The 45401-nt window shown below is 69.4% G+C and carries 39 protein-coding genes and 1 pseudogene; 22 read left to right on the top strand and 18 right to left on the bottom strand.

Going from position 1 to position 45401, the window contains the following annotated elements:
• Together EFK10_RS40565 and EFK10_RS40560 are read right to left on the bottom strand one after the other, a co-directional pair.
• Positions 1 to 1428, bottom strand: a 1428-nt coding sequence (locus EFK10_RS40565) for an FAD-binding oxidoreductase (RefSeq protein WP_164836347.1), incomplete at its 3' end; no start/stop codon positions are given.
• The gene (locus EFK10_RS40560; RefSeq protein WP_127360661.1) at positions 1412 to 2284 is read right to left on the bottom strand and encodes a LysR family transcriptional regulator; all 873 of its coding nucleotides are present in this window, start codon (positions 2282 to 2284) and stop codon (positions 1412 to 1414) included. The genes EFK10_RS40565 and EFK10_RS40560, both read right to left, overlap by 17 nt.
• Positions 2285 to 2610: 326 nt before the next feature.
• On the opposite strand from EFK10_RS40560, the gene EFK10_RS40555 reads away from it, so the two are divergent.
• Both EFK10_RS40555 and EFK10_RS40550 read left to right on the top strand, forming a co-directional pair.
• Entirely contained in the window at positions 2611 to 3855 is a 1245-nt protein-coding gene (locus tag EFK10_RS40555; RefSeq protein ID WP_127360663.1) for an MFS transporter, read from the top strand.
• A 197-nt stretch (positions 3856 to 4052) separates the two neighbouring features.
• Positions 4053 to 5432: a beta-1,3-glucanase family protein gene (locus EFK10_RS40550; protein WP_127360660.1), complete on the top strand. Its 1380-nt coding sequence runs from the start codon at positions 4053 to 4055 to the stop codon at positions 5430 to 5432.
• An 81-nt stretch (positions 5433 to 5513) separates the two neighbouring features.
• Here EFK10_RS40550 and alc read toward each other — a convergent pair whose 3' ends face one another.
• On the bottom strand, positions 5514 to 6677 hold the full coding sequence (gene alc, locus EFK10_RS40545; RefSeq protein ID WP_127360659.1) for an allantoicase: 1164 nt from the start codon (positions 6675 to 6677) through the stop codon (positions 5514 to 5516).
• A 154-nt stretch (positions 6678 to 6831) separates the two neighbouring features.
• On the opposite strand from alc, the gene EFK10_RS40540 reads away from it, so the two are divergent.
• The 10 genes from EFK10_RS40540 (at position 6832) to EFK10_RS40495 (ending at position 17459) form a co-directional block, all read left to right on the top strand.
• On the top strand, positions 6832 to 7533 hold the full coding sequence (locus tag EFK10_RS40540; RefSeq protein ID WP_127360658.1) for a helix-turn-helix domain-containing protein: 702 nt from the start codon (positions 6832 to 6834) through the stop codon (positions 7531 to 7533).
• 390 nt (positions 7534 to 7923) lie between these two features.
• Entirely contained in the window at positions 7924 to 9516 is a 1593-nt protein-coding gene (locus EFK10_RS40535) for an amidohydrolase family protein (protein ID WP_127360657.1), read from the top strand.
• The gene (locus EFK10_RS40530; RefSeq protein WP_206305790.1) at positions 9468 to 10325 is read left to right on the top strand and encodes a creatininase; all 858 of its coding nucleotides are present in this window, start codon (positions 9468 to 9470) and stop codon (positions 10323 to 10325) included. Before EFK10_RS40535 ends, EFK10_RS40530 begins: the two co-directional genes overlap by 49 nt.
• A gap of 121 nt (positions 10326 to 10446) precedes the next feature.
• On the top strand, positions 10447 to 11922 hold the full coding sequence (locus EFK10_RS40525; protein ID WP_127360656.1) for a cytosine permease: 1476 nt from the start codon (positions 10447 to 10449) through the stop codon (positions 11920 to 11922).
• Positions 11923 to 11924: 2 nt separating this feature from the next.
• Entirely contained in the window at positions 11925 to 12875 is a 951-nt protein-coding gene (locus EFK10_RS40520; RefSeq protein ID WP_127360655.1) for an amidohydrolase family protein, read from the top strand.
• Positions 12875 to 14062 (top strand): M20/M25/M40 family metallo-hydrolase, encoded by a 1188-nt coding sequence (locus tag EFK10_RS40515; RefSeq protein ID WP_127360654.1) that lies wholly within the window; start codon positions 12875 to 12877, stop codon positions 14060 to 14062. The genes EFK10_RS40520 and EFK10_RS40515 overlap by 1 nt, the downstream gene beginning before the upstream one ends.
• A gap of 43 nt (positions 14063 to 14105) precedes the next feature.
• A complete protein-coding gene (locus tag EFK10_RS40510; protein ID WP_164836346.1) occupies positions 14106 to 14909 on the top strand; it encodes a substrate-binding periplasmic protein in 804 nt (267 codons plus the stop codon).
• Positions 14910 to 14918: 9 nt separating this feature from the next.
• Positions 14919 to 15608 carry an amino acid ABC transporter permease gene (locus EFK10_RS40505; RefSeq protein WP_127360652.1) on the top strand — a complete coding sequence of 230 codons (690 nt, stop codon included), beginning with the start codon at positions 14919 to 14921 and terminating at the stop codon, positions 15606 to 15608.
• Positions 15601 to 16392 carry an amino acid ABC transporter ATP-binding protein gene (locus tag EFK10_RS40500; RefSeq protein ID WP_127360651.1) on the top strand — a complete coding sequence of 264 codons (792 nt, stop codon included), beginning with the start codon at positions 15601 to 15603 and terminating at the stop codon, positions 16390 to 16392. Before EFK10_RS40505 ends, EFK10_RS40500 begins: the two co-directional genes overlap by 8 nt.
• A gap of 23 nt (positions 16393 to 16415) precedes the next feature.
• Positions 16416 to 17459: a dipeptide epimerase gene (locus tag EFK10_RS40495; protein ID WP_164836344.1), complete on the top strand. Its 1044-nt coding sequence runs from the start codon at positions 16416 to 16418 to the stop codon at positions 17457 to 17459.
• A 422-nt stretch (positions 17460 to 17881) separates the two neighbouring features.
• Here the strand turns inward: EFK10_RS40495 and EFK10_RS40490 are convergent, their stop codons facing one another.
• From EFK10_RS40490 to EFK10_RS40460, 7 genes are all read right to left on the bottom strand, one after another.
• Positions 17882 to 20857, bottom strand: a complete 2976-nt coding sequence (locus tag EFK10_RS40490) for a glycoside hydrolase family 2 TIM barrel-domain containing protein (RefSeq protein WP_127360649.1) — start codon at positions 20855 to 20857, stop codon at positions 17882 to 17884.
• A gap of 215 nt (positions 20858 to 21072) precedes the next feature.
• Positions 21073 to 23802, bottom strand: a complete 2730-nt coding sequence (locus tag EFK10_RS40485; protein WP_127360648.1) for a glycoside hydrolase family 38 N-terminal domain-containing protein — start codon at positions 23800 to 23802, stop codon at positions 21073 to 21075.
• Positions 23803 to 23862: 60 nt separating this feature from the next.
• Positions 23863 to 24720, bottom strand: coding sequence for a carbohydrate ABC transporter permease (locus EFK10_RS40480; RefSeq protein ID WP_127360647.1), 858 nt, complete (start codon positions 24718 to 24720; stop codon positions 23863 to 23865).
• Positions 24717 to 25664 carry a carbohydrate ABC transporter permease gene (locus EFK10_RS40475; RefSeq protein ID WP_127360646.1) on the bottom strand — a complete coding sequence of 316 codons (948 nt, stop codon included), beginning with the start codon at positions 25662 to 25664 and terminating at the stop codon, positions 24717 to 24719. Before EFK10_RS40475 ends, EFK10_RS40480 begins: the two co-directional genes overlap by 4 nt.
• Before the next feature lie 7 nt (positions 25665 to 25671).
• Positions 25672 to 27003 (bottom strand): ABC transporter substrate-binding protein, encoded by a 1332-nt coding sequence (locus EFK10_RS40470; RefSeq protein ID WP_127360645.1) that lies wholly within the window; start codon positions 27001 to 27003, stop codon positions 25672 to 25674.
• A 285-nt stretch (positions 27004 to 27288) separates the two neighbouring features.
• A complete protein-coding gene (locus EFK10_RS40465; RefSeq protein ID WP_127360644.1) occupies positions 27289 to 28293 on the bottom strand; it encodes a LacI family DNA-binding transcriptional regulator in 1005 nt (334 codons plus the stop codon).
• 121 nt (positions 28294 to 28414) lie between these two features.
• Positions 28415 to 28678, bottom strand: a complete 264-nt coding sequence (locus EFK10_RS40460) for a hypothetical protein (RefSeq protein ID WP_127360643.1) — start codon at positions 28676 to 28678, stop codon at positions 28415 to 28417.
• 36 nt (positions 28679 to 28714) lie between these two features.
• Here EFK10_RS40460 and EFK10_RS48135 point away from each other — a divergent pair, with 36 nt between their 5' ends.
• Complete coding sequence (locus tag EFK10_RS48135) at positions 28715 to 28870, top strand: hypothetical protein (RefSeq protein WP_164836343.1); 156 nt, start codon at positions 28715 to 28717, stop codon at positions 28868 to 28870.
• Between the two features lie 109 nt (positions 28871 to 28979).
• On the opposite strand, the pseudogene EFK10_RS40455 reads toward EFK10_RS48135, so the two are convergent.
• The 3 genes and pseudogenes from EFK10_RS40455 to EFK10_RS40445 form a co-directional block, all read right to left on the bottom strand.
• Positions 28980 to 30291 (bottom strand): annotated as a pseudogene (locus EFK10_RS40455) (UDP-glucose dehydrogenase family protein); the annotation flags it as partial.
• Between the two features lie 24 nt (positions 30292 to 30315).
• Positions 30316 to 31188, bottom strand: a complete 873-nt coding sequence (galE, locus tag EFK10_RS40450; protein WP_240677777.1) for a UDP-glucose 4-epimerase GalE — start codon at positions 31186 to 31188, stop codon at positions 30316 to 30318.
• A 57-nt stretch (positions 31189 to 31245) separates the two neighbouring features.
• Positions 31246 to 33726: a SpoIIE family protein phosphatase gene (locus EFK10_RS40445; protein ID WP_164836342.1), complete on the bottom strand. Its 2481-nt coding sequence runs from the start codon at positions 33724 to 33726 to the stop codon at positions 31246 to 31248.
• A gap of 523 nt (positions 33727 to 34249) precedes the next feature.
• Between EFK10_RS40445 and EFK10_RS40440 the strand changes: the two genes are divergently transcribed.
• Positions 34250 to 36562 (top strand): M4 family metallopeptidase, encoded by a 2313-nt coding sequence (locus EFK10_RS40440; RefSeq protein ID WP_127360640.1) that lies wholly within the window; start codon positions 34250 to 34252, stop codon positions 36560 to 36562.
• Between the two features lie 58 nt (positions 36563 to 36620).
• Here the strand turns inward: EFK10_RS40440 and EFK10_RS40435 are convergent, their stop codons facing one another.
• The 3 genes from EFK10_RS40435 to EFK10_RS40425 all read right to left on the bottom strand — a co-directional run bounded on the left by EFK10_RS40435 (position 36621) and on the right by EFK10_RS40425 (position 37730).
• Positions 36621 to 36857 carry a hypothetical protein gene (locus EFK10_RS40435; protein ID WP_127360639.1) on the bottom strand — a complete coding sequence of 79 codons (237 nt, stop codon included), beginning with the start codon at positions 36855 to 36857 and terminating at the stop codon, positions 36621 to 36623.
• Between the two features lie 137 nt (positions 36858 to 36994).
• Positions 36995 to 37447, bottom strand: coding sequence for a PIN domain-containing protein (locus tag EFK10_RS40430; protein ID WP_127360638.1), 453 nt, complete (start codon positions 37445 to 37447; stop codon positions 36995 to 36997).
• Positions 37440 to 37730: a type II toxin-antitoxin system Phd/YefM family antitoxin gene (locus tag EFK10_RS40425; protein WP_127360637.1), complete on the bottom strand. Its 291-nt coding sequence runs from the start codon at positions 37728 to 37730 to the stop codon at positions 37440 to 37442. Before EFK10_RS40425 ends, EFK10_RS40430 begins: the two co-directional genes overlap by 8 nt.
• 190 nt (positions 37731 to 37920) lie before the next feature.
• On the opposite strand from EFK10_RS40425, the gene EFK10_RS40420 reads away from it, so the two are divergent.
• The gene (locus EFK10_RS40420; RefSeq protein ID WP_127360636.1) at positions 37921 to 38106 is read left to right on the top strand and encodes a DUF397 domain-containing protein; all 186 of its coding nucleotides are present in this window, start codon (positions 37921 to 37923) and stop codon (positions 38104 to 38106) included.
• Positions 38107 to 38134: 28 nt separating this feature from the next.
• On the opposite strand, the gene EFK10_RS40415 is transcribed toward EFK10_RS40420, so the two are convergent.
• Positions 38135 to 38536, bottom strand: coding sequence for a hypothetical protein (locus tag EFK10_RS40415; RefSeq protein ID WP_127360635.1), 402 nt, complete (start codon positions 38534 to 38536; stop codon positions 38135 to 38137).
• Positions 38537 to 38770: 234 nt separating this feature from the next.
• On the bottom strand, positions 38771 to 39487 hold the full coding sequence (locus EFK10_RS40410) for an SDR family oxidoreductase (RefSeq protein WP_127360634.1): 717 nt from the start codon (positions 39485 to 39487) through the stop codon (positions 38771 to 38773).
• Positions 39488 to 39559: 72 nt separating this feature from the next.
• On the opposite strand from EFK10_RS40410, the gene EFK10_RS40405 reads away from it, so the two are divergent.
• The 7 genes from EFK10_RS40405 to EFK10_RS40375 all read left to right on the top strand — a co-directional run.
• Entirely contained in the window at positions 39560 to 40366 is an 807-nt protein-coding gene (locus EFK10_RS40405) for a helix-turn-helix transcriptional regulator (protein WP_127360633.1), read from the top strand.
• Between the two features lie 71 nt (positions 40367 to 40437).
• Positions 40438 to 40656 (top strand): hypothetical protein, encoded by a 219-nt coding sequence (locus EFK10_RS40400; RefSeq protein WP_206305789.1) that lies wholly within the window; start codon positions 40438 to 40440, stop codon positions 40654 to 40656.
• A gap of 57 nt (positions 40657 to 40713) precedes the next feature.
• Positions 40714 to 42222 carry a purine-cytosine permease family protein gene (locus EFK10_RS40395; protein WP_127360632.1) on the top strand — a complete coding sequence of 503 codons (1509 nt, stop codon included), beginning with the start codon at positions 40714 to 40716 and terminating at the stop codon, positions 42220 to 42222.
• Entirely contained in the window at positions 42219 to 42782 is a 564-nt protein-coding gene (locus EFK10_RS40390) for a cysteine hydrolase family protein (RefSeq protein WP_127360631.1), read from the top strand. Before EFK10_RS40395 ends, EFK10_RS40390 begins: the two co-directional genes overlap by 4 nt.
• The gene (locus tag EFK10_RS40385) at positions 42779 to 43486 is read left to right on the top strand and encodes a GntR family transcriptional regulator (protein WP_127360630.1); all 708 of its coding nucleotides are present in this window, start codon (positions 42779 to 42781) and stop codon (positions 43484 to 43486) included. The genes EFK10_RS40390 and EFK10_RS40385 overlap by 4 nt, the downstream gene beginning before the upstream one ends.
• Positions 43487 to 43506: 20 nt before the next feature.
• Positions 43507 to 44526: an ADP-ribosylglycohydrolase family protein gene (locus EFK10_RS40380; RefSeq protein WP_127360629.1), complete on the top strand. Its 1020-nt coding sequence runs from the start codon at positions 43507 to 43509 to the stop codon at positions 44524 to 44526.
• Between the two features lie 4 nt (positions 44527 to 44530).
• A partial coding sequence (locus tag EFK10_RS40375; protein ID WP_127360628.1) for a PfkB family carbohydrate kinase occupies positions 44531 to 45401 on the top strand: 871 nt, incomplete at its 3' end.

The following is a 45401-nucleotide window of genomic DNA, read 5'->3' as shown; positions in this document are numbered from 1 at the left end:
TGAGTACATCAGGGGCAGCAGCTCGCCACGGGCCCGCCCGTCACCGTGCTCCCCGGACATCGAGCCGCCGTGCGACGCCACCAACTCCGCCGCGTCCAACAGGAAGGCACGGAAGACCTTCCGGCCACCCGGCCGCTCCAGCGGGAAGTCGATCCGTACGTGCACGCAGCCGTCACCGAAATGCCCGTACGGCACGCCGGTCAGACCATGGGCCGCCATCAGCGCTTCGAACTCCCGCAGGTACACGCCCAGCCTCTCGGGCGGTACGGCCGCGTCCTCCCAGCCGGCGTGCGCACTGCGGCCGCCCACCGGCCGCGCCGCGAGGCCGGCGCCGTCCTCACGGATCCGCCACAACGCCACTGCCTCGGCCGGGGCCGTAACAAGCCGGGAATCGAGGGCTGCGGAATCGTCGATCAACGCCGCTGCCGCAGAGCCGAGTTCCCCCGCGTCGGCGCCGGCCAGCTCCACCAGCAGCCAGCCGCCGCCCCGCGGCATGGCGGGCAGCGACGCGGGCCCCCGTCGCGCGGCCACCACCTCGGTGATCCGCGCGTCCAGGCCCTCGACCGCCACCGGCGCATGCGACAGCAGAGCCGGCACCGCGTCAGCCGCCGCGGCCATGTCGGGGTAGCCCAGCACGACCAGGACCGTGGCCGCGGGGGTACGCACCAGGCGTACCGTCGCGCCGAGCAGGATGGCGAGCGTCCCCTCCGTGCCGACCAGGGCTCGGGAGACGTCGAACCCGCGCTCGGGGAGCAGATGCTCCAGTGAATAGCCGGACACCTGCCGCCCGAACCGGCCCAGTTCGGTACGGATCGCCGCGAGATTGCCGGCGACCACCTCCTTGAGTGCGGACAGGGTGGGGGAGGAGCCGGCGGCGGCCGGCGACGCCAGGTCCAGCCGTTCCCCGCCACCGGTGACCACGTCCAACGCCACCACGTTGTCCGAGGTGCGGCCGTAGCCGAGCGCGCGCGAGCCGCAGGCGTTGTTGCCGATCATGCCGCCGATCGTGCACCGGGTATGCGTCGACGGATCGGGCCCGAAACGCAGGCCGTGCGGGCCGGCCGCGGCCTGCAGCCGGCTGAGAACCACACCGGGGTCGACCTCGGCTGTGGCCCGCTCCGGGTCGATCGCACGGATACGCGACAGGTGCCGCGAGAACTCCAGCACCAGGCCGGAGCCAACCGCATTGCCCGCGATGGAGGTACCGGCCCCGCGTGCCGTCACCGGCACCCCCAGGGAGCGGCACACCTCCATCGCACCGATGACCTCGTCCGCCGACCTGGGGAAGGCGACCGCGGCCGGAACCACCCGGTAGAGCGAGGCATCGGTCGAGTACTCGGCCCGGCGCCGGGTCGAGACGTCGACCTCGCGCAGACCGGCACGCCGCAGAGCGGCCGACAGCTCGGTGGAATCAGCCACGTCGGACATGCGCACCTTCCGGGTCGGCCAGGGAGCCGGCGGCGCGGACGAGCGCTGCGGTGGCCGGCGATCGGGACTGCTGCGGCCAGGCGATGGCCAAGGTTGCGGGCGGGGCGTCCGGGACGTAGCGGTAGACGACGCCAGGGCGCGGGTACAGCGAGACGACGGATTCGGGCAGCAGAGTGATGATGTCGCCGAGCGCGACGAGCTTGAGCAGCTGGGGGAGGTCGCGGACCCCGTACTCGTCGACGATCTTGTCGAGGTACCGGTGAAGGTCGCCGGGATATGTCGGCTCGGAGACGGGTAGGTCGAGGTCGGCCAGGCTGACGCGATCGCGCGCGGCGAGCGGGTGCGCTGCCGCGAGGGCGACGACGCGTGGCTCGACGGTCACCGTCTCGGCGTCGAGGCCGGTGTGGTCGAACGGTTCGTGGATCAGGGCGGCGTCGGCTTCACCCTGGCGCAGGAGTCGTGGTTGTTCGCCCCATCCGCACAGCCGGACCGCGACCGGTTCGGACGCGGGCTCGGCTGCGTATCTCGCCAGGATTGCTTCCATCAGCCCCGCGTCGCCGTCGGCCTTTACCGCCAGGACCAGCTTCGGCTCCGGGCTGCCCGCGCGCCGTGCTCGCCGTCCGGCCGCCTCGAGGGCGTCCAGCGCGGTCCGGGCCTCCGCGAGCAGTACGGTCCCGGCCTGGGTCAGCGCGACGGTGTGCGTGGTTCGCTCGAACAGGGTGACGCCCAGCTCTGCCTCGAGCTTCCGGATCGTCCGGGACAGGGGTGGCGAGGAGATGCTCAGCCGCTCGGCCGCGCGGGCGAAGTTGAGCTCTTCGGCGACAGCGACGAAGTAGCGCAGTGGTCGGGACTCCATGACCTCCACCCTTCGTTCGGTCTTGCCCTGAGGGTAACAACCGGGAGCAGTTTGATCCTTCAGGTCGCGGCGTGCACCTCCGCGTATCCTGACGGTCCGCAGGGACGACGGCGAACCGGTAGGCAGACACCTGGCTGTCATACCTCGCGGTTATCGGCTCGCTCGCGGGCCGAGCCTGCGGCTGTCTGAGACCGCGCTGGAGGGGGCGCACGGTTGTGACCGACCGATCGGTTGTTTGACCCGCCGGCCTGCTGCTCGCTTGGATGTCACTGGTCGACGTGAGGTTGTTCGGGCGAGACGGCGAGACGGCGAGGGGCGCGCTGGGCATGGTGGTCAGGCGGTCGCTGGGGCGGCAGTTCGAGTGGCTCTGGGCGGCGTTTGCGGTCAGCACGTTCGGCACGTGGCTCGCGTTCGACGCGTTCCCCCTGACCGCGATCCTCGTGCTGCACGCCGGGCCGACCGAGGTGTCGATGCTGGCGGCTGCGGGACTGGCGGTGGGTGCGGCGGTGGCGGTGCCGCTCGGACCGTGGGTGGAGTTCCGCCGCAAGCGGCCGGTGATGGTGGCGATGGACCTGACCCGGTTCGCGGCGGTGATGAGCGTCCCCGCAGCGTTCGTGTTCGGCTGGCTCAGCTTCGCCCAGCTGCTGGTCGTGTCGGTCATCGTCGGCGCGGCCGACATCGCCTTCCGGGCGGCCAGTGGCGCCTGCCTGAAAGCGCTCGTACGGCGGGAGGACCTGCTGGTCGCGAACGGGCGGTTCGAGTCCACGACCTGGACCGCCACCGCGATCGGACCGCCGCTCGGCGGGGCCGCGATCGGGCTGTTCGGCCCGGTGACGACCGTAGCGGCCAACGCGGTCAGCTACCTGTTCTCGGCAGTAGGGATCCGCGCGATCGGCGGGAAGGAGCCGCACCCCGTACGGACCGGTGCACCACGGCTCCGGGTCGGCGACCTGCTCGAAGGGTGGCGTTACATCCTGACCCACCCGGCGCTGCGCCCGCTGTTCTTCAACACGGTCCTGGTCAACGGCCTGATCATGGCGACCTCGCCGCTGGTCGCCGTCCTCATGCTCGGCCGCCTGGGGTTCGCACCCTGGCAGTACGGCCTCGCGTTCGGGGCGCCCTGCGTCGGTGGCCTCATCGGCTCACGACTGGCCCGGCGGCTCGTCGCGCGGTTCGGGCAGCACAGGGTCATGCTCACCGCCGGGGCACTGCGCGCGTGCTGGTCGCTCGGGTTGGCCTTCATCCGCCCCGGCGCCGGCGGGATCGTGCTTGTCATCGCCGTCCAGTTCGGCCTGGTCGCCTGCATGGGCGTGTTCAACCCGGTGTTCGCCACCTACCGGCTCGAGCAAACCGCCACGGACCGAGTCGCCCGCACCCTGTCCGCGTGGTCGGTCACCAGCAACGCCACCATCGCGGCCCTGACCGCCCTGTGGGGCCTGCTGGCCGGCGTCGCCGGCCCCCGCACCGCGATCGCGATCGCCGGCCTCCTCATCCTGACAACCCCGCTTCTGCTTCCCCGGCATGACCGCACGTCACAGCACGAGCGGGAGCTGACCCAAAGCCACACATGACATCGGAAGGCAGACTGCGCCCCGGCCTCGATGCAGGGACCACGGACCGTCATCTCGTCGTTTTCGTTGACGCCGAGGCGGCGGCGGAGGTATATACCAATCACCCTCGAGAGAGCGCTCTCTGGAGCTTTCGGCGCTAACCGAGGCATGCCGGGCACGTCAGGATCCACAGGACCCCACCCTGTTCAGGAGACACCATGCCGAGCAACTTCCTCATGCTGGCGCACCAGCCGCCACCACGGCACCGGCCAAAGCCCCTTCTCGTTTTCGCACTGCTGGTCGCCTTACTGGCGGCCCTCGTCGTCGTAGTCGCCCAGCCCTCCGCCAACGCGGCCGGCACCCTGCTGTCCCAGGGGAAAACGGCCACTGCCTCGTCCGTCGAAGCCCCGGGGACCCCCGCCTCGGCCGCCGTGGACGGCGTCACCACCTCCCGATGGTCCAGCGCCTTCAGCGACCCCCAGTGGCTTCAGGTGGATCTCGGTGCTTCGGCCCAGATCAGCCAGGTGGTGCTCAACTGGGAGGCCGCGTACGCGACCGCCTTCCAGATCCAGACCTCCACCAACGGCACTACCTGGACCTCGATCTACTCCACCACCGCCGGCACCGGCGGCGTGCAGACACTCAACATCACCGGCACCGGCCGGTACGTCCGCATGTACGGCACCACCCGGGCCACCCCGTACGGCTACTCGCTCTGGGAATTCCAGGTCTACGGCACCGGCGGCGGCACACCGACCCCCACCCCCACGCCGACCGGCGACGCCTTCTGGGGTGACACGAGCAGCATCCCGGCCGCCAAGAACGCCATCGAGGTGGCGATCCTCAACCGCACCAACGGCGCCTACCCGGACAGCCAGGTGTACTGGAGCTTCAACGGCCAAACGCACTCCATCGCGGAGCAGCCCTACCTGGACATGCCCGCCAACTCGTCCGGCCGGATGTACTTCTACGTCGGCTCGCCGACCAGTCAGTACTACGACTTCATCGAATTCACCGTCGGCGGCGGCGTGTTCAACGGCAACACCACCCGCGTGGACGCCTGGGGCCTGCCCCTCGCGATGCGCCTGCACTCCGCCGACGGCTACGACGTCCAGGTCGGCGACACCCAGAAGCTCTTCACCGAGTCCCGCACCCAGGTCTTCCAGGACTTCATCAACGCCGTCCCGCAGCAGTTCCAGGTGCTGGCGCAGAGCCAGGCCCCGTACCGGATCATCGCCCCGGGCAGCGACGCGAGCTTCAAGCCGGGCGGGGTGAACGCCAGCTACTTCACCTCCTACGCCCAGTCGGTCGGCGTCAACGAGACCACGCAGTACATCTTCGGCTGCGCCGGCACCATGGCCGGCAACCCCGACATGTGCGCGGCGCTCAACCGGCACGTCGCCGGCCTGCCGTCCTCGAGCCAGTCGGACCCGACCCAGTACTACAAGTCGGCTCCCGCCAACTACTACGCCAAGTTCTGGCACGACAACGGCATCAACGGCCTCGCCTACGGCTTCCCCTACGACGACGTAGCGGGCCAGTCCTCCTTCGTCTCCCACGGCAGCCCGCAGTGGTTGGCGGTGGCCGTCGGCTTCTGACCGAGGCAAGTCCGCTTCGGTTCCCGCCCGTACGCTGCTCGCCGCAGCGCACGGGCGGGGGCTGGACGGGACAGCGGTGCCTCAGGCGCCGCGCAGTCCCGGGATCGCTTCGGTGGCCGGGTCGCCGGGGGTGAGGGGGCGGCGGGCGATGAGTGCCTGGGCGGTTTCCGGGGTGAACCCGGCGGTGGTGGTGAGGATGGCCTGGGCTTGGTCGGCGGGCAGGGTGTTGAACCAGCGGAGGGCGAGCGCGGGCCAGGCCGCGGAGTCGACGGAGCCGAGGAGGCGCAGGCGGGAGATCCCGCCGTCGGGGAAGACGTCGAAGCGGACGTGGGTGACGGCCTCGGTAGCGGTGACGTCGAAGAAGTGCCTGGTGTCGGGCTGCAGCCGGGTCCGGGACAGCAGGGGGAACCACAGGGGGGAGTCGGGCCCCGGCGTTGTGTCGCTGGTCGCGCCGTACAGCGCGCACTCGCCCGAGGCGTTGTTGACGTAGTAAGAGGTGTCGACCTCTATTTGGCGGAGCTGCCCGGGGGCGGCGAGGCTGATGATGGCCCAGTCGTTGCCCGTGCCGCGGCGGCGGCGGGTCTCCCAGCCGTCGCCCATGTGCCGGGCGAGGCCGGGGAGGTTGAGGACGCCGGCGGACGAGTAGAAGGTGTCGCTGCTGAGCTCGACCACCCCGCCGTGTTCGCGGGCGGCCAGGTCGAGGGTGAGGCCGTCGAAGCGGCGGGGGTCCGGGATGACGCGGCCGTGGACGCGGAGCCGGGCGACGCCACCGTCCGGGTGGATGGACAGCCGTACGTGGGTGAAGCGGGCCGGCGCCGTCACGGTGAAGTGGTTGTGGGTGCCGCCGTCCAGCGGGGAGAGAGGAACGATCTCCTCCCAGTTGACGTCGGGTGCGGCGAGTTCCTCGGGTGACGGGTAGCCCTCCACGCCGCAGGCTTCGATGCGGCACTGCTCCGGGTAGTTGCCGGTGAAGAAGCTGGTGTCGACGTCGATGGAGTGGATGACCCCGGGGCTGCCGAGACGGATCAGTGCCCAGTCGTGGCCGGGGGTGCGCCTGCGGCGGGTCTCCCAGCCGTCGACGATCTCCCCCTTGTGGCCGAAGGAGCCGGGGGTGAAGTCCGCGGCGGTGGGGACGATCAGGTTCTCCTTCTCGCCGAAGGATTCGTCGTTCGCCGTGACGACGCTGCCACCGAGGGCACGCGAGGCGAGGTCGATCAGCTGCGGTCGGTGGTCGTCGGTGGGCATCTTGCGGCTACTCCTCTGCGAGAGCTACGGAAGCCGACGCCCCGCCCGCCGATCCGTTAAGGAATGACTGCACACTGCTTAACGCAGGCTACACAGCCCCGACCGTAGTTCGCGTTACGGCCCTGTTAAGCAGCCGCTCGATAGACTCACGGCCATGACGGACCGTACGATCCCCGCCTCCAACGGCCTTGGCGCCGATCTTGGCCACAACATCCGCGTGGCGCGCAACGCGCAGAACATCTCCCTGCGGGAACTGGCCCGCCGTGCGGGCATCAGCGGCAGCGCGTTGTCGCAGATCGAGACGGGCAAGACCCGCCCCACGGTCAAGACGGCCTACGAGATCGCGCGTCAGCTCGGCGTGACGCTCGCCGACCTCTCCGCAGGGGTGCCGAGCCCGGGCGGGTCGGGTGCGCACGCCGCGACCGGGCCGTTCCCGCCGTCGGCCGGTCAGGGGGATGTCGTACGCGACGGCCTGGCGGCCCACATGCGCCAGGCCGTGGAGTTCATCCCGCGCGAAGCCCAGCGGGTCGTGGACCTCCAAGGGGGAGAACAGTTCAGGGTGCTCAGCGGCCACTCCCTGCCAGGGGCTAACTGCCTGCTCCTCACCTACGAACCCGGAGCCGTCTCACCGCCGGGCGAGGAGTTCGTACGCCACGCCGGCCATGAGTTCAACTACCTCGCCGTCGGCCGCCTGGTCATCGAGGTCGGCACCCAGCGGTTCGAGCTGAAGCCCGGCGACACGCTTGCCTTTCCGGCCACGACACCGCACCGCCTGTCCAACCCGTGGGCTGAGACCGCCGAGCTCGTCTGCGTATTCGTCAGCAGCCCGGATTCACGCACCGGGGCGACCACCTGAGCCGTTCGTTCCTGTCGCTCGACAGAAATTAAGGAAGACCTGTTTCGCCTGGGTGACGCATCGGTGTCCGTACCGTACGTCACCCCTCACCGCCGGGCGTCGATGCCGCCAGCGGGGCCTTTGGGCCGTTCACTTAACGCTTCACTCCTGGGCGGAGCCCTGGCGTGATCGCCAACTCCGACGGCCAACTATCTGAATGAATCAGACATTACGTCACTCCGAACAGGTCTGGAACGCCTTGCCAGGCCGTCGGTGACAGGGCTGCGCTGAACTCCTTAACAGCGACGTCATGCCGCTTAACGGGGATGTCATGAATGAGCGCTGAAGTGTGGCCATGCAGGGAGGCTTCGTGACAACGCTCTTTCACAGTGCCCCAGCCGGTGATCGACCATGACGACCTCGACAGTGATTCTGGCCGGACGGCTGCTCACCGCTTCACACCAGGGCACCTCGCACATGATCCCCGACGCCGCACTCGTTATCCAGGACGGGACGGTGCGGTACGCAGGACCGCGTGCGGACCTGCCCGAACTCGACGGTGACGTGGTCGAGATCGACGCCACCGCGTCTCTGGTCATGCCCGGCCTGGTCGACGCTCACCACCACGTCGGCCTCACCCCCACCCAGCTGGGGGTGCCCGACGACGCGCTCGAACTTTGGATCGCCCGCAGGCACGGGCCACCGGCCGTGGATCCCTACCTCGACACCGTGTGCGGCGCCGAGGACCTTCTCGCCGGCGGCGTGACCACCGTCCAGCACCTCAACGGGCGCCTGCGCGGCGACCCCGAGCAGTACGAGGCGGCCGACACGGCCGTGCTGCGGGCGTACGCCGACGTCGGCATGAGGGTGTCCTACTCCCGGGGACTGACCGACCAGAACCGCTTCGTGTACTCCGACGACGAGGAGTTCATCGCCTCGCTCCCGCCGGCCGAGCAGGCGGCGGTGCGCACGCTGACGCCCGCCCGCTACGAAACCCCCGAAGAGCAACTGGCATCGAGTTACACCCGGCTGCGCGAAAAATGGCACGGGGCCGCCGACGGCCGCATCACCATCCAGCTCGCGCCCGCGAACCTGCACTGGTGCAGCGAGGAACTGCTGCTGGCCGCCGCCGAGATCTCCGCGCGCGACGACGTCGGTATGCACATGCACCTCTCCGAAACGCCCTACCAAGAGGTCTACGCCGACCAGCTCTCAGGCGGCCGCACCGCAGTGCGATACCTGCACGAGCGCGGACTGCTGTCCACCCGGCTGACCCTCGGCCACGCCGTGTGGATCGACGATTCCGACATCGACCTGCTGGCCGCCAGCGGCACGCTCGTCTGCCACAACCCCAGCAGCAACCTGAGACTCCGCAGCGGTCTGGCACCCACAGCACTCCTACGGGCGAACGGCGTCCGGCTGGCGCTCGGGATCGACGAGGCGGGTCTCGCCGACGACCGCGACATGTTCAGCGAGATCCGGTTGGCCTGGGCGCTGACACAGGCACCCGGCCAGGACACCACCGCACGCACCACCGCGGCCCACGTACTGGACATGGCCCTGGAGGGCTCGGCGGCCACCACGCCGTTCGCCGGCCGCATCGGCCGCCTGGAACCGGGCTATGCCGCGGACTTCCTGGTGCTGGACTGGGAATCGGTCACCGGCGCCTACCTCGACCCGACGGCCGACCCGATCGACGCGGTCGTACGACGGGCCCGTCCCACCGCCTTACGGCAGGTGTACGTCAACGGCGAGCTCGTCTTCGCGGACGGCCGGACGACCAAGGTCGACGGCTCCGCCATACGCACCGAACTACGCCGCTACCTGGCCGGCCGACAAGGCGCCGAACAGCAGGACCGCCAAGCCGCCGCCGAGGCGCTCGAGGGCGCCGTGGCCCGGTTCTACACCGGCCAACCCTGGCGCGAATGGCGGGAGATCACGGCAGACAGGGCGTCATGGAACAACCGTGCGCCGCGCACGACGACGAGGAAGGGGTCGAAGTGACCGACGACCTGATGAGTCCCAGGATCGGCGCGGGAACCGCCGAGTACGAGTGGATGACCTGGCAGGAGATCGCCGAGGAGGCCCGGCGGGACACTCCCGTGGTCATCTCGGTGGGGGCCACCGAGCAGCACGGCCCGCACCTACCGGTGTCCGCGGACTGGGCGATCCCGCAGGCACTGCTGCGGCTGGCCGCGGCCGAACGGCACTTCGTCGTGGGTCCGGCGCTACGGCTGGGCTATCGCTCCCGTCCCGGCAGCGGTGGCGGCCAGCACTTTCCCGGCACGCTCTCGCTGCGCGCCACCACATTGATGGCGGTGTTGGAGGACGTGCTGAACGAACTCGTGCGCGCGGGCTTCACTCGTATCGTCGTCTACAACTGGCACTTCGAGAATTCCGGATTCGTTTACGAGCCGGCCTTCCTGGTCTCCGAACGGCACCCGCAGGTCAAGATTGTGGTCGTCGAGGAGGGCTTGCCGCGGTTTTCCGAAGAAGATCTGACGGAGCTTTTCCCGGATGGCTTCCCCGGTCTCGATTTGGAACACGCTTCGCTCATCGAGACCTCGCTTTTCGCCTATCTGCGGCCGGGCGCCATCCGGCAGGACCGGATCTGCGACGACGCGCCGCTGCGGCATCCGCCCTATGACGTGGTGCCGATCGACACGACGATGTCCACCGCCAGCGGCGTACTCGCCTCGGCCACCAAGGCCAGCGAGGAGAAGGGGAAGCTGCTGGCCGAGCGGATCACCGAGTACATCCTGGACATCGTCGAGACGGAATTCCCGGCCACGGCGGTCGGCACGACCGACTGAGGCGATAAGCCGAGCCAGGCCGCCCAGCCGTCGCAAGTATCTCCCGGTCAATCGAGCTGTTTGTTGGCACATACCGAAACAGGTTTGGCGCATACGCGCCTGTCGTGTAGGGAGTCACACCGTGGAAATAGGCGCAACGGTCACGACGGGGACCGAGGAAACCGGGCACGGGTCACCACCGGACCTGCTGTCGAAGCTCGAGACGTCGGATTTGCTGGAAGAGGTCGTACCGGAGAGCCGGCGCGACGGTTCGCTGAAAATGACCCTCCTGTGGGTCACGTGCCAGGCCACCGTCGCCAACATGTACACCGGATACCTGGCTCGTTCCGCGGGCATGTCGCTCGGTGACCTGCTGTGGGCCTCGCTGATCGGCGTCGTCGTCATGGTCGGCTACGGCCTGCTGGCGACCAACGTGGGGACCGTCACGGGCCAGCCGCACTCGGTACTGGCCCGGGGAGTCCTCGGGAAGTCCGGGAGCGCCCTGGCGTCGGTGCTGCTCGCCGTCACCGGCCTGGGGTGGTACGGATTCCAGACAGTGTTCCTGGCGCAGCTCTTCAACGGCCTGTTCGGCCTCACCCACCTGCAGGTCTTCTGCGTGCTGTTCGCCCTCGTGATGATCACCAACAACCTGCTCGGGTTCCGTAGTGTCTCCGGCTACGCCCGCATGGCGGCTCCCATCCTGCTGGTGTGGGGTGCGTACACCATCATCAAGGCCGTCGTCTCGGCCTCGGGTCACAACCTGTTCGCCGCTCCTCCTCACGTCCAGCAGACGCAGGGCATCCTCCTCACGGTCGGACTCCTGGTGGGCGCGGCCGTGTACGGCAACGAGCCGGACATGTTCCGGTATGCCCGCCGCGACGGCGGCCGCAACGTCGTGGCGCTGGTCGTCGGCTACGCGCTGGGGATGCTGGTCTTCCCCGTGGCGGGCTACCTCATGGCCGAGCTCTCCAGCGCGACGACGCTGGGTGCCACGATGCACTTCTTCACCACGTTCTCGATGTTCGGACTCACGGCGCTGGCCGTCGTGGTGTTCGCCATGAACGTGGTCGCTGTCAACGACGCCAACCTCTACGAGGCGGTCAACGCCGTGCAGAACTTCCTCCGCGGCCGGCGGCGGATCGAGACCATCCTCGCACTCGGTGTCGTCGCCGCGGCGGTCGCGGCATTCATGGAGCGGTCGTCCTCACTGCAGAGCAACTTCTTCATCGTGGCCAACATGTGCGCGGTGTTCCTGCCGTGCGCGACCATCGTCATGGCGATCGACGTCTTCCTCCTGGAACGGCTGTCGGGCTGCCGCCGACCCGCCGGAGAAGACGGCGCCGCCAGAGCCGTGACGTCCTGGGCGGCAGCCTCACCGGGCAATGTGGCAGGGATCGTGGCGATCCTCGCCGGGCTTGTGGTCGGAGCCGTCACCGGTGGACTCATTCCGGGTACGTCGGGCTTCGGCAAGACCAACGTGGGACTGCCCTCCGTGGAGGCGTGGGCCACCACCATCGTCATCTACCTGGCGGCCATGCTCCTGGCCCGCACCCTCTCCTCCTACCGTGCCAAGCAGGTCCTGCTCGGTCTGCCGGCAGCCGAGACGGCGAGCGCCTGATCATGGCAGTAGGGGGATCGAATCCTCTGGTCGACGTCCATGTTCATCTCTACCCGAACGTGGACGCCGGCCGGCAGGCAAAGGACAGCTACGTCATCTGGGAGTACGGCGACGATCCCGGCGTGGAGTTCGCCGCCGCCGCGGGCGACCTCGCCGACCTGGCGGCCACCTACGGACAGGCCGGCTTCGACCGGGCCGTCGTCGTCCATCTCTTCGACACCGCCCTGGCCCGTACCGTAGCGATGGCCCGGCCGGCCCCGGGCCGCCGTTCTCCGGAGGAACCGGCCGACATCACCGAGGCGGTAGCCGCCGCCATGCGGGCGTCCAACCGCTGGGCAGCCGAGACCGCCCGGAACAACCCACTGGTGGAGGTGCTGGTCAGCCTCGACCCGACGGTGCTCACCCGGCGGGAGATCGTGGATCACCTGACGGAGCTCGCCGACGCGGGCGTGCGGGGCGTCAAACTGCACCCGGTGGCCCAGGGGCTTCTGCCCAACGACCCCCGGCTGCACGCCATCTACGACATCTGCAGCGACGCCGCACTGGTCGTCCTGTCACACTCCGGTCCCGGCCACCGTGGCGACGCATCGGCGCGGCCCAGCGAGTTCGGCCCGGTGCTGGGCCGGTGGCCGAACCTGCGCCTGATCCTGGCCCACCTGGGCGGAGCGAGCTGGCGGGAAACCGCCGAACTGGCCGACACTTACCCCCAGGTCGCCTTCGACCTCTCCGAGATCATCGAATGGACCGGTGCCCCCAACGCCCCGTCGACGACCGAACTGGCCGAACTGGTCAGGCACATCGGAGCCGATCGCGTGATGCTCGGCTCCGACTTCCCCTGGTACGACCCGGTGCGCACGGCGGACCGGGTGGACGGCCTGCCCGGCCTCGGCGCCGGGGAACGGGCGGCGATCCTCGGCGGGACAGCCGTCCGCCTGCTGGATCTGGAGCGGTGATGGACCACGTGGTGTCGCTGGCACAGCGTCTGGTTCGTACCCCGAGCCCCTCGGGGCAGGAACGCGCTGCCGTCGAACTGCTCGCCGACAGCATGCGGGCGTTGGGTTTCGCGGTCCGGATCGACGCGGCGGGAAACGCGATCGGGACGCTCGGCCGCGGCCTGCCCGGCCATCCGCGGGTCGTTATCGACGGTCACGTCGACACGATCCCGCCGCCGGCCTACGGGGACTGGTCCCGCGACCCGTTCGGCGCGGAGATCATCGACGACCGCCTCTACGGTCTCGGCGTATGCGACCAGAAGGCCTCACTGGCGGCGGCGGTCGCAGGACTCGGCTCGATGGCTCAGCAGTTCGCCGCGTCACCGGGCCTGGTGGCACTGGTCGCCAGCGTCAGCGAGGAGTTCATGGAGGGCGCGGCGCTGGCATACGCGCTCGACGTACTGCGGCCGACGTGCGTGGTGATCACCGAGCCGAGCGAGTTGAAGCTTGTGGTCGGGCACCGGGGACGGGCCAAATTCCAGGTCGAGATCGGGGGCCGCTCCGCCCATGCGGCCCGCGCCACGGACGGCGTGAACGCGGTGGAGGCGCTGACCGATCTGCTCGTCGAGCTGCGGCGGGCACCGCGCCCCCACCATTCCAGGCTGGGGTACCGGGACATCACCTGCATCGACGTCGTGTCGTCACCCTTCCCTTCCGTGTCGACCGTGCCCGGTCGGGTTCAGGCCCGCTTCGATGTCCGCTTCCTGCCGGAGGACACCGAGAGCGAGCTGCATGCCCTGTTCTCGCACGCCGCAGCCCGGGCGTGGGACAACTGGCCGCAGCCGCCCGTCCTTTCGGTGAGCACCGTCGAGGTGAGCGCACCGACGTACACCGGGCAGGAACTCGCGGTGCGGGAGATCGCGCCGGGGTGGTGGACGGAAGGCCCGCTGGTGGACACCGCCCGCGCGGCGCTGGCGTCCATCGGCCTTTCCGACGCTCCGGGCACGTACTCGTTCTGCACCAACGGATCACTGAGCGCGGGCGTACGGGGGGTTCCGACGATCGGTTTCGGTGTCGGCGAGCAGCACATGGCACATCGGGCTGACGAATACGTCCACGTGGACGCATTGCTGGACGGTGCGCGTGGCTATGCGGCGCTGGCGGCCGCGCTTCTCGAGGACCGGACGACGCCTGATACCTGCCCGTGAACATGGAAGAACGCACTGCACACCTCTGAAAGGACGCATATCAGTGGGCATCCGGAAGAAGATCCGCGCCTCATTGGCCGGGCTCGCGTTGGTGACGCTCGCCGGCTGCGGCAGTTCCTCGACCACCTCTCAGCCGGCGGTGGCGTCATCGAGTACGGACTCTCTGCGGGTGGCGATCAACCCTGGCTTCGTACCGTTCGAGCAGATCGACTCCGGGAAGCTCACCGGGTTCGATGTGGACCTGTCCCAGGCGCTGGCCAGTCGCCTCGGCCGGAAAAACGCGACCTTCGACCAGCTTCCCTTCACGAGCCTGCTGCCGGCCGTGACGTCAGGACGCGATGAGGTCGCCATCTCCGGGATCCTGGACACGGCGGAGCGTCGAAAGCAGGTGTCCTTCTCCAAGCCTTACATCAACGACTCGTTCGTGATCTCCGTGAAGTCGTCGAACAGGTCGGTGAAGGGGATAACCGACCTTGCGAAAGCGGCCATCGCCGTTCAGGTCGGCACCATTCCGGAGGAGTTCGTGAAGGCGAAGCTCCCGCAGGCCAAGATCGTCACGGTCCAGGACACGCCGTCGGCGTTCCAGCTCGTGGCCCAGGGCCGCGCCGACGCCGTCATCACCGACGCCCCCGTGGCGGGTTACTACGTCAAGAAGCTAGGCGGGAGTTTGAAGGTTCTGCCGACCCCGCTCAACTCGGCGCAGCCGATCGCCGTGGTCATGCCGCTGCACAGCAGCACGCTGCAGCAGTCGGTCGACAAGGCGCTGGCGGCGATGGAGGCCGACGGCACGCTCGGCAAGCTGCGCAAGACCTGGTTCGGCACCTCCGACCTGAACGGCGGTGCGTAGGTGTCCGCCGTGGTCGACAACCTGCCGTTCCTCCTCAACGGCTTCGCTATGACGCTCGGCTATGCGGCCGGTGCGCTGGTGTTCGCCATGCTCCTGGGCGGTCTGCTGGGGACGGTGGACTACGCCGTGCATTTGTGGCCCGTGCGCTGGGCGATCCGGGGGTTCGTCGGGCTGTTCCGGAACACTCCGTTCATCGTCCAGCTGTACATCTGGTTCTTCGGCCTGCCCTACGCAGGCGTACAACTCTCCGCCCCGGTCGCCGGGATCCTCGGCCTCGGCCTGTACGGGGCAAGCTATGTGACCGAGATCGTACGTGCCTCGCTGGCGAGCGTCGGCAGGGAGCAGGAGGAGGCCGGGCTCTCGCTGGGCCTCGGTCACCGGGACGTCATCGCCCGCGTCGTATGGCCCCAGGCATTCGCCGGCATGGTGCCCGGGCTGACCAACGAGGCCGTGGCCCTGATCAAGAACACCTCGATGCTCGGATTCATCACGATCACCGAGCTGACCCTGCGCACGCAGCAGGCGATCAGCTCCACCTTCGCCTCGCTGCCCCTCTACCTGACGGCTGGAGCGATGTACCTCATCGTCAACGTGCTGCTGACGCTGCTGGCCCGCCGACTGGAAAAGACCCTGGCACGCGGCGGACGCGGCAGCGCCCTCAACCTGGGATCACGGACGGAGGTGCCTGTCCATGTCTGACAGCAGCGGTCACGGTTCTGCGGAAGTGGTGCTCGACGTCCGGAACATGGAGATGTCCGTCGGCGGTACCACGATCCTTATCGACGTGAGCTTCCAGCTCGAACGCGGACGCACGATCAGCGTCGTGGGTCCGTCCGGGTCCGGGAAGAGCACCCTGCTGCGCTGCCTGAACCGGCTGGAGCGGATATCCAGCGGCTCGGTCCTGCTGGGCGGCGTCCACACCGACGCGCTCCCGGCGCCTGCACTGCGCAGCCGCATAGGCCTGGTCTCGCAGAAGTTCGCGCTGTTCGGCCATCTGGACGCCCTGGCCAACGTGACGCTCGGGCTGCGGCGGACACGGCACTTGTCCAAGCCCGCCGCGGACGAGCAGGCGAGGGAGTGGCTGAACCGGGTGGGGCTGGCCGGCTTGGAGAAGCGCCGCCCTCATGAGCTCTCCGGCGGCCAGCAGCAGCGGGTCGCGATCGCCCGTGCCGCCGCCCTGGAACCGGACGTGCTCCTGCTCGACGAGGTCACCAGCGCGCTCGATCCTGAACTTGTGGAGGAGGTCGAGAACGTGGTCCTCGGGCTCGCCCGCAGCGGCACCTCCCTCGTCGTCGTGACCCACGAGATCCCCTTCGCCGCGAAGGTGGCCGACATCATGCTGATGATGGAGGCCGGCCAGGTGGTGGAAACCGGACCTCCCCAGGACGTCCTGGCCAGCAGCCGGCCTCGCTCACAGCGGTTCTTCGCCCGCCATTTGCGTGGGTGGGGCGACAGCATCACGTCCGTCGGGAGCGCGGGGTGATGGGCGGCGGCGAAGGTCTGCGGATGGATGTCTGGAAGCAGCCATTGCGGCTTGTCCGGCCACTGACGATCTCGCGGTCCACGACGACGCTGGTGGAGAACGTCTTCGTCGCCATCACCATGGCGGGGAAGGTCGGATACGGCGAGGCCGCGCCAGGGCCCTGGCGCGGGGAGCCGATCGAGGCGATCCTGCGCTACCTGGACGGCGCGGTCCTGCTCCTGGGCGACGACCCGTTCGACTCCGATGCGATCCTTACCCGCCTGGACCAGCGACTCGGCGACAATGGGGCCGCGCGCTCAGCCGTCGACATGGCCCTGACCGACCTTGTCGGCAAGCTCGTCGGTGCGCCGGCGTTCCGCCTGATGGGACTGGACGCCACCCGCACCCGCGAGCTCTGCTACACGATCGGGCTCGACTCCGTCGACGAGATGGTCAAGGCGGCGGTGGATGCGGCTTCGAAATTCTCCGCCCTCAAAATCAAGCTGGGCTGCCCCGACGACGCCATCATCGTCCGGGAGATCGCGGCGGCGGTGAATGTGCCTCTACGTGTCGACGCCAACGGCGGCTGGAGCGCCAGACGCACGCTCGACCTTCTTGACGAGGTCCTCGTACCCTGCGGGATCACCCTGCTCGAACAGCCCGTGGCCGCTGCGGATCCGCAGGCCCTTGCCGAGGTCCACGAACGTTCCCCCATCCCCGTCATCGCCGACGAGTCGATCACAGACCTCTCGTCACTGCGGCCCCTCATCGGGAAATGCTCCGGCATCGACATCAAACTCACCAAGTGCGGCGGCATGCGGGAGGCTCTTCGCCTCATCCACGCCGCCCGAGCGGTCGACCTGTCGGTCATGATCGGCTGTGAGGTGGAGACCTCCCTGTCCATCACGGCTGCCGCGATCCTCACCTGCCTGGCCGACTACGCGGACCTCGACCTGCACCTCTGGCTGCAGAACGACCCCTTCGCCGGTGCCGGCCTCCGCGACGGACGATTCGTACTGCCCGACGGCCCCGGCATCGGTGCCGAGCCGACCCCCGCTCTGCGGCCCCCGGGGCAGTCGCTGCGATGACTTGGCAGTACGCACATCCGCCAGCGACGCTCGTTTTGTACCGCAGCTTAGAGGCCGCGCGAACAGGTGGGGTGGGTGAAGGAGCGGGGCGAGGAGCAAGTCTGGCAATGCGGTGGGGGTCCCCCCAGACTCCGTCCGGGAGGACCCCCACCCAGCCGCCAGGCTGGGGGACGTCGTCGACCGACGACAACGCCGCCAGGCGAGAGCCATCGGCACGCGACGCCGCCCCACCTGTTCGCGCGGCCTCTTACGCGGCTACTTGAGGAATTAATGGTTGGTATCTGCGGGCGGGAAGAAGCCGCGTAGCGGTCGGTTGGAAGCGAACGAAGACCGCGCGACGGTATCGGGGAGATCCGAGACGTTGGCGCCTCCACGGCGCTGCGACACTCGACGCTGCGCTGTGGACGGAGTGGACTGTGCAGCTAGCCTGCTGCAATGCGAAGCCTGATCGTGCGAGATTCAGGGCGAAGCGCAAACTCAGGCCACACATCCGGTCCACAGGCCCGTGAGCCAAGCCCGTGCTGGGCCGCATCGACGATCAGGTGACTCGTCGTCGAATCCGGAAGCTCAAATGGGTGTCCAGCTTGCGCGATCTGCTGTGGGGTGTGGCGGCTGAGCGTGAAGCCGGGGCGACGTCCGTGCGTGTCTGGGAATGTCACGATGCGCAGCACCTTGGTGCCGGCACTCGTCAGCGCCAGCTGTCGCAGCTGGGAGCGGTGCCCAGTCTCCTGGGGTCGCGCGTAGTCGACGGAGAGGTCGCGGATGGTGGAGGAGAAACGGCCGGTGCGTGCCGCGCGGAGACTGTCAGGGTAGGACTCGAGCGGGCCAAGGCCGAACCACTCGGCGCCATCGACGGGAGCCGCGCCATCGGGCAGATCGAAACGAATCCCGATCCGCGGCCACACGCTCAGCCAACCGCTCGAGGGCTCGATTTCCACACGCAGCTCGAGTTCGTCGCCCTCAAGCGACCAGACAGACTCCACAATCACCGACAAGGCGGAGTTCGCCGTGGAGACTTTGGCGATCGTTCGCAGGGCTTCCGCGGTGCGCTCCACGGACACGAGCCGCGTGGTCAGCCGGTCGAGACCGTCGCCACGCCACAGTTCAGCACTAGAAACCCCGGCGATGCTGGCGTCGCTCTCCTCAACTTCTTGGGACGCGCCTTCATCGTTGTCGGTCGGGGCACGAAACAGTTCCAACCGCGGGCCGGCCACAGCGCGGCCGGCGAGGCGCACGAGGGACCCGTCAATGAACTCGGCGATTCCAAGCGTCAGCGTTCCGTCGCTCTGCCGCCAATTGGTTTCGGGTCGGACAGCAGGCGCGGGACGACGCGTCGAACGGTCCAGCTGGGCGGTCGCGATCACATGCCCGTCGCGCGCCCAGGCAGTCCCAGCCGCCAATACCGCATCAATGGTGAGCCACGTTTCCGAGTCTTGCGACACCGGGATCCGTGGAAGCGGCACACGCGCCGACTCGCCTGCCGCGACGACGGGGACCTCCATATCCCCAGAATCCACGAGTATCCCGTCGTGCTCGACGCGCCAGCGGAAGTGCAGGTCAGACGTGTCAGCCGAGTGCCGCAGGTTTGTCATCGCAACGTCGTCACCGTCGAAGGTGAAGCGGACCGGCTGCACGACTGCCTTGTACTCGTAAAGGCTGGGAGTCGGGACGTCGTTGCTCAACAGCATTCCGTCCATCACGAAGTTGCCGTCGTGTATGACCTCTCCGAAGTCGCCACCGTACGCGTAGTAGGGCGTACCATCCGGGGTCGTCGCCAGGATGCCGTGATCGCGCCATTCCCAGACGAAGCCGCCGTGCAGCCGCGGATGCTCGTGCACAAGCGCCTCGTACTGGTCGAGCGCTCCCGGCCCGTTGCCCATCGCGTGGGCGTACTCGCAGAGCAGGAACGGCTTGGTGCGCTGCCGAGCGCCCTGCGCGGGAGTGCAGTTCAGCAGCGGCGCGCGTGAGCCGTCGATGCCGATCTGCTCGGTCTCGAGGACCGACGAGTACATACGCGAGTAGATGTCGGTGTATTCGCCGGCGTGGTCACCTTCGTAGTGCACAGGTCGCCCGGCGTCGCGGGCGTGGACCCACGCGGACATCGCGGCGAGGTTGCTGCCGGTTCCCGCTTCGTTGCCGAGCGACCAGATCACGACACTGGGATGGTTCTTGTCGCGTTCGACGGTGCGCTGGATGCGGTCGAGGTACGCCTCACGCCACGCCGGGTCATCGCTCGGGTTGCCGGCCCAGTCGACTTTGTCGAAGCCGTGCGTCTCGAGATCGCATTCGAGGACGACCCAGAAACCGAGTTCGTCGGCAAGGTCGAGCAGTCGTGGATGCGGCGGGTAGTGGCTGGTGCGGATCGCGTTCACGTTGAACCGCTTCATGCGGGCCAGGTCTTCGCGGGCGTGCTCCTCGTCGAAGACACGGCCGCGCTCGGGGTGGGTCTCGTGGCGGTTCATCCCGTGGAACACCACGCGGCGGCCGTTGACCAGGAACTGGTCGCCGCGGATCTCGACCGTGCGGAAGCCCACCCGCATGGCGATGCTCTCCGCGGCCGTCGACACGGTGACGTCGTACAGCCGGGGCTGCTCCGCAGACCAGGGCTCCACGCCGTCGACGTCGAACGGGGCCACGTCGGCCGCCGTCGCCCAGACCTGCTCGATGCCGAGTTCGGGGAGGCGAAGGGTGACCGGGAACGCCGCCGCGTCGGCGGTGACCTCCGTCTCGACCTGTCCGTGCCCATTCTCGAACCCGGTTCGCAGCCAGACGTCCTCGATGCCTCCGGCCGGCCGTGCGATCACGGTGACATCACGGAAGATGCCTGGCAGCCACCACTGGTCCTGGTCCTCGACATAGCTGGCCGCCGACCACTGGTGCACTCGCACAGCGACGACGTTGTCGCCCGGGCGTACGGACGAGGTCACGTCGAATTCGTGGGTGAGCCGGCTGCCGCTGGCGCTGCCGATCTCGTCGCCGTTCACCCACAGCTTGAAGAGCGACTCGACACCGTCGAACCGCAGCACGACGCGCTCGGCTTCCGACCAGTCGGCGGGCACGTCGAAGTGGCGGCGATAGTCGCCGGTGGGGTTCTCATCCGGGACATGGGGTGGGTCGATCGGGAACGGGAACTGCACGTTCGTGTAGATGGGCCGGCCGTAGGCTCCGTCACCCTGGAGCACCCAGTGGGAGGGCACCGGGATGCTGTCCCAGCCGCTGTCGTCGAAGCCTTCGGCCGCGAAATCCTCTGCCACCGGCACCGTTGGCGACAGACGGAAACGCCAAAGCCCGTTCAGCGAAAGAGAGGGGGCGTCGGAGTGCAGCCACGAGCGCGCCGTGCGCAGCGCGCCACGCCCTGGTGCGGTGTCCGAAACATACGCGGAAAGTTGGGAGGGCACGAGGTCACAACGCTTTCTTGATAACAAAAAGGATCCGAACGCTGGCTACATTCGCCGACTCGAATGATCGGGGCTTGGTTGCCCTCGATCATCGGCATCGTGCGGAGAAGGCCGGCTCTAGGGAAGCGGGGCGAGCTCAGGGTCGTTCGCCTGTGCCGTGGATCGCGAATCTGTCGATGACCGTGAGTTCGTCCTTTTCATGCGGTTGCAGTTGTCTACCGGACCACGACCGTTCGGATCTCCCACGGGCCGAGGGCGAGTTCGAGTCCGTCCGCGACCAGCGTCGAGGAGAGCGGCCGGCCGAGCAGGTCGACCGTGGTGGCTTCTGTGAACGTGCCAGTCACGCGGGCGGTCGATCCCGTGTCGCTCATCGCGGCCAACCGCACCTCGATGCCGGCACCGCGATCGTCGTCGGCGACGCGGCGGATGCTCGAGACGAGGATGTCCGCACCGTCGACCTGCACGCCGGTCGCGTCGGGGGGCAGTTGACCTTCGGCGGGCGCGGTCCCGCGGGCGACCAGCACGTCGTTGCGGAAGTCTTCGGCGAGAGCGACCGCGTTCGCACCCTGCCAGCCGGTCGCCGAGGGCACGACGGCGAAACGGTTCTCGATGCGCACGCCGAGATCCTGTGCGCCCGGTGCGGGGATCTCCGTCGCCGCGGGCTCGTCACGGAGCGGATGGATGTTGACGCTGATCGAGCCGATCGCACGCAGCAGAGTGATGGCGAGTTCGGAGCCGTCGCCGACGAGTTCGTACTCAGTGGCGTGGTCGAGCAGTACGTTGGCGGCGCCGGCCGACACGAACGAACTCGCGGGGAAGGTCGGGATCGGGTATTCGCCCCAGCCGCCCTCGGCGGTGAGCCCACGCTCGGTGACGGCGAACTGCCCGGCGGATGCGGACACGGCCGCCGGCTCGGGCAGCGGCACGTGGAAGCGCAGCCGGTGGTCGGCGGACTGGTTCAGGAACGACGTGGAGACGCGCACGAACGGCTCACCTGCGCGGACCTCCACGAGTGTCTCCACCGGTGTCGGCACGGTCTGGCTGCTGCGTAGGTCGCGCTCGGAGGAGAGTGCGGTGGGCCATTCGTAGACGCGGGTGACACGCATCCTCGAACGCAGCGGGCCGTTCTCGAGGAGTTCGATGGCGACCTCCGTCGGCTCCGACACGAGCACATCCTGTGCTGGCGGAGCGTAGTTGTAACTGTCGCCGCGGTCACCGCCATCGACGAGGCGGCCGACTCCGTGCAGCACGGTGCCGTCGGCCCCGGTCACGTCCAGGGTGCCGTCGGCGGCGATCGCGACCTCGACCAGTCCGTTCGAAAGCGCGCGGGCCGTCGCCGTCGCGGGTGCGGACGTCGTCGACTGCGCGGCAGTCCGGTCGCTCGGTTCGACCCGGAAACTTGCAAGCCCGGAGGCGGGGACGTCCACGGGCACCAGCGCGGTCGCGCGAGCTTCCTCCAGCGTCAGCACCCTCCACTCACCCGGATGCGCGGCGGCCGCGGCAGCCACCTCCCGGCGCAGGATCAGCAGGTCGAACGGTCCGCTGGTCGGCACCTCGGCGAGGTGGAAGACGAGCGACCCCGGGGTGAGTTCGTAAGTGTCGATCAGACGGCCGAAGAGCTCGCGGCGGTGGATGCGGCGCAGCACACGTTCGAGCTGCGAGGCGTCCATGCGCTCGTCGCTGAGTACGGTCGGGGCCTGGGAGATCAGCTGCACCGGGTGCGCCGAGCCGTCGGCGGCGGTCGCGACGAGAACGGTTCCCTCGGGCGGGGCCACGACATCCACCTCGGCCAATGCGGTGCGCGGGAAGGGCAGCGGGTTGGCGACCAGGTAGCCGTCGCTCGGCACCAGGGCGGCGGGCTCGGCGAGGGCCGCGTCCCGGACCGCCCGTGCGGCGTGCGTGGCCTCGGCGAGACGCGCCTCGACCTGATCGGAGGTCTCGTCGGTGCCGGAGCCGACGACCGAGTCGTGCGCGGACGACTCGATGATCTTGTGCCACGCGAGCGAGAGGAACGGCGAGTCGTCGCGCTGGGACCACAGGGCGTTCACCCGCTCGGCGTGGTCGACGGTGCGCTCGGCGACGGCCATGCGCTGCTTGAGCCCGAGCCGCACGGAGAGCACACCCGGGAGAATGTTGCCGCGCACGTGGCTGCGCAGCTCACCGGTGACGACGGCGGAGACCTCGTCGCGCACGTGCTCGCGGATGTACTCGTCGAGCGTCGCGATGGTGATGGCGCGCTCGTCGCTGGATGCACGCCGCAGCCAGGTCGCGAGTTGCGGGTCGGGCGCGTTGTGGTCGGTGCCGGCCATCGCGAGCACCGGGTCGCCACCCCACCGCTCGACCGTCATCTCCGCGTACTCGCCGAGCGCGCGCCTGATCTGGTCGGGCACAAGCAGGACGTCGAGGCCGTTGTCGTATCCGTCGAAGAGGAACTCGGTGCGCACTTCGGAGCCGTCGGGAGCGCGCCAGCGGAAGGCGTGACCCTCGACGGAGCCGGGAACACCGCGCCACAGCGCCGCATGCTCGATTCCGGCGCGCGCCAGGATCTGCGGCATCTGCGCGACGTGGCCGAACATGTCCGGCAGGTAGCCGATGGGCATCGAGCCGCCGAGCTCCGCCGCGGCCGCCCACCCCATCTGCAGGTTGCGCACGATGGTCTCGCCGGAGCAGAGGAACTCGTCGAGCAGGATGAGCCACGGTCCGACGGCGAGCTGGCCGCCGGTGACCAGGGCCACGACTCGATCGCGGTTCTCCGGTCGCATCTCCAGGTAGTCCTCGATCGCGGCCATCTGCCCGTCGACGGTGAACCGGAAGTCCGGGTTCGCCTCGGCTGTCTCCAGCACGGTGTCGAGAGCGGCGACAAGCCGGTGCCGGAACACCTGGAAAGGCTCATACCATTCCCGGTCCCAGTGGAAATGGGGCACGAAGACGGCGGAGTTCTGCATGGGGAGAGGAACCTTCTGTTGGCGGGAGGACGTGGGGGACAGGAGAGCGGCGGTACGGAGTTACTTGAGGGAGCCGGCGGCGAGCCCGGTGCGCCAGAACCGCTGGAGCAGGATGAACACGATGATCACGGGCACGATCGAGACCAGCGAGCCGGTGATCACGGATTCCTGAAGGAGCGGGACACGGGAGGTCTGACCGTTCCACTCGTAGAGGCCGAGCGTGATCGGGAAGAGCGACTCCTTCTGCAGCATCACCATCGGCAGGAAGAAGTTGTTCCAGATGGCGACGAACTGGAACAGGAAGATGGTCACCAGCGACGGCGCCATCAGCTTGATCGCCACCGAGAAGAACGTGCGGAACTCGCCGGCACCGTCCAGGCGCGCCGACTCGAGGATCTCCTCGGGGACGGCGGCGGCGGCGAAGATGCGGGCGAGGTAGACGCCGAACGGGCTGACGATGCTGGGCAGGAACACCGCGAGGTAGGTGTTGACGATCCCGGTCGCCGAGAACAGAAGGAACAGTGGGAGCGCGAGAGCGGTGGTGGGGACGAGGACGCCGCCGAGGATGACGGAGAACAGGAACTCGCGGCCCCGGAACGTGAACTTGGCGAGCGCGTAGCCGCACAGCGCGGAGAGCAGGGTTCCGACGACCGCGCCCAGCACCGCGTAAATCACGCTGTTCAGCGCCCACTGCAGGAAGATGCCGTTGCTCTGGCTGAACAGGGTGCCCAGGTTTTTGAACAGCTGGAAGTGCGAGAACGCCAGCCCGTTGGTGGAGGCGAGGTCGCCCTGCGGTTTCGTCGCCGCGACGATCAGAAAGTAGATCGGCAGCAGGAAGTAGATCGCCAGGACGAACATCAGAGCCATGACGACCGTGCGGCTGACGCGGCTCTCGCGGATCAGGGTCTGGTTGCTCACAGTCCGGCCCTCTTCGAGGTCAGTCGCATGAACCCGAAGCTCAAGACGAAGGTGATGAGGGCGATGACCACGGAGATCGCCGCTGCCTGCTGGTAGTTGTTTCCGGAGGCCACCGCATACGCGAGCATGTTCGGTGTGAACGTGCTCGAGATGTTCGAGGAGATCTGGCGCAGCACGGCCGGCTCGGCGTAGAGCTGCAGCGTGCCGATGATCGAGAACACCGTGGTGAGGATGATCGACGGGGCGATGATCGGGACTTTGATCTTCCACGCGATCGCCCAGTTGCTCGCACCGTCGAGCTTGGCGGCTTCGTAAAGCTCCTGCGGGATCGCCTGCAGTGCCGAGAACATGATCAGCATGTTGTAGCCGGTCCACAGCCAGGTCGAGACGTTCGCCGCCGACCACAGCACGGCGCCCGGGCCGAGGAAGTCGGGGTGGAGGCCGATGCCGTTCAGCAGGTCGATGAGGGGGCTGAGCTGTGGCGAGTAGAGGAACGACCACATGATCGCGGCGATGACGCCGGGCACGGCATACGGCATGAACGCCGTGATGCGGAAGAACGACTTGATCTTCAGCAGGGGAGTGTCGAGCAGCAGCGCCATGATCAGCGCGACGAACAGCATGACCGGCACCTGCACGATGCCGAACAGTCCGATACGCCCGATGCTGGACCAGAACTCGTTGTTCTGGAACACCTGCACGTACTGCTCGAAACCGCCGAAGGTCGTGTACGACGTGCCGTACTGGCCGCCGGTGCGGCGCACGACGAGGAAGCTCTGCCAGAGCGCGTAGCCGATCGGCACCAGGTAGAAGAGCACGAACGGGAGGAAGAACGGAATCAGGAACGCCGCTATGGTGCCCGCCCGAGGGCCGCCGCCGTTGAGACGACGGCGGCCTCCGGTCGCAGCCACCACGCGAGTCGCGCGGGTTGCGATGTCAGTCATGCTGCGGTCACTTGCCTGCCGCAGCCGGGATCGCGAGATCCTTCATCGACTTCAGTGCGCTCGCCTGGGCGGCCGTGAGTGCGTCGCTGAGCGTGCCGTTGCCAGCTGTCGCCTTGGCCATCGCATCCTGAAGCGCCAGGTTCACCGTCTTCTGGGTGGGACCCCAGGAGAAGCTGGTGTCGATCTTCTTGGACGCAGCGGCGAAGACGTCGAAGATCTTCTCGTTGTTGTAGTACGGGACGCCCTGCGAGAGTGCGGGAAGCTTCGAACCGGCGGTGGCCGCCGGGTAGAGGCCGCCCAGCTTGTTCTCCAGCGCGAGGGCTTCCGGGTTGGTGTTCAGCCAGGTGTTGAACTTGACCGACTCGTACAGGTGCGTGCTGCCCTTCATGAACGCGACGGTGGATCCGCCCCAGTCGCCGGACGCGGCGCTCGAGCCCCATGTCGGCATCGGGACGATCGACCACTTGCCGGCCTGGCTGGGCAGGTTGTCGCGCATCATGCTGTAGCCCCAGGCGGCGCCGACGGAGGTGGCGATCTCGTTCTTCTGGAACGCGGCGTACATCTGGGTCGAACCGTTGGCGAGATCGGTGCGAACGAGCTTGTCGCTGATCAGCTTCTGCCAGTAGTCGGCGACCTGCTTGCTCTGGGCGGATGTGACCGAGACCTGCCACTTGCCGCCGGAGTAGTTGTACATCTCGGCGTTGTTCTGCCAGAGGAGTCCGTTGAACCACTCGGCGTTGTTCGGGTCGAAGTACGTGATATCGAGTTTGGGGTCCGCCTTGTGCAGCTTCTGCGCGTCCGCCGCGTACTCGTCCCAGGTCGTCGGGATCGCGACGCCGTACTTCTTGAAGATGTCGGTGCGCACGTACAGGGCCATCGGGCCGGTGTCCTGCGGGAAGGCGTACACGCCGGTGCCGCCGAAGCTCGTCTGCGACCAGGTCCACGGCACGAAGTCCGACTTGGCCGCGGTGGCTGCCGAGCAGGCCGAGGCGTCCACGAAGGCGTTCTGGGTGCGAAGGTCGGGGAGCTCGTCGTAGCCGACCTGCGCAAGGTCCGGCGCCTTGCCCGCCTTGAGGGCGTTGCCGATGGTCCCGTACTGGTCGTTGGAGATGTTCTTCGTCTGAACCTGGATGTTCGGGTTCTCCTTGTTCCACAGGGCGACGACCTGGTCCATTCCCGGAACGGTGTTCCAGTACTGGAGGGTGACTTTGCCCGTCGCGGGCGCACAGGAGGCTGCGGACGCATTACCCGACGGAGCGGGCGACGAGCACCCGGCGAGTACGGCGATACTGGCTGCCGCGGCGACGGCGAGGCGGATGCGCGTGACTGTGTTGCTCATATTTTCCGTTCCAGAGAACGACTAGCGACGGCGCTAGACGGGTCGACGTTGACACCTCAGGCAAGGGGGTTTCCGGCTGCCTTCTGGTTGGAAGGGACAGGACGCAACGGTGTCGGTTCAAGCGCCGAGCGCCGTGGCGGGAATCTGCAAGCCATTATTCGCTCCCGTGAGCGCTCCCGTGAACGTTCACGGGAGCGCTCACGGGAGCATTGTGAATTGTTGGGAAGTGTGCGCTCCGCTGCCGTCGAGTGTCAAGGCTTTCGGGTCACACACGTGTCCAGCAGGTTAAGCGGACCCGCCCAACCGCAGCTCGGCCCGGACGACGAGGTCGTCGGCCCCGAGCGGGTTCACCCCGGTCAGCAGCCGTGCGACCTGGTCGATGGCGAGCGCGCCGAGCTTTCGCGTGTCGAGGGCGACGCTGGAGAGCGGGGGCTCGACGAGCGCACCGAGCTGCAGGCCGTCAAAGCCGATCACGGCGAGATCCTGCGGGACGCTCCTGCCGAGCCGGCGTGCCTCGCGCAGGGCGCCGATCGCGATGATGTCGTTGAAGGTGAAGACCGCGGTGACATCCGGATGGGCGGCGAGCAAGGTTTTGAGCGCCGCTCCGCCGCCGTCGGCCGACTGGTCCGCGCCGACCACCATGCCGGCGTCGATCCCGTACGCCGCCGCGGCCGTCGTGAACCACTCGCGCCGGATGCTCGGCTCGGCGCGGCCGTAGTGGTCGAGCATGCCGATCCGCGTGTGGCCCTCCGCGACCAGGTGCGCGACCGCGGCGTGGACACCCTCCTCACCGTCGATCCGGATCGAGCTGAACCGCGCGCTGTGGTGCTCGCGGCCGATGAGCACCACCGGCATGCCGCGGGTGAACAGCTCGAGTTCGTCCTCCGGGCAACTGAAGTAGCCGACGACTGCGTCCACTTGCGAGCTGATCACCTGCAGTGTGCCGAGTTCCTCTTCGGCCCTGTCCGCGGTGTCGTATACGACAACGTGCCAGCCACGGGCCCGGGCCGCCTCCAGCGCGGCCGCGGCGACCTCGGTGAAGAACGGGTTGAGCAGGTCCGGGATCACCAGCCCGATGGTGGTGGTGTCCTGCCGGACCAGACCGCGGGCGAACCGGCTCGGCCGGTAGCCGAGCGCGCGGGCGGCGTCGAGCACGCGCTGTTTGGTCGAGTCGTCGATCTCGTCCTTGTCGTTCAGCGCCCGCGACACTGTCTGACGGGACACCCCTGCGGATCGGGCGACGTCATGGATCGTGATCCTCCGGGGTTCCGTCCCAGACGACGACACCATCGTGCACCTCCCGCTGCTCGCGGCCGCCGATGCGCCCGCAGGGCCCGAGTATGCACGTGCCGGGCGCGGCGGCGCGAGGTCGGGTCGGCTCAGCCCTGAGGCGGCGGGGACAGCAGCTGCATCAACCGCTGCCACGCCGGGAGGAACCGGCGACGTGGGAGTACATGAGGGTGAGCGTCCCGGGTTGGGCCTTGGCGGGCGCTGGCTGGCGGGCGTCCCAGGCTGCCATGGCGGCGGCGAGGTCGGTGAGCCTCGGGTCGTCGGGATCCCAGTCCAGGGCCTTGTCGCAGGCCAGGTAGAGGCGCTGGAATTCGGGATCGGCGAAGGCCGCGTTCTTGGCGGCGATCCATTCGGGCAGGGACTGCGGGGACAGTGCGGCCACCATGATCCAGACGTCGCGTTCGATGCGTACCAGGACGCCTTGCGCGGCTACGTGGCGGACAACCAGCAACTCGCCCTCACCAACAAGGCCCGCGTCGAGGCCCAGACCGGCGCCGCCCAGGGCGAGGCCGTAGCGGAGATCGAGTTTCAGGACTTCGGCCAGGTCGTCAATGCCCTTGTCCTCAAGGACTACTGACTGAGGACGCCGAGAGGAGCCCGTCGGCGTGGGGGTACCGACGGGCTCCTCGGTCTTCGGTTCACCGGCCACTGAGGGCCGGGGCTCAGGCCGCGGTTCCGGCGAAGGAACGGCCGAGTGCGCGTACGGTCCAGCCGGCCGCCTGCCACCGGTCCACCGGCAAGGCGTTGCGGGCGTCGAGGATCCGGGGGCTGCGCACCGCTGCGGCCAGCGCGTCGGGATCGAGGTCGCGGTACTCCTGCCATTCGGTGAGATGGAGTATCAGGTCGGCCTGCTCGCACGCCTTGTCGATGTCCAGGGCGTAGTCCAGGGTCGGGAACACGGCGCGGGCGTTGTCGATCGCGGCGGGATCGTGGACGCGGACACGGCCGCCCTGCAACTGGATCGCGGCGGCGACGTTGAGCGCGGGGGAGTCGCGGACGTCGTCGCTGTCGGGCTTGAAGGCCGCGCCGAGCACCGCGATGTTCTGGCCGAGGAAGGAGCCGCCGACGAGGTCGCGGGCCAGGACGACGGTACGCAGCCGTCGCCGCATGTTGATCTCGTCGACCTCCTTGAGGAAGCCCAGCGACTCCTGTACGCCGAGTTCCTGCGCGCGGGCGAAGAAGGCGCGAATGTCCTTGGGCAGGCAGCCGCCGCCGAAGCCCAGGCCCGCGGAGAGGAAGCGCGGGCCGATGCGGGCGTCGTAACCGATGGCCTTGGCGACGGTGGTGACGTCACCGCCGGCGGCATCGCAGACGTCCGCGATGGCGTTGATGAAGGAGATCTTGGTGGCGAGGAAGGCGTTGGCGGACACCTTGACCAGCTCGGCCGTGGCGAGGTCGGTGGAGATCCACGGGGTGCCGTCGCTGTCCAGAATCGGGGCGTAGACGACGCGCAGGATGATGTCGTCCGCCGGGGAGGTGACGCCGACGACCAGCCGGTCCGGGTGCAGGGTGTCCTGGATCGCGAAGCCCTCGCGGAGGAATTCGGGGTTCCAGGCCAGCGTGGCGGCCGGGCCGACCGGCGCGAGGTTCCGGATCCGCTCGGTGAGGCGTGCCGCCGTACCGACCGGGACGGTGGACTTTCCGACGACGAGTGTGTCGCGGTGCAGATGCGGGGCGAGGCCGTCGACGACGGCGTCGATGTAGCGCATGTCGGCGGCGTTGGACCCGGGCTTCTGTCGGGGTGCCGACGCAGATGAAGTGGACGTCGCCGAACTCGGCGGCCTCGGTGAGCGAGGTGCTGAAGCGCAGCCTGCCCGCCTGGACGTTGCGGGCCAGGATCTCGTCCAGACCCGGTTCGTGGAACGGCGTCCGGCCGGCGGCCAGTGCTTCGATCTTGGCGGTGTCGACATCGACTCCGAGGACTTCATGACCGATCTCGGCCATGCATGCTGCGTGTACGGCACCGAGATATCCGGTGCCGATGACGGTGAGACGCATCGGGGGGCCTCCTCGTAATGCGGATCAGACGGTGGGGGGACCGCTGGAGTAGCCGTTGGGGTGGAGCCGCTGGAAACGCCAGGCGTCGGCGCACATGGCGGTGAGGTCGCGGGTGGTCCGCCAGCCCCAGGCGCGCTCGACGCGGCCGGGGTCGGCGATGAGGGTGGGCACGTCACCGGCGCGGCGTGCCTGGATGCGGTACGGGATGGGGGTGCCGACGGCCTTGGTGAACTCGGCCAGGAGTTCCAGGACCGACGCGCCGGTCCCGGTGCCGAGGTTGAACACCCGCAGACCCTGCTCGTCGTCGAGGTGGTCGAGGGCGACGCGGTGGCCGTCGGCGACATCGGAGACGTGGATGTAGTCGCGTACGCCGGTGCCGTCGGGGGTGGGGTAGTCGTCGCCGAAGACGGGCAGTTCGGTGAGACGCCCGACGGCGACCTGGGCCATGTAGGGCAGCACGTTGTTCGGCACGCCCGTCGGGTCCTCGCCTATCTCCCCGCTCGGGTGGGCGCCGATCGGGTTGAAGTAGCGCAGGGCGATCACCGACAGCTCGGGATACCTCGCGCACGCGTCGGCGAGCAGCTGTTCGCAGAGGTACTTGGTCCGCGCGTACGGGTTGGCGGGGGCGGCGGGGTCGTCCTCGTCCAGCGGCACCTTCGGGGTCTCGCCGTAGATCGAGCAGGACGAGGAGAACACCACCCTGCGCGCCCCGTGCCGGGTCATGGCCAGCAGCAGGTTGACGGTGCCGGTGACGTTGATGTCGTAGTACTCGAGCGGGATGCGCGTCGATTCGCCGACGGCCTTCTTGGCGGCGAAGTGGATGACCGAGTCGATCTCGTGGGCGGCGAACACGGCGTCCAGCGCCGCGCGGTCCCGCAGGTCGGCCTGACGCTTCAACCGCGGAACAGCGGGGCGCAAGCCCCGCTGCGGCGTTCAGCTCCTTGAATGGGGGAGTTATTCGTCCCCCAGCGCCTGCTCGCACCAGATGACCTTGCCCGTGGTGGTCTGTCGGGTGCCCCAGCCCTGGGTGAGCTGGGCGACCAGGAGCAGGCCCCGGCCACCCTCGTCGAAGACCCGTGCCCGCCGCATGTGGGGTGCGGTGCTGCTGGCGTCGGAGACCTCGCAGATCAGGGTGCGGTCGCGGATCAAGCGTAGTTGGATGGGGGCGGCGCCGTAGCGGATGGCATTGGTGACCAGCTCGCTGACCACCAGCTCCGTGATGAACTGGGCCTCCTGAAGCCCCCACGCCTCGAGCTGGGCGACGGCCAGTTCCCTGGCGTCCACCACCCGCGCGGCGTCGGCGGGGATGTCCCAGGTGGCGACCTGTTCCGGGGACATGGCGCGGACGCCGGCGAGGAGCAGGGCGACGTCGTCGGCCGGCCGCTCGGGGTCGGGCAGCAGTGTGTTGATCACGGTGTCGCACGCGATCTGCAGCGACTGAGCTGGCAGGGACAGGGCCTGGCGCAGCTGCTCCATCCCCTGGTCGATGTCGTGGTCGCGGGACTCGATCAAGCCGTCCGTGTAGAGGGCGAGCACACTGCCCGGGGCCAGTTCCAGCTCGACGGACTCGAAGGGCAGACTGCCGACCCCCAGCGGGGGCCCCGTGGATCCGGTGACCAACTCGACGGAGCCGTCGGGCGCGACGACGAAGGGCATCGGATGGCCGGCGGAGGCCAGGACGCACCGCCGTGAGATGGGGTCGTAGATCGCGTACAGGCAGGTCGCACCGAGTTCACCCGCGGCCGCCTGGCAGCCTTCGGCGATCCCGGCCTGTTCCTCGCTGGTGAGGTGGATGACCAGGTCGTCGAGGTGGGTCAGCAACTCGTCCGGCGGGAGGTCGACGTCGGCCAGGGTGCGTACGGCGGTACGCAGCCGGCCCATGGTGGCGGCGGCGTGGATGCCGTGGCCGACGACATCACCGACGACCAGGGCGACCCGGGTGCCGGACAGCGGGATCACGTCGAACCAGTCACCGCCGACGCCGGCCCGCGAGCCGGCCGGCAGATAGCGGGAGGCGACCTCCAGGGCCGTCTGGCCGGGCAGCCGCTGCGGGAGGAGGCTGCGTTGCAGGGTCAGCGCGGTGGCGCGTTCGCGGGTGTAGCGGCGGGCGTTGTCGATGGCGACGGCGCCCTTGGCGACCACTTCCTCCGCGTAGGACAGCTCGTCGGCCTCGAACGGTTCCGACCGTTCCGAGCGCCAGAAGGTGACCACTCCCATCAGCACGCCCCGGGCCCGCAGCGGCACCGACATCAGCGAGTGCATGCCGAACTCGAGCAACTTCGTGGCCCGGTCCGGGTCCTGGGAGCGCCAGTCGGTTGTGGCGCGCAGGTCGGGTTCGCTCATGGCCCGCCCGCTAGCGAGGCTGCGGGCCTGGGGGGTCTCCGGGGCCGGCGTGATCACCTCGCCGCACGGGAAGAGCGGCGCGTCCTCGCGGATGCCACTCACAGCCACCCGGAGCAGTTCCGTAAGGTCCTCCCGCGTTGGCTCCTCGCCCTGCAGGACCGCGCCCGCCAGGTCGACCGTGACGTAGTCGGCCAACCCGGCGAGCGCCACCCGTGCCAGTTCCTGCACGGTCCGCTCCACGTCGAGCGTGGTGCCGACGGCCACGCTGGCGCTGTACAACAGCTCGAGGCGTGCGCGAGCCATCTCCGCCCGCTCGAGGCTCCTCTCCAGCGAACTCCCCATGGTGTTGAACGCGACCTCCAGGTCGCCGATCTCCCCCACGCCGTCTTCCGGCATGCGTGTGGTGAGGTCGCCGTCGGCCAGCCGGCCGGCCACGGCGGCTGCCCTGCGAACGGGCCGGAGGATGGCGACCGACTGGTACCACGCAAAGGCCCCGATGAGGAGCATCGATCCCGCGAGCCCCGCCACTGCCCCGACGGTGGCCCATCGGACGTTGGCGGCGGCGGCGTCTTCACGCGCCGTGAGGGTGCCTTGGGACACCTGGTCGTATCTGTCGAACAGTCTCCTCAGCGTGTCGACGCGCCGCCGCCCTTCCTGCGTCGTGGCGGTGCTCGACGCGGCAGGATCTCCCCGGCGTACCGATTCGACCAGCGGAACGGAATAGTCGTTGATGAAGGACTGCCCGTCCCGGGAGATCGCCAGCGCGATGCTCCGCTGCCCAGGAGCGTCCGAGAGCCGCACGAATTCCAGGGCCTGCCCGGGGAACGCGGCCCGCCCCGCCGTCCACGGCTGCAGAAACTGCTCCCGCCGGGTGATGACAAAGCCACGCTGGCCCGTCTCGATGTCAAGGACGGTCTTCTCCAGCACTCCCGCCTGGACGAGCGACGACCGGATGTACTTACGCGCGTCGGTCGACGAGCGCACATCGTCCACGGCATGCAGGAGCACGGCGAAGGTAACGCCGAGCAGCAAGGCGACCACACTGCTGGCGATGACCGTACGGAGCGTCAGCCCCCGTCTGGCACCCGTCATCCTCGATCGGGTTGGCGCCCGTGACCTCATATTGCGCCCTGCTGAGTAGCGATATTTAAGGCGATAATCAACAAAAATACCAAAAAGCCAGGCTGGCGCGCCGGTTTTCAGCCCGTCCGGAACCGGTCCGCGCGCCCCGGCACGCCCACGCTCGGAGTGGGCGCAGGGCCAGTTCGACGGCGCCCGGACGGTGCGCCCACGTTGCGGCCGTGCAAATTCCTCTTCGCGCCGCTGTGAACGGGAACCGGCGGCGCTGATCCCGAGGGGCCTTTCTTCGCCCGGGGGCAGCGTGAGACGCCTCCGCCGCCCCAGGCGCGACCGTATGCAGGTAAAGGAATTGCATTGACGCGATCCTGACAACGATGCCAAAGGGTGTCATGCTCTCCTCAGCCACGGTACGGGGGTCTAGACCTGTGGTGCCCCTTGGGCCTACCGCCCAGCTCACTGCACCGCCCGGACGTCCCGACCGACCGTCCGGTTGCCCACCGGCCGGCGTCCCGCGGCCGCGGAAGAAGGAGCAGCAGTGCAACACTTATCGTCCCGAGACCGCTCTCGTAAGACGACATCCGTCACCCGCCGCACGAAGACTGCCGCCGGAGCGCTGGTCGCCCTGACCGCCCTGCTCGCCGTCGGCGCGCAGACCGGAACCGCCGGCGCGCAGACCCCGAACGGCGCCCAGAAGAAGATCATCGCCACCCCCAAGCCGGGTGCCGCCCAGGTCAAGCTGACCCCCACCCAGCGCGGGGCGCTGCTGCAACGGGCCGCGGACTCCACCGCCACCACCGCGAGATTCCTGAGCCTGGGCAGCGGCGAAAAGCTCATCGTCAAGGACGTCGTCAAGGACGCGGACGGCACCGTGCACACCCGCTACGCCCGCACCTTGGCCGGCCTCCCGGTGCTTGGCGGCGACCTGGTCGTCCACGAGCGCGCCGGCAGCGGGGAAGCCGTCACCAGGGCCACCAGCGCCCGGATATCGGTACCGACGACCAAGGCCGGGACCTCGAAGGCCACGGCGCAGAAGGCCGCGCTCGGGGCCGCACTCGCGGACGGCGCCAAGAACGTGAAGGCGAAGGGCACTCCGCGCCTGGTGGTCTGGGCGGCAAGCGGCACGCCCGCCCTCGCCTGGGAGTCCGTGGCCACCGGAAAGCAGGACGACGGCACCCCCAGCGAGCTGCATGTCGTCACCGACGCCCGGACCGGCATGAAGCTGTCCGCGTACGAGGCCGTGGAGACCGGCACCGGCACCGGCCAGTACAGCGGCCCCGTCACCATCGGCAGCACGCTGTCCGGCAGCACGTACGAGCTGACCGACACCACGCGCGGCGGCCACAAGACGTACGACCTCAACCAGGGCTCGTCCGGCACCGGGACCCTCTACACCGACGCGGACGACGTCTGGGGGAGCGGCGTCCAGAGCGACCGCCAGACCGCCGGCGTGGACGCCGCCTACGGCGCCCAGGAGACCTGGGACTTCTACAAGGACACCTTCGGCCGCAACGGCATACGCAATGACGGCGTCGGCGCCTACTCCCGTGTCCACTACGGCAGTAACTACGTCAACGCCTTCTGGCAGGACTCCTGCTTCTGCATGACCTACGGCGACGGCTCCGGCAACGCCAAGCCGCTGACCGCGCTCGACGTCGCCGCCCACGAGATGAGCCACGGCGTGACCGCCGCAACGGCGGCCCTCAACTACAGCGGCGAGTCCGGCGGCCTGAACGAGGCCACCAGCGACATCTTCGCCGCCGCCGTGGAGTTCTACGCCAACAACCCGCAGGACGTCCCCGACTACGAGGTCGGCGAGCTGATCGACATCCGTGGCAACGGCACCCCGCTGCGCTACATGGACAAGCCCTCCAAGGACGGTGCCTCCAGGGACTACTGGTCCTCCACCCTCGGCAGCGTGGACGTCCACTACTCCTCGGGCCCCGCGAACCACTTCTTCTACCTGCTCTCCGAGGGCAGCGGCGCCAAGACCATCAACGGGGTCGCCTACGACAGTCCGACCTACGACGGCCTGCCGGTGCCCGGCATCGGCATCAGCAACGCCGAGCAGATCTGGTACCGGGCCCTGACCACCTACATGACGTCGACGACCAACTACGCCGGCGCCCGCACCGCCACCCTGCAGGCCGCCGCCGACCTGTTCGGCGCCGACAGCGCGACGTACGAGACGGTCGCCAACACCTGGGCCGCGATCAACGTCGGCAGCCGTGTCGTGCACGGCACCTCGGTCACCAACCCGGGCGGCCAGACCGGCGTGACCGGACTCGCCGCCGGCCTGCAGATCCAGGCCACGACCACCAACACCGGCGCCACGCTCGACTACGCCGCCACCGGCCTGCCCGACGGCCTGGCCATCGACCCGGCCACCGGGCTGATCTCCGGCACCCCGACCACGGCCGGCACCTCCGGCGTCGGCGTCACGGTGACCGACTCCACCGGCAGCGTCGCCTCGGTGTCCTTCGACTGGAACATCACCGCCTCCGGCGCCTCCGTCTGGGAGAACCCCACCAATACCGACATCCCCGACGCGGGCCCGGCCGTCGAATCCCCGCTCACCGTCGCCGGCCGCTCCGGCAACGCTCCGAGCACCCTGCAGGTCTACGTGAAGATCGTGCACACCTACCGCGGTGACCTGGTCATCGACCTGGTCGCGCCCGACGGCTCCACGTACCGCCTGAAGGGCTCCGGCAGCGACTCGGCGGACAACGTCGACACCACCTACACGGTCGACGCCTCCAGCGAGACCGCCGACGGCACGTGGAAGCTCCGCGTCCAGGACGTCTACAGCGTCGACACCGGCTACATCGACACCTGGAAGCTGACCTTCTGACCCCTCCCCGTCCCTACGCGCTCCGGCCCCGTCCCTTCCGGGGCGGGGCTTCCGGGGCTCACGCTTCGCCCCGGCCCTTCGGCTGCACCTGGGCCGCGGCCAGCAGTACGTCCTGCCATGCGCCATGGCGCCCGACGCCGGGCAGCATCTGCGAGCGCACCGGCGAACCGGCGAGGACCAGGAACTTCAGGCTCCCGTTCATCCCCTTCTCGGGCAGGACGCGCCCCCGCGCGTACGGCCCATCATTCGGCAGTCGCAGCCGGAACTCCGGGTATTGCGTGTGCTCGTCGGCCATCGTCTCCGGTTCCCCTTGGCAGATCCACCGAGAACGATAGGGGCTCCCACTGACAGCCCAGGGCTGTACGAGCGCAGTCGCTGCCGAGGCTTCCCGTCTCGGGGGTGTCCCCTCGGCGGCCGGCCAGCCCCCGCAGGTCAGAGATCGTCGGGAAGCAGCCGGAAGGCGGGCTGGCCGGTGAGCGGCCGCATCATGCGGAAGTGGCCGTCAGTGGTGAACATGTCGGCAGTCTGGAAGGCCGCCGCCAGAGCCACGTTCATCGCGTCGGCGAGTCCCACCCCCGCACCGCCGTCCGCGTCCGCATACCCGCGCATCACCGCCATGGCGCTCCGCAGGTGTGTGGCGGTGTCGGGGATCTCGAACCGGCGGGCTTCGGCCCGCCCGGCGATGAAGTCGAGGGCGTTCATGACTGCCGAGGGGCCGATACGTGAGGTCAGCAGGTAATCCAGCTCGGTGAGCACCATGGGCGACACCACGAGGTGGCCTGTTCGCGCGAGAGCTTCCCGATGGGCCGCGTGGCGTGGGTCCTTGGGTGTGAACAGCCGGTACAGGGCGTTGGTGTCGGCGATCGCGACCGGGATGTCAGCCATCGGTCTCCTCGGGCGCAGCGGCTCCGCCCATGCCGCGCAGCGTCGTCTCGATCTCGTCGTCGTCGAGCACGGGGCCGCCCAGGTCCGGAAGGTCCAGGTCTCCCATGGGGTCGGTACGGAACGGGTACGCGGGCGGGCCCGTCAGCGCACCACGGGGCACGATGTCCCCTATGGGCACGCCGTCCTTGGTGATGGTCACCGTCTCCCCGGCCGCCACCCGGGCGAGGACACGCGATGTCTGCTGATTGAGCTCCCTGAGCGGGACCTCCGCGTTATCGCTCATGCCACGACTGTACTACGCGTTCTACACCCGAGGCCCAGTAAGGCGCCCTGGCCGAACCCCTGAGCGTGCCGTTGATCACCGGTGACGCCCGTATCGGCAGGCACGGCGCGGCGCGCTGAGATCGAGACCTTCGAGGAGTCTGCCACCCCAAGGAATCGCGGGGCTTGCTGGAGCGACTGCGAGGGGAGCTATGAGTACGACGGAACTCGCCTGGTTCAAGTCCAGCTACAGCGGCACCCAAGGCGACAGTTGCGTGGAGGTCGCCGTCACTGAACAGGCCGTCCACGTAAGGGACTCCAAGGACGTGACGCGCCCCCACTTCGCCGTCGGCCGTGACGCCTGGGCGCGGTTCGTGCGGTTCGCCGCGCGCGGCTGAGGCGTTGCCGTAACAGACCTCCGCGCGGTCAGTTGGAAACGTTGGCTCCCTTCGGCTTGCCCACGCGGAGGGCAGTGCCCAGCACCAGTAGGAGCAGGGACACGACTGACGCGGCCCATGCGGCTCCGCCGTCCGGCTCGATGTTCGCGAACATACTCGCGGCGAGCAGCGCGAAGAACGCCCCCGTGGCCAGCGGACCGGTCCCCGAGGGCATGGGGTTGGCCATCTGCCAGCGCCTGCGCCGGACCCACAGACGTAGCAGCTCCGCAGTCATCGCCAGTGCCGCAAGCCTGGTCGTGATCCTGAACCACGCCGGAGCCGCGACGTCTGGCTCGCCCACGCCCAGGATCGCCGTCATCCCGAGGAAGACGATCGGCACGAGCCAGCCGAGACTCGCCCGGACTCCGGGAGCCGAGTGGGGTACCGCCACGTCGGTGGCTTTCGTGAGACCGACCCGCGGGCGGGACGGCGCGTCCGAGGCCGGTACGGACTCCAGGGTGCGGGAGCGGGGATGACGGGCAGTGTCGGCGCCTCCGGATGCGGCCGGAGTGCGCGGGCCTGGGCGCGGCGGACGCGGCGGCCTACATCGCCGTACTGGTCCATGTGCGCGGACAATTATGGTCGTAGCCGCCGACGCCGGGCTGCCATCCGCCCTGGTAGCGGCCTACCACGGCACGGCGGTTCCGTCCCAGCTGAAGAACTGGCCGGTGGGTCCGTCGTCCGGCAGGAGGGCCAGCCTGACGGCGCCCGCAGCGCCCTCGGCCGGATCTCCGGAGCTGGCGGCGGCGCGCGCGTTGAGGTCGGTCGCCCGCAGACCGGGGGCCAGGGCGTTCACCTTGAAACCCCCGGCGGCGAGTGCCTGGGCGTAGAAGAGCGTCACCGCGTTGAGGGCCGACTTGGACGAGCGGTAGGCGGCGCCGGAGCCGGCCGCGAGAGCGAACTGCTGCTCCGGGTCCGCGCTCCAGGTCAGCGACCCGGTCCCGCTGGAGACGTTCACGATGCGCGGCCCCGCGGAACGGCGCAGCGCCGGCAGGAAGGCGTTGGTGACCGCGAGGACCCCGAAGACGTTCGTCTCGTACGTACGGCGGAAGCTGTCGACGTCGGCCTCGGGCGCCGAACTGCCGTCGACCATGATGCCGGCGTTGTTGACCAGGATGTCCAGGCTCTCGACCTGCCGGGCGGCGTCGGCGATGCTCGTGTCGTCCGTGACGTCGAGGACCAGCAGCCGGGCGTCGCCGCCGATCTCCTTGACGGCCTGCTCTCCCCGCCCGGCGTCGCGCGAGCCGACGTAGACGGTGAGTCCTGCGGCGGCGAGCTGCCGCGCGATCTCTTTACCGATGCCCTTGTTGGCACCGGTGACCAGTGCTGTGGAATCGTTCATGACGTCCACGATTCCGTAGAGGCATCGGCCGATCCAGGGACAACCGATCCCTGTCAGCCGGAAGGAGGCGGCATGGCGAGGCCGGAGCTGGCCCGTTTCCTGCGCGACCGCAGGGAGAACCTGCGCCCCGCCGACGTCGGCCTGCCCGGCGACCGGCGGCGCCGAACCCCCGGCCTGCGCCGGGAAGAGGTCGCCCTGCTGGCCCAGATGTCCGTCGACTACTACGCCCGCCTCGAACAGGCACGGGGCCCGCGCCCGTCACCGCGCATCCTGGACGCCCTCACCGATGCGCTCCGGCTCACCCGGGCCGAGCGAATCCACCTCTTCCGGCTGGCCGGCACCAACCCGACACCGCCACCCGGCCCGGTTCGCCGGGTCCGCCCGCACCTGGTGGACCTGCTACGCCGCATGCCCGAGACGGGGGCCATCGTCACCGACGCCACGTACGACGTCATCGCCTGGAACCCGCTCGCCGGTGCCCTGCTGGGGGGCGACCTCAGCGCGGAGCCGAACCTCGCCCGTCGGCGGTTCCTGGGCGTCGGCCGCCCTTACGAGAGCTCGAGCGCCGAGGAGTTCACCCACATCGTGGTCTCCCGGCTGCGCCGCGCCGCCGACCGTTACCCCCGAGACGAGGCACTCGGCCGCCTGCTGGCCGAACTGCGCGCCGGAAGCGAGGAGTTCGGCCAGATCTGGGACACCAACCCAGTGCATGCCCCCGGCCACCGCACCAAGACCCTTACCCACCCGCAAGTGGGCCGACTGCGCCTGAACTGCGACGTACTCACCGTCCCCGACGACGACCAGCAGGTCGTCTTCATCACCGCGGACCCCGGCACCCCCTCCGCCCGAGCCCTGCGCCACCTGCTCCCCGCCGGCTGACCCTCCTGGCTCGCCCGTCCTGCGGCGCCGCTTCGCCGGGGTCGGGCCACCCGGCCGCCCAGCTGCGTGCCGTGGTCACATCGACGCCTCGGTCAGGGAAAACGGACTCGGCGAAGAAGCGGTCGTACGCGGACGCCAAGGACCGCGGTGAGCAGGGCGACAGCCCCCAGACCAAGTCGCTGCGCGTCGCCATCGAAGCGGGAGTCCGCTTCTACCAGGCGCTGGCCGACTGGGCCGTGTGGGCGAAGACGGTGCCTCCCGCGGCGCCCCCAGCTGACCAGGGCCCTTGACGCACCGAGGTCACCGGCCTAGCCTCCCCTGGACACGTCTAGACAGGTAGGTCGACGATGACGGATTCTCTCGGTGGCGGAACCGACCGCGGCTCCTCAGGCCGACAGCTCCAGGTGGAGGCGCACGGCCTCGATGTGATCGGTGACGCGGAGCGCAAGGGCACTCCGCGCACGCTGTTCTGGCCCTGGTTCGGGGCCAACGTCTCGATCCTGGGCCTCAGTTACGGGGCCTTCGCGCTCGGCTTCGGCATCTCCTTCTGGCAGGCGCTGGCCGCCGGAGTGATCGGCATCGTGTTCTCCTTCCTGCTCTGCGGCTTCATAGCCGTGGCGGGCAAGCGTGGCTCGGCTCCGACGATGGTGCTCAGCAGGGCCGCGTACGGCGTGGGCGGAAACCGGCTGCCCGCCGTGATCTCGTGGATCCTGACGGTCGGCTGGGAGACGGTGCTCACCGCGCTCGCGACCATGGCCACCGCGACCGTCTTCGGGCGGCTCGGCTGGGGCGGCGGCACCGAGACCAAGGTGGTCGCCCTGATCGTGGTGGGCGCGCTGATCGTGGTCGGCGGTGTGATGGGCTTCGACCTGATCATGCGGCTGCAGACCGTCATCACCGTTGTCACCGGCGTGCTCACGGTCGTCTACATCGCGCTGGTGGCCGATCACATCCACTGGCATACCGTCAGCGCCGTACCGGCGGGCTCCGCTGAGCAGTTCATCGGCGCGCTGGTCTTCATGATGACCGGCTTCGGCCTCGGCTGGGTCAACGCCGCCGCGGACTACTCCCGTTACCTGCCGCGCGGCTCCTCCAGCCGGGGCGTGGTCGGCTGGACGACCTTCGGCGCCTCGGTGGCGCCGCTGCTCCTGCTGGTCTTCGGCCTGCTCCTCGCGGGCTCCTCCAGTGACCTCAGCAAGGCCGTGGCCGCCGACCCGATCGGTGCGCTGACCACGATCCTGCCCACCTGGTTCCTGGTTCCCTTCGCCGCCGTCGCCGTGCTCGGCCTCGTCGGCGGCGCGGTCCTCGACATCTACTCCTCCGGCCTGGCCCTGCTCGCCGCGGGTCTGCGGGTGCCGCGCTATCTGGCCGCGCTCGTCGACGGCGTCCTGATGATCGCGGGCTCGGTCTACATCGTCTTCTTCACCGACAACTTCCTCGGCCAGTTCATCGGCTTCCTCACCACGCTGGGCGTCCCCGTGGCCGCCTGGTGCGGGATCATGCTGGCCGACCTGGCGATGCGCCGCCGCGACTACGACGAGGCCGATCTGTTCCGCAGCGGCGGTCGCTACGGCGACGTCCCGCTCCAGCCGCTGCTGCTCACCGTCGCCCTCACCGCGGTCGGCTGGGGCCTGGTCACCAACACGGCCGCGAGCTGGCTGAACTGGCAGGGCTATCTGCTCGGCCCGCTGGGCCTCGGCGGCAAGTCGGGCGCCTGGGCCTACGCCAACCTGGGCGTCCTGGCCGCGCTCGCCCTCGGCTTCCTCGGCACGCTCGCCCTCGGGGGCGGGCGGGTGCGGGCCCAGGAGCGGGAGGACCCGAGCCCGGCGGCGAGCGAGGAGGTGCTGAGCGCATGAGTGCCGAGGCATTCCGCGGTCGGCTCGCCGTCATCGACATGCAGCGGGTGTTCGCCGAGCCCGACAGCCCCTGGGCCACCCCCCGCTTCGACGAGGCCGCCGAGGGCGTACGTCGACTGCTGCCGGCCTTCGGGGATCGGGTCACCTTCACCCGCTTCCTCGCGCCCGAGAAGCCCGTCGGTGCCTGGCGTGCGTACTACGACCAGTGGCCCTTCGCGCTGCAGCCGCCGCAGTCCCGGCTCTGGGAGCTGACGGACGAATTCGCCGCTCGCGCCCCGCACGTGCTGGACGCCACCATCTTCGGCAAGTGGACCCCCGAACTGGCCGAGCGCGTCGGCCCTGACGGACGGCTGGTCCTGGCCGGGGTCAGCACGGACTGCTGCGTGCTGTCGACCGCCCTCGCCGCCGCCGACGCCGGAGCCGAGGTACTCGTGGTCGCCGACGCGTGCGCGGGAGTGGACGACGACTCGCACGCCAAGGCCCTCCATGTGATGGACCTGTACGGACCGCTGATCCGAGTCGTCACCGTGGACGACATCCTTACCGGGGACCCGTCTTGACCGGCGTCCGGCTCAAGCACCAGCAGATCACCGAGATCCTCGCCAAAGAGATCCGCCGCGGAGACCTGCCCACCGGCGAGCAACTGCCGGGGGAACACGCCCTGGCCCAGCGCTTCGGCGTCAGCCGCACCACGGTCCGTACCGCGCTCGCCGAACTGAGCGAAGCGGGCCTGATCGCCACCCGCACCGGCAAGGGCTCCTACGTACTCTTCGACGGCCGACCGCTGGACGACCGGCTCGGCTGGGCGCACGCCCTGGCCGCCCAGGGCGTCGACACGTGCGTACGGACGCTCGCGGTCCGGGAGGTCCATGACGAGGAGCTGGCCGATCAACTCTCGCTGGACAAAGGTGTGTTCGTACGGGTCGAGCGTACCCGGGAGCTCGTCGACGGCGGCTCGGTGATCTCGTACGAACGGAGCTTCCTGCCCTCCGTCCCCAGCGTCAGGGAACTGCCGCAGCGGGGCCTCGGCGACCTGTCGCTCACCGAGGTCATGCGGCGGGCCGGGCTGCACCCCGACCATGGCGAGCAACGCCTGGCCGGGCGGCGGATCGACGCGCACGAGGCGGAGGTGCTGCGTCGCGCACCGGGGGACTGGTTCCTCGACACGCGGCGCACAAGCCGCGCGGCCGACGACTCCTTCGTCGAACATGTCGTCAGCCTCCTCGATCCCGACCACTTCCAGCTGTCCCTCGAATTCGGCTGACCTACCACCGGAAAGCGCACATGAGTCCCGTGAGCCCCAGCCTCCACAGCCGCGCCACCGGAGCCCTGTACGGGCTCGCGCTCGGCGACGCCCTCGGCATGCCGACGCAGATGCTGTCCCGCCCGCAGATCACCGCCCGCTACGGCCCGGTCCTGACCGGCTTCCATCCCGCTGCCCCCGACCATCCCCTGGCCGCCGGGATGCCCGCAGGAGCGATCACCGACGACACCGAACAGGCCCTGCTGCTGGCCCGTTTGCTGCTCGACGGCGGGGGCGCCGTCGACGCGGAGGAGCTTGCCCGGCGCCTGGTCGCCTGGGAGGACGACATGCGGACCCGCGGCTCGCTCGATCTGCTCGGCCCGTCCACCAAGCGCGCGGTGGAGCAGGTCCTCGCGGGTATCCCGCTGGACGAGGTCGGCCGGTACGGCACCACCAACGGCGCGGCGATGCGCATCGCGCCCGTGGGCATCGCCGTGCCGTCGGCGGACCCGGTCGCTCTGGTGGACCGGGTGGTGGAGGCCAGCAGGCTGACCCACAACACCGGGGTCGCCCTGGCCGGAGCGGCAGCCGTCGCCGCCGCCGTGAGCACCGGACTTGACGGTGCGTCGGTTCCCGAGGCGGTGGAGGCGGCGGTCGGGGCTGCCCGCCTCGGCGCCGAGCGCGGCCACTGGGTGGCCGCCGCCGATGTGGCCGAGCGGATCGTCTGGGCCACCGGTCTCGTACGGGAGCTGCCCACGGCGACCGAGGTGTGCGAGCGGGTCTACGCGCTGGTGGGCACCAGCCTCGCGACCCAGGAGTCCGTACCGGCCGCCTTGGCGGTGCTGACTGCCTGTCAGGACGACCCGTGGCAGGGCGTGTTGCTCGCCGCGTCGGTCGGCGGTGACTGCGACACCATCGCCGCCATCGCGGGTGCGATCGCGGGCGCCTGCCACGGAGTGGAGGCGTTCCCCTCCGACGCCCGGGCCACCCTGGACCGGGTCAACAAGCTCGACCTCGACACGACGGCTACCGCTCTCCTCGCGTTGCGCGGGCGGAAGTGAGCCCATGCGATACGACCGGCTCCTGCACCTCGGCAATGTGGTCATGGACCTCGTCCTGGAGGTCCGGGCCCTGCCCGAGCGCGGCGGCGACGTGCTCGCCACCCGCAGCGAGCGGACACCGGGCGGCGGCTTCAACGTCATGGCAGCGGCGGCTCGCCAAGGACTGCCCGTTACCTACGCGGGGGCCCACGGCACCGGGCCCTTCGGCGACCGGGCGCGGGCCGCGCTGCGCGCCGAGGGCATCGTGACTCTGCTCAGGCCCCGCACGGAACGCGACACCGGCTTCGTCGTCTGCCTGGTGGACGCCGAGGGCGAGCGCACCTTCGTCACCAGCCCGGGCGCCGAGGCCACACTGACCCCAGAGGACCTGGCTCAACTCCACCCGAGGCGGGGTGACTTGGTCTACCTCTCCGGATACGGCCTGCTGTACGAGTCCAACCGCGCCGCCCTGATCGGGTGGCTTCCGCAGCTCGATCCGGCCGTCACGGTGGTCGTGGACCCGGGGCCCCTGGTCCGTGAAATCCCCACGGCCGCACTGGAGTTGCTCACGGCACGCGCCGACTGGTGGAGCTGCAACGCCCGCGAGGCCGCGCTGCTCACCGGGACCGACGACCCGTCTGCCGCCGCCCACGCCCTGCGCGCCCGCCTGAAGCGCGGCTCCGCCCTGGTCCGTACCGGCCCCGACGGCTGCCTCCTGCATCACGACGGCACGCTCGACGTGATCCCGGGATTCGCCGTGGACGCCGTCGATCTCAACGGCGCGGGCGACGCCCACACCGGCGCCTTCATGGCCGCCCTGGCCCAGGGCCTGGCCCCGGCCGCCGCCGCCCGCCGCGCCAACGGCGCCGCCGCGATGGCCGTCACCGCTCCGGGGC

This window comes from Streptomyces soli (genome assembly GCF_003999195.1).
GTDB classification, from domain to species: domain Bacteria; phylum Actinomycetota; class Actinomycetes; order Streptomycetales; family Streptomycetaceae; genus Actinacidiphila; species Actinacidiphila soli.
The sequence above is the reverse complement of the archived record's forward strand: the minus strand, read 5'-3'. Positions and strand labels throughout refer to the sequence as shown.

Excerpts from the sequence above, each read along its gene's own strand:
- EFK10_RS40560 (WP_127360661.1), bottom strand. The coding sequence starts at position 2,284 with ATGGAGTCCCGACCACTGCGCTACTTCGTCGCTGTCGCCGAAGAGCTC.
- EFK10_RS40555 (WP_127360663.1), top strand. The coding sequence starts at position 2,611 with ATGGTGGTCAGGCGGTCGCTGGGGCGGCAGTTCGAGTGGCTCTGGGCG.
- EFK10_RS40550 (WP_127360660.1), top strand. The coding sequence starts at position 4,053 with ATGCCGAGCAACTTCCTCATGCTGGCGCACCAGCCGCCACCACGGCAC.
- alc (WP_127360659.1), bottom strand. The coding sequence starts at position 6,677 with ATGCCCACCGACGACCACCGACCGCAGCTGATCGACCTCGCCTCGCGT.
- EFK10_RS40540 (WP_127360658.1), top strand. The coding sequence starts at position 6,832 with ATGACGGACCGTACGATCCCCGCCTCCAACGGCCTTGGCGCCGATCTT.
- EFK10_RS40535 (WP_127360657.1), top strand. The coding sequence starts at position 7,924 with ATGACGACCTCGACAGTGATTCTGGCCGGACGGCTGCTCACCGCTTCA.
- EFK10_RS40530 (WP_206305790.1), top strand. The coding sequence starts at position 9,468 with ATGGAACAACCGTGCGCCGCGCACGACGACGAGGAAGGGGTCGAAGTG.
- EFK10_RS40520 (WP_127360655.1), top strand. The coding sequence starts at position 11,925 with ATGGCAGTAGGGGGATCGAATCCTCTGGTCGACGTCCATGTTCATCTC.
- EFK10_RS40515 (WP_127360654.1), top strand. The coding sequence starts at position 12,875 with ATGGACCACGTGGTGTCGCTGGCACAGCGTCTGGTTCGTACCCCGAGC.
- EFK10_RS40500 (WP_127360651.1), top strand. The coding sequence starts at position 15,601 with ATGTCTGACAGCAGCGGTCACGGTTCTGCGGAAGTGGTGCTCGACGTC.
- EFK10_RS40495 (WP_164836344.1), top strand. The coding sequence starts at position 16,416 with ATGGATGTCTGGAAGCAGCCATTGCGGCTTGTCCGGCCACTGACGATC.
- EFK10_RS40485 (WP_127360648.1), bottom strand. The coding sequence starts at position 23,802 with ATGCAGAACTCCGCCGTCTTCGTGCCCCATTTCCACTGGGACCGGGAA.
- EFK10_RS40475 (WP_127360646.1), bottom strand. The coding sequence starts at position 25,664 with ATGACTGACATCGCAACCCGCGCGACTCGCGTGGTGGCTGCGACCGGA.
- EFK10_RS40470 (WP_127360645.1), bottom strand. The coding sequence starts at position 27,003 with ATGAGCAACACAGTCACGCGCATCCGCCTCGCCGTCGCCGCGGCAGCC.
- EFK10_RS40465 (WP_127360644.1), bottom strand. The coding sequence starts at position 28,293 with ATGGTGTCGTCGTCTGGGACGGAACCCCGGAGGATCACGATCCATGAC.
- EFK10_RS40460 (WP_127360643.1), bottom strand. The coding sequence starts at position 28,678 with ATGGTGGCCGCACTGTCCCCGCAGTCCCTGCCCGAATGGATCGCCGCC.
- EFK10_RS40445 (WP_164836342.1), bottom strand. The coding sequence starts at position 33,726 with ATGACGGGTGCCAGACGGGGGCTGACGCTCCGTACGGTCATCGCCAGC.
- EFK10_RS40435 (WP_127360639.1), bottom strand. The coding sequence starts at position 36,857 with ATGGCCGACGAGCACACGCAATACCCGGAGTTCCGGCTGCGACTGCCG.
- EFK10_RS40430 (WP_127360638.1), bottom strand. The coding sequence starts at position 37,447 with ATGGCTGACATCCCGGTCGCGATCGCCGACACCAACGCCCTGTACCGG.
- EFK10_RS40425 (WP_127360637.1), bottom strand. The coding sequence starts at position 37,730 with ATGAGCGATAACGCGGAGGTCCCGCTCAGGGAGCTCAATCAGCAGACA.
- EFK10_RS40420 (WP_127360636.1), top strand. The coding sequence starts at position 37,921 with ATGAGTACGACGGAACTCGCCTGGTTCAAGTCCAGCTACAGCGGCACC.
- EFK10_RS40410 (WP_127360634.1), bottom strand. The coding sequence starts at position 39,487 with ATGAACGATTCCACAGCACTGGTCACCGGTGCCAACAAGGGCATCGGT.
- EFK10_RS40405 (WP_127360633.1), top strand. The coding sequence starts at position 39,560 with ATGGCGAGGCCGGAGCTGGCCCGTTTCCTGCGCGACCGCAGGGAGAAC.
- EFK10_RS40395 (WP_127360632.1), top strand. The coding sequence starts at position 40,714 with ATGACGGATTCTCTCGGTGGCGGAACCGACCGCGGCTCCTCAGGCCGA.
- EFK10_RS40390 (WP_127360631.1), top strand. The coding sequence starts at position 42,219 with ATGAGTGCCGAGGCATTCCGCGGTCGGCTCGCCGTCATCGACATGCAG.
- EFK10_RS40380 (WP_127360629.1), top strand. The coding sequence starts at position 43,507 with ATGAGTCCCGTGAGCCCCAGCCTCCACAGCCGCGCCACCGGAGCCCTG.